General features: G+C 54.9%; 47 protein-coding genes (1 of these 47 running past the window's edge). 9 read left to right on the top strand and 38 right to left on the bottom strand.

All coding sequences use genetic code 11. The annotated features are described in order from the left end of the window. On the top strand, positions 1-446 hold the 3' portion of the coding sequence (gene dsbG, locus ACIGG6_RS09855) for a thiol:disulfide interchange protein DsbG (protein WP_399844216.1). It extends 337 nt beyond the left edge of the window; 446 of the gene's 783 nt are visible here — the last part of the coding sequence; the start codon falls outside the window, past its left edge; it ends in the stop codon at positions 444-446. Positions 447-517: 71 nt separating this feature from the next. On the opposite strand, the gene ACIGG6_RS09850 is transcribed toward dsbG, so the two are convergent. From ACIGG6_RS09850 to ACIGG6_RS09800, 11 genes are all read right to left on the bottom strand, one after another. Further along, positions 518-1,540, bottom strand: a complete 1,023-nt coding sequence (locus ACIGG6_RS09850; protein WP_399844214.1) for a c-type cytochrome — start codon at positions 1,538-1,540, stop codon at positions 518-520. Next, positions 1,537-2,199: a c-type cytochrome gene (locus ACIGG6_RS09845; RefSeq protein WP_399844212.1), complete on the bottom strand. Its 663-nt coding sequence runs from the start codon at positions 2,197-2,199 to the stop codon at positions 1,537-1,539. The genes ACIGG6_RS09850 and ACIGG6_RS09845 overlap by 4 nt, the downstream gene beginning before the upstream one ends. Before the next feature lie 37 nt (positions 2,200-2,236). After that, the gene (locus tag ACIGG6_RS09840; protein WP_399844211.1) at positions 2,237-3,550 is read right to left on the bottom strand and encodes an ATP-binding protein; all 1,314 of its coding nucleotides are present in this window, start codon (positions 3,548-3,550) and stop codon (positions 2,237-2,239) included. Further along, a complete protein-coding gene (locus ACIGG6_RS09835; protein WP_399844209.1) occupies positions 3,547-4,248 on the bottom strand; it encodes a response regulator in 702 nt (233 codons plus the stop codon). Before ACIGG6_RS09835 ends, ACIGG6_RS09840 begins: the two co-directional genes overlap by 4 nt. A gap of 141 nt (positions 4,249-4,389) precedes the next feature. After that, positions 4,390-4,812, bottom strand: a complete 423-nt coding sequence (locus tag ACIGG6_RS09830) for a DUF6691 family protein (protein WP_399844207.1) — start codon at positions 4,810-4,812, stop codon at positions 4,390-4,392. Then, the gene (locus tag ACIGG6_RS09825; RefSeq protein WP_399844205.1) at positions 4,809-5,270 is read right to left on the bottom strand and encodes a YeeE/YedE family protein; all 462 of its coding nucleotides are present in this window, start codon (positions 5,268-5,270) and stop codon (positions 4,809-4,811) included. Before ACIGG6_RS09825 ends, ACIGG6_RS09830 begins: the two co-directional genes overlap by 4 nt. A 33-nt stretch (positions 5,271-5,303) precedes the next feature. Continuing rightward, a complete protein-coding gene (locus ACIGG6_RS09820; protein ID WP_399844204.1) occupies positions 5,304-5,495 on the bottom strand; it encodes a DUF2892 domain-containing protein in 192 nt (63 codons plus the stop codon). A gap of 47 nt (positions 5,496-5,542) precedes the next feature. After that, the gene (locus tag ACIGG6_RS09815) at positions 5,543-6,409 is read right to left on the bottom strand and encodes an MBL fold metallo-hydrolase (protein WP_399844202.1); all 867 of its coding nucleotides are present in this window, start codon (positions 6,407-6,409) and stop codon (positions 5,543-5,545) included. A 265-nt stretch (positions 6,410-6,674) separates the two neighbouring features. Next, positions 6,675-7,895, bottom strand: coding sequence for a glycosyltransferase family protein (locus tag ACIGG6_RS09810; protein ID WP_253505180.1), 1,221 nt, complete (start codon positions 7,893-7,895; stop codon positions 6,675-6,677). Between the two features lie 19 nt (positions 7,896-7,914). Continuing rightward, complete coding sequence (locus tag ACIGG6_RS09805) at positions 7,915-8,862, bottom strand: HAD-IIB family hydrolase (protein ID WP_399844200.1); 948 nt, start codon at positions 8,860-8,862, stop codon at positions 7,915-7,917. 404 nt (positions 8,863-9,266) lie between these two features. Beyond that, on the bottom strand, positions 9,267-10,304 hold the full coding sequence (locus tag ACIGG6_RS09800) for an OmpA family protein (RefSeq protein ID WP_399844198.1): 1,038 nt from the start codon (positions 10,302-10,304) through the stop codon (positions 9,267-9,269). A gap of 164 nt (positions 10,305-10,468) precedes the next feature. Here ACIGG6_RS09800 and ACIGG6_RS09795 point away from each other — a divergent pair, with 164 nt between their 5' ends. The 5 genes from ACIGG6_RS09795 to ACIGG6_RS09775 all read left to right on the top strand — a co-directional run bounded on the left by ACIGG6_RS09795 (position 10,469) and on the right by ACIGG6_RS09775 (position 15,422). Continuing rightward, positions 10,469-11,146: a hypothetical protein gene (locus tag ACIGG6_RS09795; RefSeq protein ID WP_399844271.1), complete on the top strand. Its 678-nt coding sequence runs from the start codon at positions 10,469-10,471 to the stop codon at positions 11,144-11,146. 5 nt (positions 11,147-11,151) lie between these two features. Next, on the top strand, positions 11,152-11,715 hold the full coding sequence (locus ACIGG6_RS09790; protein ID WP_399844197.1) for a FlgO family outer membrane protein: 564 nt from the start codon (positions 11,152-11,154) through the stop codon (positions 11,713-11,715). Positions 11,716-11,764: 49 nt separating this feature from the next. Further along, positions 11,765-12,595 carry a glycosyltransferase family 32 protein gene (locus ACIGG6_RS09785; RefSeq protein ID WP_399844195.1) on the top strand — a complete coding sequence of 277 codons (831 nt, stop codon included), beginning with the start codon at positions 11,765-11,767 and terminating at the stop codon, positions 12,593-12,595. A gap of 137 nt (positions 12,596-12,732) precedes the next feature. Then, positions 12,733-14,709: a sensor histidine kinase gene (locus tag ACIGG6_RS09780; RefSeq protein WP_399844193.1), complete on the top strand. Its 1,977-nt coding sequence runs from the start codon at positions 12,733-12,735 to the stop codon at positions 14,707-14,709. Continuing rightward, positions 14,709-15,422, top strand: coding sequence for a response regulator transcription factor (locus tag ACIGG6_RS09775; RefSeq protein ID WP_399844192.1), 714 nt, complete (start codon positions 14,709-14,711; stop codon positions 15,420-15,422). Before ACIGG6_RS09780 ends, ACIGG6_RS09775 begins: the two co-directional genes overlap by 1 nt. Here ACIGG6_RS09775 and ACIGG6_RS09770 read toward each other — a convergent pair. From ACIGG6_RS09770 to ACIGG6_RS09680, 19 genes are all read right to left on the bottom strand, one after another. Continuing rightward, positions 15,417-17,123, bottom strand: a complete 1,707-nt coding sequence (locus ACIGG6_RS09770; RefSeq protein WP_399844190.1) for a GspE/PulE family protein — start codon at positions 17,121-17,123, stop codon at positions 15,417-15,419. The genes ACIGG6_RS09775 and ACIGG6_RS09770 overlap by 6 nt on opposite strands. After that, a complete protein-coding gene (locus ACIGG6_RS09765) occupies positions 17,123-17,818 on the bottom strand; it encodes a type II secretion system protein (protein ID WP_399844189.1) in 696 nt (231 codons plus the stop codon). The genes ACIGG6_RS09770 and ACIGG6_RS09765 overlap by 1 nt, the downstream gene beginning before the upstream one ends. Before the next feature lie 18 nt (positions 17,819-17,836). After that, on the bottom strand, positions 17,837-18,904 hold the full coding sequence (locus ACIGG6_RS09760; RefSeq protein WP_399844188.1) for a hypothetical protein: 1,068 nt from the start codon (positions 18,902-18,904) through the stop codon (positions 17,837-17,839). Positions 18,905-19,005: 101 nt separating this feature from the next. Further along, positions 19,006-20,145, bottom strand: a complete 1,140-nt coding sequence (locus tag ACIGG6_RS09755) for a type II secretion system protein (protein ID WP_399844186.1) — start codon at positions 20,143-20,145, stop codon at positions 19,006-19,008. After that, entirely contained in the window at positions 20,142-22,304 is a 2,163-nt protein-coding gene (locus ACIGG6_RS09750; RefSeq protein ID WP_399844185.1) for a hypothetical protein, read from the bottom strand. Before ACIGG6_RS09750 ends, ACIGG6_RS09755 begins: the two co-directional genes overlap by 4 nt. 12 nt (positions 22,305-22,316) lie before the next feature. Next, the gene (locus ACIGG6_RS09745) at positions 22,317-23,573 is read right to left on the bottom strand and encodes a type II secretion system F family protein (RefSeq protein ID WP_399844184.1); all 1,257 of its coding nucleotides are present in this window, start codon (positions 23,571-23,573) and stop codon (positions 22,317-22,319) included. After that, complete coding sequence (locus tag ACIGG6_RS09740; RefSeq protein ID WP_399844182.1) at positions 23,570-25,198, bottom strand: AAA family ATPase; 1,629 nt, start codon at positions 25,196-25,198, stop codon at positions 23,570-23,572. Before ACIGG6_RS09740 ends, ACIGG6_RS09745 begins: the two co-directional genes overlap by 4 nt. Further along, a complete protein-coding gene (locus ACIGG6_RS09735) occupies positions 25,198-26,139 on the bottom strand; it encodes a tetratricopeptide repeat protein (protein WP_399844180.1) in 942 nt (313 codons plus the stop codon). Before ACIGG6_RS09735 ends, ACIGG6_RS09740 begins: the two co-directional genes overlap by 1 nt. A gap of 11 nt (positions 26,140-26,150) precedes the next feature. Further along, positions 26,151-27,860: a hypothetical protein gene (locus ACIGG6_RS09730; protein ID WP_399844179.1), complete on the bottom strand. Its 1,710-nt coding sequence runs from the start codon at positions 27,858-27,860 to the stop codon at positions 26,151-26,153. 51 nt (positions 27,861-27,911) lie between these two features. After that, positions 27,912-28,679 carry a prepilin-type N-terminal cleavage/methylation domain-containing protein gene (locus ACIGG6_RS09725; RefSeq protein ID WP_399844177.1) on the bottom strand — a complete coding sequence of 256 codons (768 nt, stop codon included), beginning with the start codon at positions 28,677-28,679 and terminating at the stop codon, positions 27,912-27,914. After that, positions 28,676-29,368, bottom strand: a complete 693-nt coding sequence (locus ACIGG6_RS09720; RefSeq protein ID WP_399844176.1) for a hypothetical protein — start codon at positions 29,366-29,368, stop codon at positions 28,676-28,678. The genes ACIGG6_RS09725 and ACIGG6_RS09720 overlap by 4 nt, the downstream gene beginning before the upstream one ends. Then, the gene (locus tag ACIGG6_RS09715) at positions 29,368-29,934 is read right to left on the bottom strand and encodes a general secretion pathway protein GspB (RefSeq protein ID WP_399844174.1); all 567 of its coding nucleotides are present in this window, start codon (positions 29,932-29,934) and stop codon (positions 29,368-29,370) included. Before ACIGG6_RS09715 ends, ACIGG6_RS09720 begins: the two co-directional genes overlap by 1 nt. Continuing rightward, positions 29,931-31,190, bottom strand: coding sequence for a hypothetical protein (locus tag ACIGG6_RS09710; protein ID WP_287837817.1), 1,260 nt, complete (start codon positions 31,188-31,190; stop codon positions 29,931-29,933). Before ACIGG6_RS09710 ends, ACIGG6_RS09715 begins: the two co-directional genes overlap by 4 nt. Then, the gene (locus ACIGG6_RS09705) at positions 31,187-31,693 is read right to left on the bottom strand and encodes a hypothetical protein (RefSeq protein ID WP_399844173.1); all 507 of its coding nucleotides are present in this window, start codon (positions 31,691-31,693) and stop codon (positions 31,187-31,189) included. The genes ACIGG6_RS09710 and ACIGG6_RS09705 overlap by 4 nt, the downstream gene beginning before the upstream one ends. Before the next feature lie 2 nt (positions 31,694-31,695). Beyond that, the gene (locus tag ACIGG6_RS09700; RefSeq protein ID WP_399844171.1) at positions 31,696-32,526 is read right to left on the bottom strand and encodes a type II secretion system protein; all 831 of its coding nucleotides are present in this window, start codon (positions 32,524-32,526) and stop codon (positions 31,696-31,698) included. 14 nt (positions 32,527-32,540) lie between these two features. Continuing rightward, complete coding sequence (locus ACIGG6_RS09695) at positions 32,541-33,341, bottom strand: prepilin-type N-terminal cleavage/methylation domain-containing protein (protein ID WP_399844170.1); 801 nt, start codon at positions 33,339-33,341, stop codon at positions 32,541-32,543. Positions 33,342-33,594: 253 nt separating this feature from the next. Continuing rightward, positions 33,595-34,869, bottom strand: a complete 1,275-nt coding sequence (locus ACIGG6_RS09690; RefSeq protein ID WP_399844168.1) for an O-antigen ligase family protein — start codon at positions 34,867-34,869, stop codon at positions 33,595-33,597. 60 nt (positions 34,870-34,929) lie between these two features. Beyond that, on the bottom strand, positions 34,930-36,366 hold the full coding sequence (locus ACIGG6_RS09685; RefSeq protein WP_399844166.1) for an MBL fold metallo-hydrolase: 1,437 nt from the start codon (positions 36,364-36,366) through the stop codon (positions 34,930-34,932). Between the two features lie 71 nt (positions 36,367-36,437). Continuing rightward, complete coding sequence (locus ACIGG6_RS09680) at positions 36,438-37,145, bottom strand: SapC family protein (protein ID WP_399844165.1); 708 nt, start codon at positions 37,143-37,145, stop codon at positions 36,438-36,440. Between the two features lie 1,017 nt (positions 37,146-38,162). On the opposite strand from ACIGG6_RS09680, the gene ACIGG6_RS09675 reads away from it, so the two are divergent. Both ACIGG6_RS09675 and ACIGG6_RS09670 read left to right on the top strand, forming a co-directional pair. Further along, positions 38,163-38,339 (top strand): hypothetical protein, encoded by a 177-nt coding sequence (locus tag ACIGG6_RS09675; RefSeq protein WP_161491518.1) that lies wholly within the window; start codon positions 38,163-38,165, stop codon positions 38,337-38,339. A gap of 447 nt (positions 38,340-38,786) precedes the next feature. Beyond that, complete coding sequence (locus tag ACIGG6_RS09670) at positions 38,787-40,316, top strand: sensor domain-containing diguanylate cyclase (protein WP_399844163.1); 1,530 nt, start codon at positions 38,787-38,789, stop codon at positions 40,314-40,316. A 48-nt stretch (positions 40,317-40,364) separates the two neighbouring features. Here the strand turns inward: ACIGG6_RS09670 and ACIGG6_RS09665 are convergent, their stop codons facing one another. The 6 genes from ACIGG6_RS09665 to ACIGG6_RS09640 form a co-directional block, all read right to left on the bottom strand. Beyond that, on the bottom strand, positions 40,365-47,186 hold the full coding sequence (locus ACIGG6_RS09665) for a DUF4347 domain-containing protein (protein ID WP_399844162.1): 6,822 nt from the start codon (positions 47,184-47,186) through the stop codon (positions 40,365-40,367). A 31-nt stretch (positions 47,187-47,217) separates the two neighbouring features. Beyond that, positions 47,218-48,063 (bottom strand): sulfotransferase family protein, encoded by an 846-nt coding sequence (locus tag ACIGG6_RS09660; RefSeq protein ID WP_399844161.1) that lies wholly within the window; start codon positions 48,061-48,063, stop codon positions 47,218-47,220. Between the two features lie 514 nt (positions 48,064-48,577). Beyond that, a complete protein-coding gene (locus ACIGG6_RS09655; protein ID WP_399844160.1) occupies positions 48,578-49,033 on the bottom strand; it encodes a cadherin repeat domain-containing protein in 456 nt (151 codons plus the stop codon). Between the two features lie 493 nt (positions 49,034-49,526). Further along, positions 49,527-50,063: an adenylyl-sulfate kinase gene (gene cysC / locus ACIGG6_RS09650; RefSeq protein WP_399844159.1), complete on the bottom strand. Its 537-nt coding sequence runs from the start codon at positions 50,061-50,063 to the stop codon at positions 49,527-49,529. A 172-nt stretch (positions 50,064-50,235) separates the two neighbouring features. Beyond that, complete coding sequence (locus ACIGG6_RS09645) at positions 50,236-51,108, bottom strand: hypothetical protein (RefSeq protein ID WP_399844157.1); 873 nt, start codon at positions 51,106-51,108, stop codon at positions 50,236-50,238. A gap of 165 nt (positions 51,109-51,273) precedes the next feature. Then, complete coding sequence (locus tag ACIGG6_RS09640; RefSeq protein WP_399844156.1) at positions 51,274-52,056, bottom strand: SapC family protein; 783 nt, start codon at positions 52,054-52,056, stop codon at positions 51,274-51,276. Positions 52,057-52,310: 254 nt separating this feature from the next. On the opposite strand from ACIGG6_RS09640, the gene flgK reads away from it, so the two are divergent. Next, a complete protein-coding gene (gene flgK / locus ACIGG6_RS09635) occupies positions 52,311-55,007 on the top strand; it encodes a flagellar hook-associated protein FlgK (protein WP_399844154.1) in 2,697 nt (898 codons plus the stop codon). 305 nt (positions 55,008-55,312) lie between these two features. Here the strand turns inward: flgK and ACIGG6_RS09630 are convergent, their stop codons facing one another. Both ACIGG6_RS09630 and ACIGG6_RS09625 read right to left on the bottom strand, forming a co-directional pair. Further along, on the bottom strand, positions 55,313-56,425 hold the full coding sequence (locus tag ACIGG6_RS09630) for a DUF4214 domain-containing protein (RefSeq protein WP_399844153.1): 1,113 nt from the start codon (positions 56,423-56,425) through the stop codon (positions 55,313-55,315). 86 nt (positions 56,426-56,511) lie between these two features. After that, complete coding sequence (locus tag ACIGG6_RS09625) at positions 56,512-57,183, bottom strand: hypothetical protein (RefSeq protein WP_399844152.1); 672 nt, start codon at positions 57,181-57,183, stop codon at positions 56,512-56,514. Between the last annotated feature and the right edge of the window lie 488 nt (positions 57,184-57,671).

Raw genomic sequence — 57,671 nt, 5'->3', positions numbered from 1 at the left:
AGAGTCGCTGGATTCAGGATGGCGACCCGGATGCCCCACGCATCATCTACACCTTCACCGACGCCAACTGCCCCTACTGCCGTCAACTATGGCAACAAACACGCCCCTGGGTAGAGGCTGGCGAGGTTCAGCTGCGCCATATTATGGTCGGTATTCTCGCCCCTAATAGCCCTGCGTTAGCCGCCACGCTTCTCGGCGCTGACGACCCCTCCGCCGCCCTGCACCGTCACAGCGAAGGCGACGAACTCACCCCCAGCGCGCAGCCACGGGATATCGAAGAGCAAGTCTACGCCAATAATCAACTCTTTGAAGAGCTAGGCCTCTACGCCACCCCCACCAGCGCTTTCCAACGTGAGGCTGAAGGCGGCACTGTGCGCATTGACCGAATCCAAGGCCTCCCCAGCCAAGAACGCCTCATTGAGATGATGGGTAGCGAAGCGCCTTAACTAGCTAACAGCACAGGCTTCTATCAAAAGGGCGGCCTCATAGCCGCCCTTTTGGTGTGTTTTTACGCGCTTTACTCCTCAGAGAGATTTTCGAACCGTGGCATGCCAACGTTCCAGGGTTGGATGTCACCTTTCTCACCAAAATTAGCGTGGTCGCCTAGCACATGGCCGTCATGCTCGCGGGTTTGGCCGTAGAGCGAGCGGTTGTGGAATGTGGGGCCGAATCGCTCGGCGGTTTCTGCAACATCGCCGGTGTAGCGCGGGTCTTGGGGGCGCTCTTGGCTATTGATGTAGTAGGCAATATCCCAGGCCTGCTGGCCGGTTAACGAGCGCGGCTGGCCCAGCGGCATGTTTTGGTAGATGAAACCTGCCATGGTCTCTACCCGTGCAATACCGGCCCCCCAGTTGTTAGAGCCATCGCCCCAAGGGGCGGGGAACACATACTCGCCGTTTTCATAGTGCCCAGAGCCATCTTCTTGGTGGCAGATGGCGCAGTTTTCCTGGTACGCCGCCTCGCCTCTGGCATAGCTGGGTGTTTCAGGCTGTTCAGGCGCTGGGAAACCACGGCCATAGATCGGTTTATCGGGGTACATCGGCGCACCGGTGGCTAGCCACTGATGGTAGGCGCTAAGCGCCAGCATTTCATCGCTGCCATACTCCGGCGGCGTGCCGTTCATGGAGTAGGCGAAGCAACCTGCAATACGCTCCTCCAGATTGTTCACGTGCTGATTTTTGCCGCGAAAATCCGGCAAGGTGACCGCTGCTGGCCATACCGGCGCGCTAAACGGTACGCGACCCTCTCCCAGGTGGCAGCTTGAGCAGTTCATATCGTTGAACACATACTCCCCTCGCAGCTGCTGGGTATTGGTAAATAGGTCATAACCGTAGCGGATGACTTTTTTAAGCTCTGGATGGAGATCCGAGGCCTCCAAGTCTTCCATGGTGGGCGGTTCGTGTACTAGCTGATTCAGCGCGGCATCGTCCCGCTCCTCCTGCTGGGCAAACGCACTCGCTGCGTAGAGGCTCAAACCGGTGCCCACTGCAAGCGCGCTGCTGGATAGCGCGATCACTATATAACGATGGTAAGTGCTCATTGTGCGGCCTCCCCTTCAGCGGCGGGCTGGGTGGCGTACCACGCGGAGACCGCCTGAATATCCTCTTCACTCATACGCTTGGCAATCGCCCCCATTAGGTTTTGAGGGTCGTTGCTGCGTGTGTCATTCTTCCAAGCGTTTAGCTGTGCACTGATATAGCCCGCATGTTGCCCAGCAATGCCGGGGAACGTCTCTCCCACCCCCTGGCCGCCCGGGCCATGGCAACTCTTACAGGAGACAATATAAGCGTTCCAGTCGCCCCGTTCGGCCAGCTGCTCGCCGCGAGCCAGCAGCGCTTCATCGGCATTGTCGCCGCCTTGGCCTGGCGTCGCGGGTAGCTGGCTGTAATACGCCGCTACGTCGGCAATTTGCTGATCGTCGAGCATATTGGCGAACGTCACCATCGTCGCGTTCTGACGGTCCCCGGCTTTAAAATCGTGCAGCTGCTTAGCGATGTAGTTGGAATTTAAGCCTGCCAAGCGCGGCCAGGATTCGCCGCCGGAAATGTTCATGCCTCCTCCGTTGGCTTGGTGACAGGCCACACATGTCGCCGATGCCGCTTCACCCCGCTCGGCATCTCCCTCTTGAGCTATGCTGCCACTCGCCATCAAGCAAGCGCCCATCAGCAGGCTAAGCCTGCCCCACATTGATGTTTTCATTACTCCCCCTGATCGCGTCGGTTGTTATGGAATTGCTTTATAGCGGTGACACCGTGGGAATCGTGAGATGCGCATAGAAGCCCCCTGCTTTTGCGTTCTCAAAACGCACGTCGCCACCAAAACGCTCGGCAATCGCTGCAACGATGGCCAACCCCAGACCACTGCCCTGCTGCTTACTGGCCCGCCAAAAACGTTGTGTCAGTTGGGCCAGTGTCTCTTCATCCACCCCGGGGCCTTGGTCATGCACGGTGAAGGTAATGTCGCTATGCGTTTGTTCTGCCGTCAGGGTGATGGGCGCTCCGCGTGGCCCGTGATGCAATGCGTTATCCACTAGGTTACGCAGCGCCGTAATCGCCAGCTCTCTGGGCATGGCCAAATACACATGAGGCAGCACTTCAGGCCACTGGCACTGCCCCTGAGCAGCGGCGCTATCAGCAACAGCTAACTCAACAACTTGGGCTACTTCGCTTGGCTCACCATCATCAAAGCGCATGCGGCCTTCCACACGGGCCAGCGTGAGCAGTTGGTCTAAGGTGTGGGCCAAGCGCACGACGCCTGCTTCGGCATACTTAAGGGCTTCTTGAGCAGCCGGGCCTTCAGCACGTTGGGCGACCTGTAGGTGCGTCTTAATAGCGGTGAGAGGGGTGCGCAGCTCATGGGCGGCGTCATTGGTAAAACGCTGCTCCCGCACCAGGGTTTGCTGCACGCGTATTAAGAGGCTGTTGAGCGTATCGATAAGGGGCTTAATCTCTTTCGGCACGCCGTAGGTAGCCACCGGTGCCAGCGCTTCTGGGTGGCGGCTGGCTAACGACTCACGCAACCGTGACAGCGGTGCCAGCCCGCGCCATATACCCACCCATAGCGCAATCAGGCTGCCGGTTAACGCCACCACAAACGGCACGACGGCTACCCGAACTACCCCGTTTAGCAGCATCGTGCGCTCATCCATTCGATCCGCCGTGGTAATGACCAGGCCGCCGCGCTCGTAGGTAAAGACGCGCCAAGTGGTATCGCCTTCCTGGCGGTAGGTGTGACCGCGCTGCCCTGGCGCTAGCACGCTATCCATGTTGGCGTGGGTGCGAGCAATCACCTCTCCGCGTGGCGAGTGCACCTGGCAAGCCAGCCCCTCGATGGGTGGAATGGCAAGCGTCGTCATCATGCTCTGCTCCCACACCTCCTCCGGCAATTGATGCACCAGCCCGGCCACCATGCGCGCGGACTGAGCCAAACGCTGGTCCAGGGTGGCGACAAAGGTTTTCTGCAAATCGTTGAGCAGCCAAGCAGCCGCAACGCCCCATAGCAGCGCCAACGTCAGCCCAAGCGTGAGTAGCAGGCGGGCGCGTAGACTCATCGCTGCCCCTTAGGCGTTTGCCCCGGCGCAAGCACGGCTTCTGGCTTGCCCAAGCGGTAGCCCAGGCCGCGCACGGTCTCGATAATCCCACTGCCCAATTTGCGGCGCAGATGGTGAATATGGACATTGAGCGCATTACTCTCTACGTCATCGCTTAGCCCATAGAGGCTATCTTTGAGCTGGTCCGCCGAGAGCACGCTGCGCGGGGCGTGTAAAAAAGCCTCTAACAGCACCAACTCACGGCGGGAGAGCGCTATCAGTTCGCCCGCTACCCGCACCTCCCGAGCGCAGGGGTCTAGTGTCAGCGCGCCATGCACGGTCAGCCCTTGGCTGCGCCCGGCTACGCGCCGCAGTAGCGCATGTAGTCTTGCCACCAGCTCATCTAAATCAAAGGGCTTCACTAGATAATCATCGGCCCCGCTTTGCAGCCCATCCACTCTGTCGCGCACGGCATCCCTGGCAGTCAGCATGAGCACAGGTGTCGTCACGCCCTCATCGCGCCAGGATTGCAGCAGCGCCAAGCCATCGCCATCGGGTAGTCCACGATCAAGAATCACCACGTCGCTGGCGACACTTTGCATCGCCTGACGCGCAGCCTGCACCGAGGTAACGTGCTCCACAACGAAGTGGTACATCATCAGCCCAGAACGAATGCCAGAGGCCACCAGTGGATCATCTTCTATGAGTAGGACGTGCATAGCGGTTTCCTTGTGATGGAAGCAGCATGACAAACGTGCATTAACCGAACGTTAAGCCCTTTGGCAAAACCCTTGCACCAGATCAAAAAAAGCGCCCTTACCAGGGAAAGTAAGGGCGTCATCGTGAACGGAGTTGCTCACTTAGCGAGCGATACGCTGGGCAATAAACCAGCCCAGCACCATCGCCGCCAGCAGTGCAAGAAGCGGCAGCGTTAGCCCACCAATGGAGGCAATGGCAGGCCCAGGGCAGTAGCCGGAAAGCCCCCAGCCCACCCCAAACAGCGCCGCGCCGCCTAGCAATTTGGCATCAAGCTCCTGCTTGGTCGGCAGTTGAAATTTGGTGCTAAACAGCGGCGTACCGCGAGCGAATACTAAGCGGTAGCCCACAAAGGTGGTGCCTACGGCGGCCCCGAGTACAAACATCAACGTGGGATCCCAGGCACCGGCAATATCTAAAAAGCCCAACACCCGCGCGGGGTCCGTCATGCCGGAAATCGCCAGCCCTATGCCAAATAGCAAGCCTGCGATGTAACCCGCCGCTGTTTTGACGGCTGGTGTACTCATACCCCACCTCCCATGACATGCCGCACCACATAAACCGTGGCAATCGCCGTGACCAAAAACATAGCCGTGGCTGCCATGGAGCGGGGGGCCAAGCGCGCCAAGCCGCACACGCCGTGGCCGCTGGTGCAACCACTACCAAGCCCTGTACCGACGCCAACCAATAGCCCTGCCAGCAGCATCAGCGGTACGCCACCCGCTGGCTCACCAATCACTGCACCGGGCACGCCCGCCACGTTACCCAGCCCGCCTCCCACTGCCATCACCAGCAGCGGTCCGCTAATTAGCCCCGCTAAAAACGCCACCCGCCAAGCACTATCCCCCTTGGGACGCTGAGTAATTAAACCGCCAATGATGCCGCTGATACCGGCAATGCGGCCTAGTGCGCCCATCAGCCACACTGCTGAAAGTCCAATCAGCACACCGCCCACTAGCCCGTGCAGGCTCGCTATCCAATCCACATCTAGCTCCTTATGTTACCCAACGCTCGTTGCCTAACGCTTGGTTTTACAGGTGGATATACCCATGAGCGAATACACCGGGCAGAAATTGAATAGCCCCGTTGCCAACGGCACGCCCCCTATCCACCCCCATACACCAATCGTGCCCATCAAGGTCAGCACGATTAACACTAAACCCACAGCAATCCGCGCTATTTTGTCGATGCCGCCTACGTTAGTTTTCATCACTGTTTCCTACCCATTTATGTGTCGTTAAGTAAACCCACCGCCGCTTAAAACCAGTTAATTGGTACTTTTAGGTATACCTGGCCGTTATCTTCGGCGGGCGGCAGCTCGCCGGCCCGCATATTGACCTGTACCGAAGGAATAATCAGACGTGGCATTCCCAGCGTGGCATCCCGTTCGGTACGCATTTTGACGAACTCTTCCTCACTAATGCCGTCATGGACGTGCACGTTCGTTTTGCGCTGCTCAGCAACGGAAGTTTCGTGCTGAAATAACTCGCGCCCTGGCGCTTTATAGTCGTGGCATAGAAACAGCCGCGTTTGCTCAGGCAGGGCCAGTACTTTCTGAATAGAGTGATAGAGCGTGCGAGCATCGCCACCGGGAAAATCGCAGCGCGCGGTGCCGTAATCCGGCATAAACAGGGTATCGCCCACAAAGGCGGCATCGCCCACCACATAGGTCAAGCAGGCTGGCGTATGACCCGGCGTATGCAGCACCCGCCCTTCAAGTGCACCGATGTTGAAGGTGTCGCCTTCTTTAAAGAGCGCATCGAACTGACTGCCGTCACGCGCAAACTCGGTGCCTGCATTAAACGCTTTACCAAAAATCTCCTGCACCTCGACGATATGAGCACCAATGCCCGTTTTGCCTCCTAACTGATCATGCAGATACGGCGCTGCGGAGAGGTGGTCGGCGTGGACATGGGTTTCCAATATCCAAGCCACTTCCAGCCGCTTTTCACGGACAAACGCTATAATTTGATTAGCTGAACGAACATCAGTGCGCCCTGCCGCGTAATCAAAGTCCAGAACAGAGTCGATAATGGCGCACGCGCTGCTATCAGGGTCTTGCACCACATAGCTGAACGTATTGGTTGGCTCATCAAAGAAGTGGGTAACGATAGGGCGCTGCATTCTGGAGCCTCCTGAGGATGGTGAGGATGGACTGCTATCAGTGGATCTATACAGTGAGTGTAGCGCAATAATGGTTATATATTTATATCAATTTATAATTACAGTACCTTTGTTTCTACTTTATGTTTATTAGATCGTCAGAATCCGCGCCCCCTCTAAGCAGTGGATAGAAAGGGTTTGCATTACAGACAGGTATAAAAAAACCGCTGCAGCTCACCGTGCAGCGGTTTCGAGAAACTGAGGCAACTTACGCTGATGCCTATCGTTACACCTTCCCTTGGTTATCCAACTCTACCGCCTCATGCATCCGCGCCAGTATGTCGGGTACAGCGGCCTGAACGCGGTTCCAGCTAGGAATAAATGGCCGTTCGCGGGGGTTATCCAAAAACAGGTTGCCCGCTTCCAGCAGGTTGCTGGCAAATAACTCCACCGCCTGCTCTTCACAGTGACGGTCTAAACTCAGGCCGTTCATGGTGGCGTCGTGGTCGTAGGCTTCGATCAAATCGAGTGCTAAACGATAGTACGTGGCTTTTAGCGTGCGGAAGTCTTCACTGCTAAAGCTCACGCCTTGGGTGGCCAGCTTGCGATACAGCGCTTTAGCGATATCCAGGCTCATGCGGTTAAGGCCTGCATTGGCGTCATCTTCGCTAACGGGCTGATGCTTGTGGTCGTAAGCATCGGCAATATCGACCTGACATAGCTGGCGGTGGGAGTAGTTGCGCTGCAGCTCAGAGAGTACGCCAATTTCCAGCCCCCAGTCGGCAGGAATACGGATGCCTTCCAGCACATCGCTGCGCATTGCAAACTCCCCAGAGAGCGGGTAGCGGAAGCTATCTAAGTAGTCCAAATAGGGTAGCGGCCCGCATACCGTTTTTAGTGCCCGCAGCAGCGGCGTCACCATCAATCGAGAAACGCGGCCGTTCAGTTTTCCTTCCGCGATGCGCGGGTAGTAGCCCTTACAGAAGCTGTAGTTAAAACGTGGATGAGCCACGGGGTACATGAGCCGAGCCAACAGGCTGCGGTCGTAGGTCAAGATATCGCAGTCGTGTAATCCCACCACCGACGAACGCCCAGACGCCAGCACGTAACCTGCGCAGTACCACACATTGCGCCCTTTGCCTGGCTCTAACGCTCCCAGACCGTGGCTTTCCAGCTCGGCGTCTAACTCGCGTAGGCGTGGCCCGTCGTTCCATAGAATGCGCGTATGCTGGGGCAAGCGAGAGAAAAACTCCCGGGCGTACAAGAATTGCTCACGGTCGGCGCGGTCCAGGCCAATTACAATCTCGTTGAGGTAAGGCACCTTCACTAACTCATCCACGATGGCAGAAAGCGCCGGACCCTCTAGCTCGGAAAACAGCGACGGTAGTATCAACCCCATCGGGCGACGCTTAGCAAACTGACTCAGCTCCTGCTCCAGTGCCTCTACCGGGCGGCGAGTTAGGTTATGAAAATCGGTGATAACGCCATTTTGATGAAAGTCACTCATTCGCTGATCCCCTTTTGGGTTAGGCCGTTTCTGGTTGTTGGCTGAGTACCGCCGCTAGTCGGCGGTCGTCTCGCCCCCACCAGTGGGCCACCCCCTCGGCCCAGCCCGTTGGTCCAGTTTCTTTAGTGCGATAAAGTGCTGTGTTCGTGGGTGTGACGGTTAAGTCGTGGCAGCCTTTAATCACGACGGCCTGATCGACGGCATCGAGCATGGAAATATCATTGGGGCCATCGCCTAGCCCTAATGAGAGCGGCGCACGACCCCGTAAAGCGGTAAATCGTTTAACAAGCCAGTCAACGGCACTGCCTTTATCCGAGGCCTTACCCATTACGTGCCAAAAGCGCCCGCCTTGCGTCAGCGTCAACCCATCGCCCTCAAGCGCTAAGCGAAAGTTTGCCAGCGCGGCCTCGTCGTCTTCCCAGATAAGCGGCTCGCTGCCTTCACGCTTTCGGGCAGCCTTGGCACGGGGTTCATCTAAACCGGTAAGCGCCATGACTTGGGCAATATCCAGCTCACTCATACGGGTAAAACGAACTCCCAGGCGTTTGCGCCAGACGTTAAGCCGTGCCCGGATAAAGCCCACATCTACTCCAGTGTGTTTAACCACCACGCCATCCAGGCCACTACCTGGGCGGTCTAGCCGTGCGTGACACCAGCCCGGTGGCAGGCCAATCACAGCGCCGTTTTCCGCCACAAATGGGGTAGCCGTCAGGCCTAGCGCTTCACGCAGGGAAATAAGTTCGGCACGGGTTTTACTAGTGACCGGTATAACGGGCACGCCCAGCTGTTTTAGGCGCGCTAGCCAAGGCGATGCCGGTGAGAAGTCATAGCTGTGGTGGTCTAGCAAGGAACCGTCTAGGTCAGTGACCACCAAGCGCGGTTGAAGCGCTGGGTCAGCACTACCGGGCGACAGCGCTATATCAGGCAACTCGGTCTGAGTATGTGCAGTGCGAGTCTGTTCGGTCATGGCACCACCTTATTGCAATCTTAAAAGCCGTTACGCAGGCGTCTCTTTCAGATAAGCAATAAAGCAGAATATATGCCAATGAAGTTCATCTAATATAAATCAAATACTTAAAATCAAAGAAAGGGCGCTGAAGGCTTGAGCACCAAAAAAGCGCATCAGAAAAGCACCAAATAGGTGCAAAAATGGTGAACTAATTTTTTCATTTAAGATATCGGCCTAAAAGCCTACAAAAAATTGCACAAGCGCTTGGCAAAATCTCATAAATAGCTATACTCATATTGTACTCACTGACATTCATGTACACCCCCTCACCTGATGTCAGTGGGCTGCAGTGAGCCAAGCCCTTTAATGCCCGCCACCCCCGGCGGGCTTTTTTATTGTGCTTACCCTTTGGCTAGTGCGCCCTACTCCACATGGATGACCACTTCCACCCGGCGGTTACGGGCACGCCCTTCTGCCGTGCTGTTATCTTCTAACGGCTGGGTCGCCGCTAGGCCCACTGCCCGTAAACGCTCAGAGGCCACACCCGCCTCCTCCAAGGCTTCTACAATGGCGATAGCACGGGCGCTTGAAAGCGCCCAGTTAGATGAAAACTCCGGCGTGTTAATGGTTTGGCTATCGGAGTGCCCCTCTACCCATACTTCACCATCGTAGCGCTGAATGGTTTCCAGCAGGCTACCCACCAACGATGAGCCGCCTTCGGTAAGCTCCGCCATAGCAGAAGGGAACAGCAGCCTATCTTGCACCCGCAAGCTAATACCCTCCGCCACACGGGAGACCTCTACGCCCTCTAAATTTGGCAGATACGCGGACGTTTCAACGCGCTCAGGCAGGCTTGTGTCCAGCGCTAGGGCGCTGCTGATGGCCTCATCGCTGATTTCCTGAACATTAACCGGGGGGCGATCCGTCAGCAGCACCATATAATCTGCCATGGGCGAAGCGGCCACCTCTTCTTCTACGCGCACCAAAGGAGTAGGAAGTATCGGTATCAGGCGTTCAGACAGCGTCTTAACGAACGGTAGCTCATCGGCCGGCGTTAGCTCTGCTGGCTCAGGGAGTGCTAATAGCGGCGGCACGCTAAAGGTGGAGACAGAACGGGTGGGTAAACCCGCCACACCCAGCGCGGCACTAATCGCCATCGGATTTAGCGTTCCAGGGGCAGATGCCAACATCGGGCTACGTTGTGAACGAAATTCATCCAACACATCTGGCAGCGGCACTTCCAGCGGTGGCGCAATGAGGTTATCAGGCTCAACCTGGTTATCCGCAGATGACCACTCCGGGCTTGTCACCCCAGCTGCGGCGATAATAATCACAAACAGTGCCACCAACAGCGTCATAATGTCGATGTAGCTAATCATCCAGCCGCTATTGCTCTCGTCTTCGGGGTACGCAGACAACAGCGAATCATGGCGTGGGCCGCTGCGGTGGTCTTCAAGCATGGGTGTTATCACTCATTCAAGTTTCTAACCTCGTGGCCGATCTAAGCTAAGCATGGCAAACTAGTCTATCAAATAGCTGTTTAGTAGCGATAAGGAACTATCAGGTGCGCATTCTTCCCACGTCATTCCCCATTGTCCACTTTTTACGCCCCGTTGGCCTGGGAATGGCCAGCCTGATGCTGAGTGGTTGTTTTTATGCCAACACATCACAGGCACCTATCGCCACTACTTACCCTTACACGGAACAGCAGCGCATGCAGGCGGCCCATCACTGGGATGTACTCGCACGCCATGAAGCTACCCAAATCCTACAGCGCGAACGCGTGCGTTTTCGTGATTTTTACATCACCCCCGCAGAAGAAAGCAGCGCCTCTGCCTATAGTGGCGGCGAGTTTGGTCGGGGCTTTCGTACTTTGCTCACCAGCGAGCTAGTATCACGCGGCGCGACATTGATGACCGTTCCCACAGCGAATACCGCCAACATTCATGTCGGTGTTGAAGTTGTGACGCATAGAGATCGTGGCTTTATACGCCCGCCCGTGGGCGCATTCACAGCCTTAACCGCTGGCATTGCTGTGGCCACCATTCCTTATAATCAGTGGAGCGAGCCAGCCCTGGGCCTTATCCCTGGCGCGATTGCTGCCGATATTACCAGCGGCAGCTGGACGCATACCGGCAATGAAGAAGTGATTATTACCACCCAAATTTTAGACGGCGAACGAATCCTCTACTCCTCCTCCAATATCTATTACATTAATGCAGGTGACCGCCGTCACTACGCGCCGCACCGGGTTCCCCAAGCGCCCACCACACCCACAGTTTCTATCACCGACACCTGGTAATGTTTATGTCTTTACGATCTCTGAGCGCTCCTATTCGCGTAATGATGCTGCTGTTCGCTATGCTGGTGCTAACGGGCTGCTCGACGCTAGGTAATAATGCCCAACCGGAAGAGCCTAAACCTGATCTTTCTCAGCTTGCCCATCAGGCAGCGCAGCAGATGGTGGCGAACAACCCAGACCTGACCCGCTACAGCCCCATGATTGCCGCTACCTTTGTCAGCATCGATAACCTAAGCCAATCCTCTACTTTTGGCCGTATTAGCTCGGAGATCATGGCGTCCGCTTTGGCACAGCAAGGCATGCAGGTTCGCGAAGTCAAAATGCGTGACAGCATGTTTATTGAAGAGAGCGTGGGTGAACTTATTCTCTCCCGCCAGGTTCAACGTCTTAGCGCCCAGCACAACGCCCGCTCGATTTTGATGGGAACTTATGCCCAAGGGCAGGATTACCTCTATGTGAGCGCACGGGTAGTTCGCGCTGGCGATGCCATGGTATTGGGTAGCGCAGATTTCCAGCTACCGCTCGACAATAACATGCGCAGCCTACTGGAAGGCCAAGGAGGCTGGTAACGCCCCTTCGCTTAACCGTTACGCACGGAACTGATTTAAAAGGATTCTCATGCCTACAAGGCCTGCCACCAACAAAACGCTGATAGTGGTTGTTAGCCGTTTTATTAAGCTATTTGCTAACATTACCAAGTTACTGAGCTATGTCTTTCACGCTATTGTTCCCAACAAGCGCTTCACGCTGCCAGAGCGCGCCGCGCCCTGGTTAGCGCCTAAAAATGATTCGGTAGTTCCACGTATTATTTGGCAAACCAACTTTACCAATAAAGTCACCCTGCCGGTTTATCTCAACTACCTGTTCAACCGCCTGATGGCCCCGCGCTTTGAGTATCGGTTTATGATTACCGAAGCCCGAAAAGCATTTATTGCCGAACACTACAACAAAGATATTAATCAGCAGTACTCCCGGCTGCAAATTGGTGCCGCCCAAGCGGATTTTTGGCGCTTGCTGGTACTGCAAAAGCATGGCGGGGTCTACCTGGATATCGATGCCCACGCCATTTGGCCACTTGGCAGCGTGATACCTAACGATATTGACGAGCTTTATGTTACGACCCGTAAGGGCGAGCTAAGTAACTACTTTATTGCCAGCAAACCCAACAACCCTAATCTGGCGCTGCTCATTGAGCAAATTAGCGTCAATATCAAGCAGAATGAGTTGACTAATGTGTTCGACATTACCGGGCCTGGGGTATTTATCCAGTGGCTAACCCACGCCAACGTGCCTACCGTGTCTTACCGCCACGCCTGTAACCAGGGCAGCTTTACCAACGAGCACTTTCAGTACATTGATAAAAAAGCGGGTAAATGGACGCGGGAGCAAAAAACCGTTGCGGTTGTAGCGCCTGCTTCTGCGGCCGATGCACCTGACAAAACAAGCTGACTCCAAAACATGGGGCTATCATTTTCCCTTTTAATAATATGCCCCATGTTGCAAATCATTGCTTACTAGTAGCTGCTAAAAATCAGCACTCATTTTCTACAGCACTAAAAGTAGCAGACAGAATGTGGATCCTCCCTTTGACCAACCTGTTCACAAAATTATTGTCTCCACGTCAGGCAATACGGTGGCTACTTCTAGCGCTTACTTTATTACTTCCCATTAATGCCTTCGCCTCTCCTCTGGCATTAGGAAAAGATATACCCTATGCCGTGATGCCAGATAATTCCCAGCAACAAACGCTGGATCAAGCGTATGCACAGCTAAGCCACAGAGAAGAAACACATACCGCGATCTTCTCACGTGGCTATACCCACATACCACACTGGCTACACTTTAAACTACCTGCTCATTTTTTTGCGGGTAATGAGCGTTGGCTTGTTCTAGCCCCAAATTTTATTGATGACATCCGTTTCTTTTATCGACCAGAAGGCAGCCAAGAGCCCTGGGTAGAAAAGCGCACCGGAGACACTTGGGAAGGTAAAAGAGGCGATATTGACTATCGCTTTCCGGTGTTTAGGCTCCCCCCGCCGCCAGATAGCGTTAAGGGCTATGAGGTGATGTTGCGGGCTGCTACTACTAGCGCTCTGTTACTAGACTTAGAACTCTGGGAGCCACATCTCTTCTTGCAACATGCAGCACGTACCACTAGCTTTTGGGCCTTTTACTTGGGTATTGCCGCTATTGCCAGCCTGTTAGCCTTAACATTAGCGGCCCTACTACGCAGCAAAAGGCTTTGGTCTATTACTGCGGTATCCAGTGGTTATGGGCTAGTTGCTTGTGTTCAAGGTTATGTGGCCTGGGTAGTACCTGGAATCGGCCTGACATTACAGCATTATTTGACCAGTATATTTACTTTAACCTCTTATGCCGCCCTATCATGGATGAGCACTGAGGTTATGCAGTTTAAGGAGAAAAACCCTTGGGCTCACAAGCTAATGGCCGGCACGGCATTGTTCACCCTCTTGCTGATAATTTGCGTACCGTTAAACCTTTATCAAAAAGCCATTTATTTACAGGCTATCATCTACCTTTTCACTGGCATTATCTTCCTGATTGCTTGTCTCTACATCTGGTGGAAAGAAAAATTTCAACTTGCAAATTTAATTCTAGGAATTAGCCCGCTATTACTTATGCTGGTTAGCCTCTCCGGGCTTATGTCGATGCTTCACTGGCTGCCTTACCACTCATCCATCTATGTAATATGGCAATACGGCCTTATTATCAATATGCTTTTAGTGGTTGGAACAGTCGTTTTCCAAGTGTATAGACAGCGTATCGAAGCGCTTAATAAGAAAAAAATGGCTGAAGAGTTACACTTTGAGAGAGAAGCCAGGGCGCATCAACGTCAATTTATGGGGATAGTCGCCCATGAATTCCGCACGCCGTTAGCCATTATTACCGCCAGTTTGGCCAACCTTCGCCAAGTCAGCTCTGGCATCAACCATCAGGTAACCCGGCGTTATGAAAAAATCGAACGGGCCACAGAGCGGCTTGTCCAGCTAACCGACAACTGCCTCGCTGATGCTCGACTGTCAGCAAGCCAGCTGAGTATTGAGCGCCACCCACACTCGCTGCTAGCACTGATTACCTCGGCGGCTTCTTTGATTCCTCTATCGGACCATCATAGCTGGAAACTGACACAGGAAAAGCAGGCGATCAACGCACGCACACACCCTGATGCAGAAACGGCAAGCACGCTTGCGATTGACTCGGCCTTAATGCGTATTGCACTCTCTAACGTCATTGATAATGCCGTCAAGTACTCACCCGGCGGCACTATCCATATTGATTTATCGCGTCAACAGGATCATTGGGCGATCAGTATACGCGACCAAGGCACAGGAATTCCTCCTGACCGAGCGGGCATGATCTTTGAGCGTTACCGCCGAGCAGTCCCGAATGATTCATCACGTGGCGTCGGTCTAGGGCTCCACGTAAGCCGTCAAATTGTACGAGCCCACGGAGGGGAATTAACGCTAGCAGAGAATACCTCGTCTGGCTGTCGGTTTATCTTTACACTGCCTGTACAACCAAAGAATAGTCAGGAAGCTTAATGAAAAACCTCACCACTCCAAGCATCGCGATTATTGAGGATAATGAAGACCTACGAGAAGAAGTAGAGTTCTACCTGCAGCACAAAGGGTTTCCTGTGTGGGGCGTCCCCAGCGCTGAAGCCTTTTGGAAAAAGCTGCATTTTCACCCTGTCGATATTGTGCTGATAGACCTGGGGCTGCCAGAAGAGGATGGTTTCAGCGTCGTCAAGCACCTGCGTCAACTATCCCACTACGGGCTGGTTATCATCACCGCTCGCGGTGAAAAGCAAGAACGGTTACGCGGCCTTGACCTGGGGGCCGACCTTTTCTTAGTAAAGCCTATCAACTTTGTTCAACTAAGCGATGCGCTGATACAGCTTGGCCAACGGCTGCAAACCACCCAAAACGTTAGCCCTACGCCCACCTGCCAACCTAATCAAACGGGCGCTTGGTATCTTGAAGCTGCATCCTCTCAATTGGTGGCTCCCGACGAGACTGCTATAAAGCTAACGCCAAAGGAGTTCGACTTACTCAAAGTACTGGTGGAGTCTTCCAACCAAATATTTGACCGCTGGGTACTCCACGACCTGCTGTTTGACTATGCCGAGGAGCCTGATGTCCATCGTATTGACGTTATCCTCAGCCGCCTACGGCAAAAAGCCCGAAAACAGGGCATGACGTTGCCCCTGCGCTCCGTATTTGGCAAAGGCATCGCCTTTGTCGTGGAATCATAACGAGCGCATAGCTGGAACGAGCACATCCCGGCTACCCAAAACGCGCATCAGCTCATCAACCGTTGTCAGCCCCTCGCGCACAAGGCGTGCGCCTGTCTCCCAGATAGAGACATGGTTACCGGGCGTGAGCAGCCCTGCCAGCTCGGCACGCATTCCTCTTTCCTCCACCCAGCGCGCCAATGGCGCATCAACAATCAGCATTTCATAGACAGGTACCCGCCCATGGTAACCAGTCTGTCGGCAATGCTCGCACCCCACCGCTCGAAAGTGCTGAACCTCCCCCAACAGAGACTCAAACCCTGACGGGATATGCTCCGGCGTCGCCACCGGCTCCTTACAGTGCGAGCATAGACAGCGCGCCAAGCGCTGATTGATACAGCCAATAAGCGTTTCAGCCAAGGCCTGCGGGGTAATCCCAAGCGCCATCAAACGGCCAACTACGCCAGAAACACTATTCACATGCAGCGTAGAGAGCACCAAATGCCCGGTTTCCGCCGCTCGGATCGCAGCTTCTGCCGTTTCCCCGTCACGAATTTCACCTACCAACATAATATCCGGGTCATGGCGCAGAAAGTGGCGAATCGCAGTATCAAAGGTATAATTCGCCTTGCGGTTTACCTGGGTTTGCGAGGCCACCGGCAGCTCATACTCAATCGGGTCTTCCACGGTCAGGATACTTTTGCCCGTCATCCCCAGCGGCCGTAGCCCAGCATGTAGAGTGGTCGTTTTACCCGAACCAGTAGGCCCGGTCATCAGGAAAATACCGTGCGGCTGCTGAAAAAGGCCTTGGAGACACTCAAGATGCTCCGGTGCAAACCCCAACTCTTCTAGCCCGGCTACCGACACCCCCTTGGGTAACAGGCGCAGAACAACGCTCTCCCCCTGAGGCGTGATGCTAGTGGAAACACGGACATCATAGGCCTGATTATCCAGGGTGGCCGAGAAGCGACCATCCTGGGGCCTTAGGTTGTCCGAGATATCCATTGCCGAAATAACCTTAATCGCCGACACCAGCCGCATTAGCTCCCGGTCAAGCGCCATAATCGGGACCAGTACGCCATCAATACGAAACGCCATATGCAATGACTGCGGCTCTGGCTGCAAATGAATATCCGTTGCCCGCTCGCTTACCGCCAACACCAGTAGTTGATTGATCAACTCATCAATGGGAAATGAGCCCTGCGTATCCTGGCGCAGCTGGCGATATTCACGCTCGAAAGCAGAGAGCGCTGAACGCTGCCGCAGTGAATAGGCTGACTCAATACGCCGCGCCACGGCGACAAAGTCGCCCTGCCTCAGGTTGGGCGTTAAGCCAGTACGGCGCTGAATTAAGCTCGCGGCGCGCTCAGGGTCAGCATTACCCAACACGGCTTCTAGCTGCCCTGCCACAATACGCAGCGGCAACACGCCGTGAGCTAAGCACGCCTCTCGGGTAAATAACTGCAGCACTTCCGGGTCTGGGGTAGGGCACTCCTCCTGGCTGATATAAGGCAAGCCGTGATACTCAGCGAGCACACGCGCCAAATCGCTGTCGGCCACCAGGCCCAGGCGAACCAGTATCTGATTGAGCGATTCACCGGTCACAGCCTGTTTTTGCCGCGCATAAGCCAGCTGAATAGGCTCAAGAATGCCCAGGCGTAAAAGGGTATCGCCTAGCTCTGGGGCATCCGTTCGCTGGGGGCCAGAAGCGACTATATCCATCATCGATCCATCAAATAGTAAGCCGTTAATGTAGCTATCTGGGATTCGTCGAGATTAGTGGCAGTGGCACTACCATAAGCCACTCCGCTTTCCAGGCTCCACTCCTCACTGCTAGTGGTTGTAAGCGCCGCCTGACTCTCCTCACGAAAGCTACCAAACCGTGCATCGGCATTGCCGTCCACTAGGCTATCCAGCATACGCGCTAAGTCTGGCGTCAAACCCTCTAATACCAACACATTCTTGCGTTGTACTACATAGCTCCCCGCACTACTGCCCGGCACGCTCCACTCGGTATTGAGAAAACAAGCGCTGACATCTTGGGGGTTGCCATTACTATCCAAATAGCCGTAGTGGGTCTCGAAGCCTTCCGAGCGCCCCTGGGGCATCGTCACACCTGCCGCGTACATGGCATTGCGCAAATCCAGATTACACAACTCGCTATCATCTGCACCATTCACCTTACCGGTCGGTGTTGTTTGATTATCGCCAGGCGCAACGCCCACACGGTCTACATGGCTAAGAAATGCCAACTGCCAACCCCGCACAAAGCTGGTCGCCATATGCTGGTAGACGGTATTGCGCTGCAAGTTACTGCCCAAGGTCACAGCACTGATGATCAGCGCCACCACAATCAAGGCCATGGACATTTCCAACAATGTAAAACCGCGTTGGCGAGTCAAGGTGATTTTCGTCATAAAAGTCTCTAGCAACCATTATCGGGCAGAAAGCGCATCGTTATCGGCGGCAACAACATTGTCATCAACGCTGTCATGTAACTCGTCCAAGTCCTTAATAAGTAAGTCCAGCTCATCCAACTGGTCGCGCACTTTATTTAAATTATCGATAGCCACGAGCTGTGCAGCTGTCGCCGTACCTACCAAGGCAGTGTTGCCGCTAATCGCACCAACGGATGCCCCCACTGCGGCCGCAGTAGCACCTGCAGTATTAATGGCTGATGCTGTCGCGGTAGGTGCGATGGCAGCGGCGGCGGCCACCGAGGCTGATGCCGAAGCAATAGAAGCGCCTGTTTGAAAGTTATCGGCAAATGCCATCTCTTCGACCAACGCTAGCTGAGCGCGATAATCACGAATGGTCTGTCGGAACATCGCCAACATGGACTGAACGTTAGGGTGCGCGTGCCCTGCCGTAGCCAGTTGTGCCGAACACCCTAATTGCTCCCACAGCTGGTTAAAGCGCACCACGCTAACACTATCGTCATAATCACGGCTGCTACGGCGAAGCGGGTGCTCAACGCTAAGTCCGTCAGTGTTCACTCCGTCAAACAGTGAGCCATTACCGTTACGATCCGCCTGCCCAGGGTTCACCAGCACATAGGCCACCACTTCACTTGCAGCTAGATATTCCAGCGATAAAGATTGGTCATTGACAGTACTCGCCTGCGCCACACCAAGCGCGCGACAGAGGTCCGTTGGTGTTATGCTTTCCATAGCAGTCAGTTCCGCAACCGGGGGCAATCCTGAAACCAGCGTAGGCTGCCAACGGTCGCTCGCTTTCGTCAGCTCAGCATCATTCATTGGCGTATTATCGCGGCGAGCATAAACAACATAGCGGTAGTCGTAGCCGTAAGCGTTGCGCAGAGGGGCGCCGATCCCTACGGTCAAATAAGGGAAGCCGCCAGCTACCGCCGGACAATCTTCCACACCATCCTGATTAGCATCGGCACAGGGCAGTCGGCCGGTGGTAAGAGCAAAGCCAGCGATAGCATTCTGTGTATCGCTGACGTCATTAATGGCTGATTCCACACTGGCTAGACGTGTCATTGAGGGCACCAACGACACCATGACAGCAGTTATGAGCCCCAAAACTATCAGCATCAGGGAAAGCTCAATCAGAGTCATACCCTGCTGCCTGCGCCCTACATTCATTGGAACCACCCCTTCGCATCTCGGTCTAGTGCCAGTTGAGCTGTCTGGTCTCGGTACGCCTTGGCATCATCGCGAGCCACCTCTGCCGCTTCTCGTTGTTCCACGGCTGTGGCCAACTCCTCTGTTTTCTCCTCAACCTCTTCTGCCGTGCTACTTAGCTCTTCTACTATCATAAATGTCGCCGCTGCCGCATTAATGGCTGCAACCGCCACCCCACTTGCCCCGGTGGCACTGGCCAACCCTGTGGCAATGTCGTTAAGGCCCATTGCGATGCTTCCCGCTGAGTTGAATTCCGCAATCAAACGCTTAAGTTCGGCGATTTCCAGATTGGTTTCGCGGACTTCTTCACCAAATATGCGAAACGTCAAGTAGAACTCATAAGCACGCCAAGCATCGTAGGCCGCGTTAGCCTCACGGGTCGCCGCGCTTACACGTGCAAGGATGGCTGGGCAGTCGAGCCGGGTGGCAAGTTCGGCAAAACTCATAGCAATTACACGGTCGTCGTATTCATCGCTTTGGCCGCGCCCCGCCGACTCATACTCCAGCCCGGTCGCGTTTAGGCCATCAAATGGTCGCCCGTCCCGGTCGGCATCAAGCGGGCCAGGATCAACAAGCAGAAAAGCTGGATTGATGCCACGCTCACCCGTATGCGACTGCACATGGGGTTCGGTAGCCTGTAAACCACCGGATACACCAAGCCTGAGCCCTTGGCAAAAATCTAACGCGTTTTTCTGCTGTGAATTAGCGCCGTTCAACAATAAGGGTTCATAGCTGACCTGCAGCGCTACCAAGTTGGCGTTAGTGTGCTGATAAGCCGCATAGTGAAACGGAAAGCCACTTTCATTGATCAATGGCTGGCCAAGGCCAACGGTACGATAGGGAAAACGCCCGCTGCGGACATCACAATCCTCGAAGCCATTACCGTCGGAATCTGGGCAAGGCAAACGATCATGCTGTACGACAAAGCCCACGGTCGCATTCACGGCCAACTTGACACGGTCAAGAGCAGGGGCAGCGCTTTGAGCGCTACCCAACACGTTTAAAGCCATAGGAGCCATGGCGAACAAGAACCCCAACACAGCAAAGGAAAGAGTCATTTCCAATAGGCTGAACCCAGTCTGGCGCTGCGTACTCATCGTACGGTTCCTTTGCTATCCAGTTGCTGCACCAAGTTATCCATACCGCTGAACATCGTTATCTTCTCGGCCCTTTCTCCCACAGCGGCACATACGTCAGCGTCATAGTACTCACCGCCTTCTTCACATACAGGGTTGGAATTTTGAGCATCTTGCCACGCCGCACAGGAGTCCTCATCGTAAGCGTCGCTTGAAGCATCACAGAAATCTTGATCAGCGCTCCCTGCACTGCTGCCGGGCGCACCAGCAGTACAGCTATTGGTCTTAGTGTCATAATCACTATTGGAATTAAAGGCACAGTTGAGCGCACCGTAGGCGTCATAGGCACCTTCGGCCTCAGTACGCGCCGCGTCGGCCTTTGCACGTAGAGCCTCTACTGCATACCAGGCTTCTCGCTCCGCCGTGTAGGCCTCGACATGCTCATTAAATGCGGTCACCAGTGGGCAAGGTGCGCTATCACACGTTGCTCCAAAACTCTGGCTAACCTCAGCGATACGATCATTAGCAGACAATTCAGCCGCCTCTGCGTCGGCAGCCAAATCAACCTTATTACCTTCGTCATCAGTAATAGGTTTTTCTTCGATAACCGGATTCCCATCATCATCGAAAATCGGATTCCCATCATCATCAACAGCAATTTCCTTAATCACCCCTAGGTCTGTCATATTCGCCGCCGACGCGACAGCACTAATCCAAGCATCAATAGCGGGCTCAACCCCGATAATGACATCGGCCTCGTCTGGTGGATCTTCCGGGTCTAGATCTTCTGGACGCGGGAACCCGTAAAGGTCATCAAATGCGTTGTCTTGGCTATCACCTGACAACTTACGAATCTCGTCTTCTAGCTTATTATTGCTGACAACAGCAGCTGCCTTTGGCCCTGATTCGTACTGTGCTAATTCATTTTGATAGGTGCTTTCAGCCTCCTGAGCAGCCACATTAGCCTGGTCATATTTATCCTGTGCATCATTGACGTTGTCCTGAGTAATCCCCAGCTCACCTTCAAAAGTGTCTGGTACTCCCGCCTTATCAGCGATGGTGTCATACAGCGCTGTAGAGGTAATTTGTAAACCCAAGGCAGTGCCAGAAAGACCAACCGCAATACCTGACAAGGTAACACCACTGCCAGCGGCAGAGACGGCCGTCGTATAAACAGGCACCAGCGCACAGCCAGCAAAGGGCGGTACCGCGCAGGTGGCAGTGGCCGTTGCTAACAAACCGGTCGAAATCGTCTGAACCTCAATAGCACCACTCAACCCAGCCACCGCCTGCCCCATAGACCACGCGGTCAACGCACTACCCACGGCATTCATTAATACCCCCTGGTCTGCACTCTCCTGGTTAGACTCAGCAAAAGCGATGTTCTCCTCTTCCAGCGCAATCGCGTTGGCCGACAGGTTTAACGAGCGCTGGCTTATTTCACAGTGCAACAGTTCGTAAAGCTCGGCGAGGCCGCGCCCTTGGGTAATATCGTCGTAGTTTGCGGAAACCGGCGTTTGCGGGGCATTGAAGCCGGTGCTGCTCGTGCTGTTCAGCCCATCGTAGCGATCGTCATTAATATCGCCATCAGCATTAGAGGCTCCCGGGCTGGCCAGCATGTAGGCCATAGCTACCGCTGTGTCGTTGGTGTAACTAATGTGCAGATAGTTATCGTTCTGCGCCAACTCTGAGGCGTCTTCCAACGCTGAACAGAAATCGAGCGTATTCTCATTGCCCAAGTCATACGCCGTTGCATCGGCATTGGTGGGTTTGAAGCGCTCGGCAGTTACTGCCAAATCGGCGTCTGCGACCTCATTACGGTAGACCCCGTAAATCATCGCACGACTCCCCTGCTCCCCCACCGTATAACCCACTGAAGCCAGCCCTAGGGTGCGGTAGGGTAAGTTCCCTTTTTGCGCCCCCCCACTACAATTTTCAATCCCATTCCCAGTAGTATCAGGGCAGGGCAACCGCCCATTCCAAGCGGCGAACTGGCGTAACTGTTCATCGGCTGCTGCCAGCGCTGTCTCTGTATTTTGCTGCGTTACTTGAACACTGACATCAAGGGTTTTGTAAAGCAGTGCCGACACCAGCCCTGTGAGCAGCGCCAGTAAGGCAAGTAACTCCAGCAGCGAAAAGCCGCGGCAATGACGTGTTTGAGCCATTGAAAATTGGGGCATCACGAATCCTATTCAGCGAAGCTGTGTGCTTTGCGCAATGAGGTCGTATACCGGCAGCAAAAACACCACCACGACGAAGATGAACAGCGCGCCAGCCAAAAGCAGTACGGCGGGTTTGATGACCTCGGCAAGGGTGGCAACTAGATGGTTAAGCCGCCGCCGGTACTCGTCGGCTAACGTACGCAACTGGCCATCCAGGTTGCCGCTCTGCTCTCCCACATTGATCAAACGAATCATCAGCGGTGAAAACACACCGCTGCGCTCCAGACCACTTGCCAGCGTATTACCGCGCATTACTCCTTGTCGGGCCTGGCGAATCGCATCGCGATACACCTCATTGCGGGTTGCCGCCTCCAAAATAGCTAGTCCATCCAATAGATTGATGCCCGCCGCTACTAGCAGCGCCAAGTATTCGCTGATAAATGCCATGGCGGACGTGCGCACCAGCGTGCGGCTAATCGGAAGGTGGTAAGCCAGCCAATAAAACCCGCCCCTAACCCGCTGGCTCCGGCTCAATAGCATCGGTAACACCACAACAGCTGCTAACACCCAGTAGCCATAAGCCGCCAGCAGCTCACGCATCCAGTGCACAGCGCTCAGTACACTCTGGGTCAACGGGGGAAGATGGGCTCCCATCTGGCGAAACATATTGGCCAGATCAGGCAGTACGTAGTACACCCAGAACAGTGCCGCTATCACGATGGTGAGTACGACGAAAAATGGATAGATCAAAGCGCGTGAGACATCCCGGCGCAGGGCGGTAATACGTCCCAGATGTTCGGAGGCATCCATTAGCACACGGTCGAGGTTGCCCGAGCGCTCACCAATATCGACAAGGTGCCGAACGGTGGCTGGTACCAAGTGTGGGTAAAATGAGAGCCTTGAAGAGAGCGTATTACCAGCCCTAACGCCACTCAGTAGGTCTGCTGTCAGCGCCTTGAGCGCCGGATGTTTAGCATCATCACGCAAATCTTTCAGTGCCATATCGACCGGCAGGCCACTGCGCAACATCAGCCCCAGGCTATGCAGAAACTCCGCCAGCAACGCGATAGGGATACTACGGCGCATAAAAAGAGCCAAGCCGTCTAGCAGCGGCAGCATCAGCGCCGGTAGCACATAGAGCTGCAGCACCACGGCTTGTTCACGGCGCTCTACTAACGGGTGAGCATTGCTGTAATCGGTCACCGGCAGTTTCGACAACCCGGCACGCACGCGGCCTTGGTTCGACACCACCCGATAGAACACGTAGCGAAAGGCAGCTTCGCTCATAAACCACCCTCACCCAGGCAGCTCAGCAGATAGGAGGTTTCCGCATCCGGCTGGCCGCTCGCTAGCAGGCCGCTCTGCTTCTGAAACTGAGCTAGTGCATTCGCCGTGCGTGGCCCCATCACACCATCCACCGCCTCAGGCGCTAACAGCAAGCGCTCGACCAGCGCCAGCTGCAAGGCAAATAACGGCTCTCCCTCTTCACCAAAAGGTTGGGGCGCCACGGGTAGTACTGATTGAAACAGTGCTAGCCGCCCATCACTTAGCGGGTAAAGCGGCTGGTCATTACATCCCTGCTCCCATTCGCTCGGCAGCAGCACCGGTACCCAGGGTTGCTCCTCGCTCCGTGCTGGCAGCCACTCAACCACATCCGCCCAATGCTGCGGAGGAGCCTCCACCGGGGGCAGAGGCGTATAGGTGGCTGTAAAGGCCTGCCATGCAAAGTCGACGACCTGAACAGCTTCTTGCTGCTCTGTAGTTGAGGCAGCCTCTTGATGTACGTTTTGAGTTGCTTCTTGAGAAGCCTCTTGAGACACCACTGCTTGCACCACCGCCTCTTGAGGTGTTGCTTGTTGCTGAGACTGAGACTGAGGCTGAGGAACAGCTTTTTGAGGCTCCGCTTGCAGGTCTATGCCCGCCTGCTGCGGCGGTACTTCCACTATTGGCGTTGAGGGAGTCGAGAGCAGGTCAAGTGGGTAACCGGCCACCGCCGCCAGCCCCACAGCCCCCGCAACGCCACCCATCACCAGCACGCTTCCCATCACCAGCGAGCGGTAAGCGCGGCGCTTGGGGGCTAGCACTAAGCTCAGTTCCTTCGCGGCGGTGTCCACTAACCCAGCGCTAATACGCGTGGTGCCCGTGGCAACCAAACCGTAGAGGCAGCGGTCAAGCAGGATATGCACCCGGCGAATATAGCCCATGCTATAGCGATGCAACCGTCGCAAAGCACTGCGATCAACGGTCAACACCTCTGGGCAGCCTGCCCACTGCAACCGATGATGCAGATAGACATCCAACTCGTTCAACGTCAGCGGGGTCAGCTCAAGGCGCAGTGCAATACGGCTTGCTAGCTGCCGCATGTCATGCCGATCCAGCGTCAAGTGAATTTCCGGCTGGGCCACCATCACAATTTGTAGCAGCTTGGCCTGGCTGGCCTCCAGGTTGCTCAACTGACGTACCAGCTCAAGGCTGGGAACATCCAACCCCTGAGCATCATCCAGAATCAATACACAGTTACGACCCTTTTCATGCTGCTGCAACAACCAAGTATTCAGTGCCTGCAGCTGTGCCTCTAGGCTATCGCCAGCGGCCGTCACACCAAAATCACGGTTGATGGCCCTTAACAGGTCGGCACCTTGAAGAAACGTATTGAACACCAGCGCGGTACACGCGCCCTGCTCGGCCAAACGCGTTAGTAGCGCCCGGGAGAGCGTCGTTTTACCAACGCCAACATCACCGGTTACAAGCATGAACCCCTTGCGCTGCTCAATGAAGTGCAATAACTCAGTGAACTGTTCTGCCAGCCGAGCAGAAAAGAAGATGCCGTGCTCATCCGGCGTTACCGGAAACGGGTTACGCGTAAACCCTAAGTGCTGCAGGTAAGCCGACAATGGAAATCCGCTACTCATCAATGCGCTCCCATTTGCCGCTGTAGTGCGCGTAAGGCGTCGTCCGCTGGGTACTGCGCCAGCAGCGCACGCACCCGCTTGGCCGCCTCGGCATGTTGCCCAGCCTGCCAGTCTAAAACCGCCAGGTTATAGCCCGCTTCGCGATCTCTTGGCAGACGAGCAAGAATCGTGGAGTAGGCTTGGCGTGCCTGCGCCGGGCAATCTGCCCTCATACAGTAATAGCCCTGCATACGAGCAACGATCAGATGCGATTCGCCTAGCGCAGACCGAGCACGCTCAATAACCTCTTCCGCCTGGGGCAGTTGGCCCGCCGACAGCGCCGCATTGAAGGCCGCAAACAGTTCTGCCGGATTTACCTCAGCCGGAGGCGCAGTCTCTACTACCATTGAAAGCTCAGCCTCGGGTTTAGGCTCAAGCCTAGGCTCGGACACAGACTCAAGAGCGGGCACTGACGTGTCTATCTCGCCAACTGCCGCCACCTCTGGCTGGCTAACGGCTGCTACTTCTATCACTGAAGCCGTTGCGGCAAGCCGTGCCAGGGCATCCCCCGGTAGCCGTGAACCACTCGACGGTGCAGGCGCTTGATCCTGTGCTTCTGGCGGCGTTGGCGTTGGCGTTGGCGTTGGCGTTGGCGTTGGCGTTGGCGTTGGCGTTGGCGTTGGCAAAGCAATATCCACCACCACAACCTCCTGTGGAGCTGACGACACAGTAGGTGCGGAAGGCTCCACAGGCAGCGCGGCTGAAACATTTCGCGGCGCGATACGCTCTGCCGCATAAAAATGTTCCCATAGGAACAGCCCCGCAACGGCGACACACACCAACCCCGCCACCAAACCCCACCGCCATCGACGTTGGCCAGGGGTGACCACACTACCCAACTGAGTGGGAGCTTGCGTAGGATGAGTGCCATGCTGGCGCAACGCGTCGAAAACTAAGCTCATGGGAATCCGGCTTACAAAATCTGAACGCGCAGCACGAGAACTAGCTCGCGTGCCGTGGTCGATTCAGACTGCCCACCCAGCACGCTGCCAAACAGAGGGACATCCGTAATACCGGGCACCCCATCCCTTGAACGGTTACCACTTTCACCGATAAGACCACCGATAATGACCATGTCACCGTCGTTCAGCGACAACGATGTGGTCATACCCTTGAAGTCCACCCGGGGGAGCGAGATTTTCAGCGGATTTTGCGTGCTGCCTACCTCTACTAGCTCCATAGAAGAGGCCTGCACAGAGGTTTGCATCGGGTTAATGGTGAGATGGATAGCACCATCCTCGGACACAAACGGAATCACCCCCAGCATCACGCCATCAAATACATTAGACGTCACCACATTGGACGTGGTCGCCAGCAAGCCGCCGCCACCGTTTTGCGTATTAGAGCTGGACTGGGCGATATAACGCATGTTGCTACCCACACTCACCACGGCGGGCTGCGTGTTACGCACCCGAATCGACGGGTTAGATAGGATATGCACCGTGCCAAAGGTTTTCATCAGGTCGAGCCCGATATTGTGGTTACTGCCCGACTGAGCAAGACCCAGCGATGGCGTACCCGACGTCCCTAGCGCAGTAGACGGAATCAACACGCTGCGGCCCGCATTCTCCGCCCCTGGCACCAATGAGTCGATCGCACCCAGCGCCATCGGGTTAGATGAGTAGGACAAAGCCACCTGGTTACGTAGGAAACTCCAATCAACGCCATAGCTGAACTGGTCGTTAAGTTCGACATCAAGAATCTGCGCCTCGATCAACACCTGTCGGTTTAACACCGACTTATAGTGCTCAACCAAACGTCCGACCGCCGCCAGCTGAGATGGGCGCCCACGAACAAACAGCGTACCGGTGGAGCGGTTCAGCATATAGGTCGGCATCCCTTGCTGCCCCATACCGCCTTCACCATTGCTCTCCCCATTACCCTGCGCACCGATCAGCGATGCCAACATCCGGTCAATCTGCTCGTAAGGGTTCACATCATTGGTATTGCGCCCAGAGATTGAAAAGCTGCTGCGTAGCCCGCTACTACCTGAGCCGCCACCCGAAGCCGACCCGCCGTCGCCACCGGTATTACCGGCACCGAATACATCGCCCCCCGCGTTGAAATCAGCCGTACTCATGGTAAGCAGGAAATCCATATCGAAAATCCGCTCTTCAAACTCCTCCACCACCAGCATGTTATCGCGGACATGCCCGGCCAGATCTAGCGCCTTGGTGATCTCCTCAAAGGCTTGGCTAGCAGGCACCGAACTAAGCGACAGCGACAGCGTGCGCGGCTGGCGCGACAGCGAAGCAGGCAGCACCAAGTTCAGTCCCGCCTGATCAGCAATCGCCTTGAGCAGGTTACGTACATCAACATCGTCCGCCTGTAATGTAACGTTCACTGCATCAAGCGGGTTATAACGGGGGACCACCGGCTCCAACACCACTTCCTGCTGTTGCTCCAAATTCTGCCTAAGCTCATCTTGCAGAAGGCGTAACTTCTCTGACTCTTGCACTAGCCGCTCTTGTAATAGCGCCTGCGAACGGTCATCCACCGTTTGAACCCTTTCGGCATCCATTTTGGAGGGACCAACGGCACAGCCAGTTAATGACGCAGCCAGCAAGGCACCTATCCAGAGGCCTCGTCTAGGGTAAAGAGATAGTTGAGGGTCAAGGTTCATGTGGCTGCTCCTGATGCGCCTAATTCCGTACTCAATGTGTTGTTTTGCAAGTTATTGGCTTAAATAGCCAAGCAGTTCGGCAAAGCCCACCGCAATAACGGCATCGTCATACTGCTCCCCTTGTGCGGTCAGCGGGCCAGATACGCAAAGCCCGCCACCCGAAGGCCAACGGAGGCTGCTATTTTCGCCATCAAAGGGTTGCCCATTCCTATCGGCATCTCTTGTGCCTGCGTAGGCCACGAAAAATGCTAGGTTGGCGATAGGGTTTCCGCTGCAATCAGCCGCTCCTGCTTGCTGTTCATCACCGGTCACGTAGATGTGCTCATTATCAAAATCCTGCTGGCCCAGGCTGTGCAGGGCGTAACGTAGGTCATCCAGGCTGAGATACCCGGCGCTACCAGACTCATCGCCGGTTCGTTCTTCTAACCGCGCCAAGTCAGCATCGAAATCGCGAAAAACTCCGTAAACGAAGCGCTCCCGGTCTGCTTTGTTAAATCCTTGAGCCTCGTTCATACCGAGGGTCAGAAAAGGCACACCACCCACCACATTGCTGCTTGCCAAACCACAATCGCCGCCGTTACCTTCAAAGCCATCGCCGTTGGTATCAGCACAAGGCAAACGGTAGTGCCGTGCGGCATAGCGATAGAGAGCTGCGGCAATTTGATCGTGGTAGCCCTGGGCAATCGCGTCGTCCTGGTTCAAGGTGTAAGCGCGATACTGCATAGCCACCATGGCCATACCTCCGAGCATTACCAGCACCAGCATTAGCTCTAATAGAGTGAACCCTCGTTGCCAGTGGAAGCGCGCATAAACCGTCATGGCTGTGCTTGCCCACCATGAGTACGTTCAGCCAGATGGCCGATGATGCTGTCTTGCAACTCGCTCAACTCACGCCCCAAGGCCTGAAGGCGTTGCGGGTTGGCATTCTCACCTTTCAGCGCTTCATCCAGCATCGCCTGGCTAACCTCAGCAAGCCTCTGGCTACTTACTAGCTGCTGACGTATCCCACCGATATCGATCTGCTCCTCTACCCCGTTCTCCCGCATCTGCTGGTTGAAGCCTTGAATCACATCCATCAATCCATCGACATCGTCTGGTTCAAGGGCCCGAATCTGCGCCAACGCGTCATCACGCGCAGCCCGGACCGCCTCACTGCGTTGTCGGATGCCCTCGCGCAGTGCCTGACGCTGCTGCGCTGCCTCAGATAGCATCTGTTCCGGTGAACGGGTCTCAGCTGATGAACTCATTCCCCCCTGCTCCCCTTCCACAGGTGCAGAGGCAGAGGCAGTCGCAGCGGCTTCGTTCAACGCCTCATAGCGCCGCCAAAGGGCATCAACATCCGTAGAGGCACCTCCACCTTCTACAGGCGAGGAAGAAGGCGGCATTACCACAGCGGGCACTTGTGCCGCTGGGCTTACCGGCGCAGGTTGCCGACCCACCCACCAAAGCACTGCAGTCAACAGTCCAAGCAGCGCGATGCTCCATATCAACAGGCGGCGTAACGTCATTATTCAGCTCCAATCGTTAAGCGTGCTGTTTCACCACCGCGTGCCAACGTCACCTGGTTGGGCCTGATATCACGAACCACCACGCCGGATGCCACCGCATCGCCACGGCGCACATAGCGCCCATTGATTACCGCGGAGCGGGAGGTATCCGAGTACACCACCATGCTGAGCTGATAACGGCTCCACCAGGGTGCCTGCCTGACAGGAGACTCTGGTGGCGGGGGTGGCGGCGCAACCACCTCCGGCGTTATCTCCACCGGCTCTGGCATAGCAGGCTCTGGTGCAAGTGGCTCGGGTACAAAAGCGTTGCCCGTCAGCAAGGGGGAGTCCTGCTGCCCTGCCTGCTGCAACCTTACATCCTCAAGCTGCCTGCTTAGCAGCTCGTTCAACTCCAGGAACTCGCGCACTTTTTCACCCAACCGCGCATCAAGGCTCTGAAGCTGCGAATCCTGGCTAGGCCGCCACGCCTGAGCAGCCCGCTCTTCGGCCATCGCAAACTGGTAGGCCATTGTGCAGGAGACCAAGGCAACGGCTAGCAGCCCAGCAGCGGTGTATTTCTTCTTCATGGTGCGCTCCAGGTTAACGCTAGACGGAACAGGCTATTACCGAGGCCGCTGGTAATCTCACGCCGCACCACTTCATAGCCAAGGCGCTTCAGCGCCATCACGAACTGCTCTTCTGCCGCGAAGGGCGCAGCCACACTGGCACTGCGGCCCGCAACGATGATCAGCACGCCGGTGTCATCCGACACAATGCCCGCCTCAACCAACTCAATACTGGCCGGAACCGCCTCGCGTAAATGCCGAATCAGGCTGGCTGGATCAGGCGTTTGGCGAACACGCTCAGCAAGGCGTACAAAGTCGGCGCGTTCACGCTGGGAAAGCACCAGCTCATCGGCACTGCGCAGCGCGCTCCCCATCTCGGTAATGGTGCTGCCAACGCTCTGGGTCTGCGCTTGGTACAGCTCAGCCTCAAGAGCGCCTGCCTCGTGCCGCCAGTACAAGGCTCCGAACGCGCTAGACAGGCATAGTGCGACCATGCCCACCGCCATCCAGGGCAACGCCTGTTGAAAGAGGTAGTGCAACCGGCTAACGCCATCGATATCGGCCCGTTTTAAGCGCAGGCCCTCAAACAGCTGGGTGGCTGGCAACACCGGCTCAGTGACCGGAATACCACGCACCGTTAGCGCATCAATTAGCGGCTGGCTTTCGTCCGTGCGGCGCTCCACCAGCAAGCAACCGCGTTGTCGGCCAGCATCAGCGTAACGGTCCAATAATGAGGTGATATACGCAGCGATACGGATATAGTCATCCGCTCCGCGCATATAAAGACGCTGGCGGGAGGCCTGCATGGCCTGGCCGTCCTGCAGCATCAGTACATCCACACTATCGTCATGGACAAATGCCAAAAGGCCACTCTCAAGGCCCTGCCGTTGCGCCAATGTCAGCAGTGCTTCAAGCAGCGGGAACAGCAGTACATGGTCGCTCTGCTGTTTGGCCCAGCGCCGGTAACGCATAGCTACCGCCACCGGCACAGCGGTGTAGCACACCTGGGCTAGGTCTCTCTGCCGCTCGCGGGTATGGATAATCACCCGCGCCAAACTGTCGATATCCCCGGCATCGCGCAGTCGTTTTTCCAACAGCGGCGCCAGGTTTTGATGATGGGCAGGCAACGCCTCTACGCCGAACGGCGCTGCCTGGTAATCGGTAATGACCACTGTTGGGCCGGGCAGCGCATCAAACTGCTCCGGCGCTAGCAGCGTATCGGTGTGTGTTTGCCACACCTGCCCCGACATATCCAACAGGCACTGCAGATGGGTCATTGCACTCTCCGCGAGTAATAATCACCGGAGAGGGATAGCTGGATCGAACCTGCCTGATCCTGAGCCGGTGAGTCGATATACAGCGAACCGCTGCTATCACTTACCAGTTTTATTGAAAAAGACTTGGGCAGCATGAAGCTATCGGAGCTGGACTCAAGGCTACTCATCAATGTGTCGGCTTCACGCCGCGAGAAGCGCTTGTTGTCAACTTCAATCGACCGTACATCCCACAAAGACGTACGCCAGCCAAGCCCATCGGCACGCTCTGCCAGCGTTCCCCACTGGTCGCGCACTGCTTGCCAGCGCACCAGCTGCGCCCGCGCGCCCGCTTCTTGGTCTACCTGGCGCTGGTTATCTGCCAACTGCCGCTGTGCCACGTCTGCCGCCGCTTTATAGCTAAATGCCGTTTTCACTAAATAGGGCAATGCAAGGCTACCCACCAGAAGCACCCCAATACATACATAACCCCGAGCGGCCTTACACCCCTCAGAAAGCAGTGACACCCTCATTGATCCATGACCCAGTGCGCGGTAACCAACACAACGCGCTCTTCTCCACTGGACGCCCCTTCACCGAAGGCACTAGGGTTTGAGTCTGCGTTGGTGTAACTGTTATTGGCCTCCCACTCATAGCCTGGAATATGGCGGCTACGCTCTAACACATTGGTATTTGCGTTCTGCTGGCGGAAACGGCCTTCGTAGGCATCAGGCTTACCATCCACCATATGGTCCAGCTTGCGGGCCAGATCAGGGGTTAGCCCACGGATCACCATCACGTTGCCCGCGCCACTGATTGTTCCTTCCGGGTTCCACTGAAAGCAGATTTGCAGCTCTACAGGATTGCCATTGGTGTCGGTATAGGCATAGCGGTCCTCAGACCCTTCAGCCCGTCCCGGCGGCATTCGGATACCGACGCGATCAAACAGTTGATGCAAATCCAGGTCAGACAACGGCCGGTCGCCGCCACCAACGGAGTTAGCAGGATAGCCAACACCGTGGCACAACCGACGGCCCGTGTTACGGTAGTTGGCCGGTATGCCCGCCACCCCACTGCCCATGTGGTCAAACTCCGCTTCATAGCCGTTTACCATCAGCGTCGGCGCCACCTGGTTATCGCCAAGCACAACGCCAGTACGCTGATAGTAAAGGTCGTAGTTCTGCTTCCACGGCATTAAAAACTTATTCTGGATACGGTTGTATTCCGCCTCACGGAGAACATCACGGCCAATGCTCACCCCGCCCAGCATAAGACCGATAACCGCCATCACCACAACGATTTCCATCAGGCTAAACCCACGCTGGTGAGCCCCCACGGAACGTCCCCCTACCGACCTCATCGCCATCTCCCGGCTCACTGATTCATCTTGTAGGTGGCGACGACTGTGATGACTTGGTCTTCATCCAAGTTCACACTGGTATCGTCATCAGAGCCTTCATCTAAGCCGTAGGCTTGGGAGTTATTGGCAGCCCATTCAATACCAGGCGCTCCTTCAGTGCCGTCTTCTTCGATATCATATTTACGGAAGAGCCCCTCACGTGAATCAGCCTTGCCATCAATCATTTGATCCAGTGCCCGCGCCAAATCCGGAGTAAGCCCGGAAATCACCATCACGTTGCCAGAACTGGCAGCGGTGCCCGGTTTATTCCACTGGAAGCACACCTGAAGCTCTTGAGGGTTGCCATTGGTATCCAGATAGGCGTAGCGGTCTTCAAACCCTTCAGCACGGCCCGGTGGCATACGCACGCCGTGACGATCCATCTCACGGTGCAGAATGAGATCTTCCTCACGCGCCATGTTCGGCGCTTGACCACCTTCACAAATGGCTTTGGGTTCATCTGCGTCGGTCATGTCTTGCCCAGAAATGAGGCCGCCGGCAACAGCAGTATTGTAGGTCGCACCATTAACCATCAGTCGCGGCTGCGTTTGGCTATCGCCAATCACAACACCAGCGCGCAGGTAATGGGAGTTATAGGCACTAGCCCACTGGTCAACAAACTTCTGTTTGATCTTGGTATATTCAGCGTTTCGCTGAACATCCTTACCAATCGAGACGGCACCAAGAATTAGCCCGATCACGACCAGGACAAGAGAGACTTCCACCAGGGTAAAACCCTGCTGGCGGTGCGAAGAGGCATGTTTGACTGCACGCATGTTTTGTTCCATTCATGAGTGTTTTGAGTATTGGGCTAAGCAGACTGGATAACTGCGTAAGCGGAACCAACTGTAACGATACTTACATAGCCCTTTAGTGCTATGTCAGTCTCTAAGGCTCTCAAAACTCTCAATTTTTTCATGCATGCTGATAGCGCTAAGCCGCTGAAAAATAACTTTTCAGCGGCCATGAAACAATTCACTTACCGAAAATTACCTAAGCCAGAAAGCTGATGTTCTGGCTGAATGGCGTCTAACCGCGAGCACAAGGCCGCGTTGCTGCACTCGAACAGGCAGTACAACGATAACTCCCCCATAGCACCGCTAACCAGAACGCATAGAAAGTAGCGCCGCTGTTATGGGCCAAAAAAGTTTGCGATAAACCGAAATCAATAAATGCGACCGGTAACAGCGTGCCCGCTACCGCCAATGAGCGAGTGGGCAAATCAGGGTGCGATAAGCCAGGGGCAAACATTCTCATCGGGATCATGTAAAGCATGAGCAGCACGGACAGCCCCACCAGCCCTCGTTTAGCAAAGGCATCGATAAACTCGTTATGGGCATGGCCAAACTCAGCCGCCACGGGGGAGATAACACCCTGCTCGCCTAGCTCCCCCAAAGCCTCACGATAGCCAGCCTCGCCCCAGCCCAACAGTGGCCGCTCGGCAATTAACTGAGCAGCCCCGCGCCACATTTCAAAACGCAAGCCCAGCGATGTATCAGTTTCAGTACCGGATACATAGTGGCTAATATCGCTAACGGCAGCCTCAACCCGCTGCTTAACTCCCGTTTGCGGCAGCAAATAGACTGTTGCAACTAAGGCAAGCGCCGCCCCTACCGCTCCTGCTTTTATTGCCACCGGTAACTGGCGACCATAGCCACGGTAGAGCACATACGCCACCACCGGCAGCCCCACCCAGCCGCCACGGCTACCGGACATTAACGAGCCCAGCATCCCCAGCAAAGCCCCCAGCAGTAGCAAGGCAACCCACGCATGACGTTGACGCTGAACCACCGCCCAGCCCAAGCCTGCAAAGCACAGCACGCCCATTAACATGCTTAAATTGCCAAACTGAATAACGTGCAGAAAACCACCCGCCCGTACCACATCTTCTACCAGCTTCATCCATAGCGCCAAGCTGCCAGCGCCGATAGCCCCCAGCGCTCCCCCTCCCCATAACCAGCTTAAACGCGGCGGGTAGCGCAGTATCAGCAGCAGCACCGGGATGGCCAATAAAAAGCGCAGCGGCCTATCAAAACCACGAGAACCAAGCTCAACCGCCGACATAACGCCCACCACCAGGCCGTAGGCCACTAACGCTACGATGATCCAGCGGTCTTGGGGGAGCAGCACAAATGAGGAGCACTTAAAGCGCTTAAATAGCAGGGCAGTGCTCGCCAGCAGGAGCAGCACGGGGCCAACGGAGTAACCAGAAGGCACCACCAGCGCCAGCGCGCCCATCAAAAACACAGCGAGACTGGTAACGTGAGACAACGGCTCAGAACGGGGAACATTGGGGCTTAACATACAGGTCACTAACCTAACCAGCGTCATAAAGCCGCTGATAGTAGCATAGCCCCAACCTAGCTACTCTGGCTGATTCACCGGTAACGTTACCTTCAGCGTCTTACCGTGTTTAGCGGCTAACGATTCAAGTGCCACTTTTAACGCCCTTCTGGCCTCGGCATCCCCGTGTACTAAATGGATGCTACGCGGCCAGTGGCGCATCTGCTTAACAAAGCCCAATAACCCCGCTTGATCCGCGTGGGCAGAGTAGCCATTGATGGTGGTCACCCCTGCTTTAATGTCATAACGCTCGCCATCCAACATCACCCAGCCACCCTGGGGGCCATAGCGCTGAATATCCCGCCCCGGCGTGCCAGCGCCTTGGTAACCAACAAACAGCACCTGATGGCGCGCATCACCCAGCATAGCTTTTAAATAGTTCACCACCCGCCCACCGGCACACATGCCGCTAGCAGCAATCACCACCGCAGGCCGCCCGCTTTCGGCTAAATAGCGCACCGTTTGCTCATGGGTTGCGTGGCTATCCACTGTGTAGAGCGATGCAAAGCTCAGCGGATGTCGGCCAGCGCGAACGCGGGTTTGCGCCTCACTGTCCCAAAACGGCTTGAGGTCTCGGTACACCTGGGTAAAGCGCGCTGCCAGCGGCGAATCGACAATAATTTCTAACGACTTCCACAGTGACTGCTTATCCGAACGATGGATAATACCCTCAAGCTCATATAGCAGCTCTTGGGTACGGCCAATGCTAAACGCTGGCACAATTACCGTGCCGTTATTATGGAGCGCGCGCTCAATGGCCTGTTTTAGCTTAGCGGCTCTATCCAAGCGGCCTTCGTGCAAACGGTTGCCATAGGTAGATTCCAACACCAGCACATCCGCTTTAGCTGGGGCTTTTGGTGCTGGCAGCAAGGGGGAGTTGGCAGCCCCCAAATCACCTGAAAACACTACCCGCTGCCGCCGCTTGGTAGAAGGGTCGCGCAGGGCAACCTCCACATAGCTGGAGCCTAAAATATGCCCCGCGCGCTGGAGCTTCATGTTCACATGGCAAGTAGGTGTTGATGTGACGTTATGCCATTTACCAAACGCTAATGGCACTAACTGCTGCTCCACCCGATGCAAAAACTGCTCAATTAACCGTGTATCGCGGGTAAAACCAATCTTTAAGGCGTCTTCGATGACCAGCGGCAGCAGTTTGGCCGATGGCTTGGAGCAGAAAATCGGCCCCGTAAACCCGGCGGCCAACAAATAAGGCAAGCGCCCAACGTGGTCGATATGCACATGGGTAATCACTAACGCATCGATAGTTTTAACATCAAAATCGACGGTTAACTGCTTAAACTCATCCTGCTCGGCATCTTCACCTTGGAAAAGGCCGCAATCAATTAACAGCGAATGGTGATCACCATAAAAGAGTTGATGACAACTACCTGTTACGCCGCTAGCGCCTCCGCGGTGTACAAGCTGAGAAAGAGGTTCTAAAGAAGCAGCTAACGACATGTTTAGCACCTTATTACCGAACAGGATACTAATAAAAGTATCACCATCCGCTACAATAATGCCAATTTTTATTAGCCATATCGGTGAAACTTACTAACGTGAAACAGAGAACTGTACTGGTAAATACCCAGTACCATTGCATGGTGCATTTGCAAGTCGGCAAAATCCTCTCTCGATAAGCGGCCTATAGCATCAATATCGATACGATAGAGCGGCACCGAGTGGTCTTTAATACGGGTAAGCAACTTCTCAGCATCAGAAATCAGCACTAGCACACCCTTCTTGGCTAGCAGCTCACAGGCACTATGAACTATCTCAGCATCTATTTTCATGCGATGCAGCAAATGGAACCGATCAGTCACAGCAGTAGAAAACTGCCGATTATCACCAAACAGCGGCAATACTTCCTTTTCCTGCAAATTAGCTAATGCAGTCTCTGCAATGCAGAGCTGTATTCCACTTTTATGAGCGCTATATGGCATTAGCGAAAACGGATACGCCTGTAGGCACATAGGTTGAAACTGATCTTTCGCCTCTTCGGCACTATGCAGGTTTGCTTGTAACTCCAGTGAGTCATCCAGCAAAACCACCATGGACCAACGCTGCCCCTGTTGAATAATCACCACCGGAAAGTAAGCTGACGTGCGCGCTAGCTCACTTAAGCTAATAGGCAGCCATGTGTACCTACTTCTCAGTACCTGCTGTTGGCTGAAACGCCAGCCCAAATGCGCGTGCTCTGCATAGCTGAGTGGGATGTGAGACAAATACTCATTTATCATAAACACCCCCTACCGATCAATTACATAATTTAACACCACCAGCATGAATTTTGCCATACCTAATAGGCTATCTCTCTAGAAAATCTACTAAAAAAAGCGCCCCCCTAGGGTAGGCGCCTATTAGCAAGCTAATTACAATCGATAACAATTTCCGGATAAGTACTCATTCACCTGGGGTGCAAGGGAGGGTGATAGGACATGAGCATCTAAGAAAAACAGGGACTAAAAACCATTCAACAAGAAGCTCCACATCGTCTCTGGCACCAAACGCATCTGGGCATGCTGCACTGAGTAATCAGTTCCGTTAACCCTTTTTGCCACAAGCTCCCTTATATATATCTACTCCTCGGCCATGCTAGCTGGCTGTAGCTTTATAATAAGGTGTTCTGGGGAAGGCTGCGTTACCCTTGCTTCATAGCTTTCAGGGCAATCATCGACTGAAGAATGAAAGCGCTCAATGACATCAACCAGCTCACTAATTAATGCACTCTCTTGGGTAGGGGTTAGCGACATACCATGTTCCCTTATAACTGCATTATCGTTTATGTATATCAAAATCCCTGCTTCTTTGCAGGCTAACAGACAGCGTAGCGCGCCTTAACACTAGATTCCAAGCATTAAGTCACACTTCATTAAGCCACTACTTATCTATTAAAGAGTGTTGCATGGTGCCTTTACACCACTCCAGTCTCAACAACTCTCAAAACTCTCAATGCATCATTGCCCAGGGTATGATCACTGAATATTAATGACGCGACAACAGCCTGATCAATTAGCCTTCAAAACACGTCTGCGAAACCAGTCGTCAAAATTTTCTAAACGGCCGTTTGTCAACCTCTAATACTGTGACACAAGCCACCAGACCGAAATAAAATGAAGCACACTGACCACTTCCCAAACAGACCGATAAACTAATTTTTATTACCTGGAAATGCTTAAGCATGCCATGCATAATGCGTCAAAAATACGACAGCATTTTAACGATTTACCTATTCTCTGTTCAAAAGGTTACTGGCCATGCCCCTACTAACTCAACAACAAGAAGAAGCGCTCGTTAAAGAGCTGGTCGAGGTCGTAGAGAGCTTTCAAAAAGATATTGACTCACACCCAGAGCGCTATGAAGCTTTCATTTCCCAGCCCAATGCGAACCACCTAGTCATCAAGCTACAGCCTATTACGAAAGCAGCAGAATAAGGCTGAGAACCACTCTGTCTCTAGTACACCTATGTCTCCCTTACACCTGTCTTATATAGGTGGTCCACTCGATCACTTAATCGTTTCAGCCCCCCCCCTTTCAGCCACATCTACTTCACCGCCCCAATATCCCATATCCCATATCCCATATCCCATATCCCATATCCCATATCCCATATCCCATATCCCATATCCCATATCCCATATCCTGCCAGTTTGAGCATTGGCCTAGCGCTTGCGCCAACAGCTACATGCAGACGGCCATCCGTGAAGAAGCTAGAGAAATTTCAAGCACCTAGCGCCCCTCGTTGCGTTACTTAAAAACACACACATAGCACAGCAAATCCCCTCGTTTCACCTATGCTTCTAAACAACCGTTTGTTTATAAGAAAAATGTAGAAAACGCTTTCTCCGCACTTCTAGCCGCACTACCACAAGGGATTTGCCATGCAGGCTATACAACCAACCGATAACAGCGCTCAACTTTCACTCACCTCACCGCTGCCCGAGTTCCTCCGTAAAAGCCTGGAAGGGTGCGCCTCGCTCCCCACCCTACCTTCCGTGGCCATGAATGTACTTACCATTGCCCGCTCCCCAAACGCCAGCGTAAAAGCCTATGCGGAGGCCATTGAGCACGACCCCGTACTCACCACCCGGTTACTGGCACTGGCCAATAGCGCCTACTATGCGCGTAGCGCGCCCCCGATTAGCAGCTGCCAGGAAGCCGTGGCACGTATTGGCCTAGATACCACTCTAGCCGCGACGCTCAGCTTCAGCCTGTTCCGCCAAAAAGGAGCCAACGCCTACCTACAGCGCGTATGGAGCCGCTCACTTATTGCCGCTATCGCCTCGCGTTACCTTGCCGAACAGCTCTGCCCCTCCCGCAAAGGGTTTGTGTTCACCGCAGCCCTGCTACAAGATATCGGCGTACTCGCGCTCAAATCCCTCTACCCCGAAGAAGTAGAGAGCGTTTATGAAACCCCAGCCGAACATCACCCAGAAGTAAGCCATAATGAACACCGTCTATTTGGCTGCGACCACGCCATCGTAGGTGCCTGGCTAGCAGCTAAATGGGGAGTGCCCGCCCCCATTGCAGAAGCCATACACACCAGCCACCTAGATTTCTCCTCGGCGCCAGCCGACCTATTATGCATTCGACTCTCTGGTCATATTGCCGACGCCTGGCTCTCACCATCGCCCGCCCAGGCACTGGTCAACCTCATGCGCAAGCTGGAAAGCAGCCACCTAACCGACCACCTAGCGCTGGCAGCGCTACTTAACACCATTGAAGACCAGCTACCCAGCCTTGCCAATATTCTCGAAGTCACTGCCCCCACCCACCAGGATAATGAAGCTCTGCTTGCCGAGGCCCAGCAGCTACTGTTTGAACAAACGCTGGCCCTAAGCGCCCGCCTAGACCAACAGCAGAGCGAGCTTGCCCAACTGCTTGAACGCCAAAACGAACTGGAATCCCGCAGCCGAACCGATGCACTGACCGGCATCGCCAACCGAGGATGGTTAGAAGAACAACTCGACACGCGCTTTCGCCAATGCCGCGACGTGGGCGGTACGCTCTCGGTGGTCTTTATGGATATCGACCACTTCAAATCCATTAACGACCAGTATGGCCACCTCACCGGCGACAATGTCCTGGTCAGCTTTGGCAAGCTGCTCAGCGCAGTGGTGCGGGATGGCGACTTGGCTGGCCGCTATGGCGGGGAAGAGTTTATGGTGGTTTTACCTGGGGAAGATGCTAACGGTGCCAAAAAGTTTGCCCAACGCATCGCCTATCGATTACAAGAGCAACCCATGACGTGGCACGAAGACCGGCCCGTTTATGTGACGGTCTCGATTGGGGTTGCCTGCCTCAACGATGGCGGCTTTGCCAACAGCACCGAGCTCATCAATGCCGCCGACAAAAGCATGTACTTTATAAAACATAGCGGCCGCTGTGGTATTGCCGTATACGGGCACTAACCTAGCCGTTTAATGATTGCCCCCACACTCAGCGGGGGCCTTGCTCTTTCAGACAAAGAAATCCCACTCTATCGCACTAAGATGGTGACTACCCATCTCTTCTGACTGCATAAAGCCATCCACGATATCGCGTAGCGTGGCCCCGCCCGCCGCTTGTTCACTCCAATACGCTTTACCACTCGCATCCGCAACGCGTCCTAACAAGCCTGTGTAAAGCACGTCTAGGTAGTCACTCCCTTCCTCCGCCAACCGGCCTGACTCTGGCGAGTTCAAGATAGACAGTGCGATGTCAGCACGGCTCATACCGTTCGCATATTGTTGCGCCCAGTACTGCACCCCCGACACATCCCCCTGACGCCCGAGTACCTGGGCGTACAACCCGGTGATCCAGGCAAGATCGTCCTCGTAGCTCACGGTCAGCGTTTCATCGGCAAACACTAAGGACTCCAGGTTAATCAAGGTATCGATATCCCCAGGGTCCGCCTTGGACTGCACAGTGATGACACTGTGGGCCTGAGTGACCACATAGTCTTCACGATTACCTGCATAGCTCACCGTGTCGGTGTCGCTACCACCATGCAGCTGATCGGCCCCGGTACCACCGAACAGCTCGTCGTTACCGCTATCGCCGAACAACCGGTCGTCGCCGCCCTCCGAGCCAATGGTGTCATCACCACCACCGCCGTGCAGCTCGTCGTCACCAGCCCCCAACACAATGTATTGGCTAGCATCATCACCAATCACCACGTTGTCACCGGCACCGCCAAGGATAGTGGTTGAACCGACAATACTCGCGAAATCGATATTATCGAGCTGGATTTGTTGCCCTTGTGGCAATCCACTGACATCGATAACGAACGCTTCTTGATTGGCAACTACACCATTACCACTCCCGGTACCCGTAAGCACAATGGGAACCGAGGATGGAGCGGTCCCACTAAAAGTCAGCGTACGAATATCCAGTAACGTGCCTTCTGGCCGCGAGGCCAACCACTGTGAAGCGACACCGGTCTGGTCCGGCAAGTTAGTAGGCGTTTTGCCGTTGATGCTGGCAATCAAATCTTCCAGGGCCAAGCCACGATCTGTGGCCGTACGCGCCCCTTCGTGTACCAGCGTCATCCTACCTGGCAGAGTCGCGGTGACCACATTGTTATTACCGGTATTTTCAACAAGACGAACATTGCCGGAGGTCGCACCGTTATTGCTGATGGTCTCACTCACGGAAGGCTGCCCGGAAGGCGTATTCGGCTGAGGTTCTGGCGGCGTTACCTGAATGGGTGGAGGTGTAGGTCCAGGCCCAGAAGGCGGTGTTTCGTTGACATCGGTCACGGCAATGGTCATCGCCTGAGAAGCACTCTCAGTGCCATCGCTAACGTTTACAACTACCTCGTACTGATTATCCTGGTCTTGGTCGTTCGGGGCCTCAAAATCAGGGGCCGCCTTAAAGCTCAGCGCTCCGCTGTTGGCATCCAGCGAGAACAAGCCCATATCGGCACCACCGGTGAGGCTGTACGTCAGCGTATCGCCATCCGCATCGGTGGCGGCCAGCGTTGTCACCACCGTCGCGTTCTCGGCCACGCTCAAGGTAGTGGAGGTGGTGAACACCGGAGCGTCGTTGACGGCGCTGAGTGAGACTAATGAGTTGATGGCGAGTGCAGTGGTATCAGCTCCGCCATTGGCAGTGCCGCCATCGTCCTTTACGCTAGTCAACGTTACCGTACGGTCCGCTGCCACCGTGGGGTTATCACTGGTATTGCGATAGGCGAGTCCATTCACTAACGCTTGCCACTTTGCTGTACTGTCGCTCTTGGTCAGCGCCACCGTCGCGGTGGTGCCCGAGAGGCTGACCAAATAGCCGACGCCATTGGCCATGGTGGTGCCTGAGGTGCCGTCGGTTAACGCGATTTCTGTGTCATCCACTGATAGCAACTCGTCACTACCGTCTGCGAGATTGGCAACGGTCAGCGTTAACTCGCTGATGGTATCAGCGCTCTCTACCGTATCAATGACAGTGCCGCTAAACAGGCTGGCCGCGCTGCCATCTTCAGTGAAGGTGGGGTCGGCGGCGTTGGCGGTTAGCGTCGGCGCGTCGTTCACCGCTACCTTGGTCAGCACCACACTGTTGGCAATACTGGTCGCGCCATCGCCGTCGTTCACGCTGACCGTGATGGTCTTGGTTTCCGCCGTTGGTGTATCGGACGCGTTGGTGTAGCCGAGCGAGCGCAGCAGCGTTGTGACCCGCTCCGTTGTCGCATTGAGGTTGAAGTCGACCCGGAAGTCGTTGCCTCCGCTCACGTCGTTGGCCAGCGTCCCGATGGTCATACCGCCGACTTGTACGTCAGAACCGGCCGTGGTGCCCCCAAGAGTCACCGACCCACCGACAGACAGCACGTCGTCCGCGCCAACGCCGCCGGCCATGGTGACGGTCAGGTTGCCATTGTTGAAATCAGGCGGATTGTTGTTGTCGTTGAAGGTCGCGTCGCCGTCGACATCCAGCGGAACGGCGCCCCCTCCCTCAGTAAAGGTGACACTGTCGCCGTCAAGATTCCCGATCGTCGGCCGATCGTTAACAGTGACGGAGATGGTATCTGAATCCTGGTTCGTACCGTCGGAACTCAAGACCGTGATGGTCTGGTTGCCGGCCGCGTCGACGGCGGGCGTGTACTGCAGGGTGGCGAGCGTCGCGTTGACGTCTGCGACTGAGCCCACGATCTGGATCGAGTGGGTCGATCCGCCGGTTACCGTGGCATCGCCGGTAGCGGTGAAGCTGCCCTCGCCCGCGCCAACCGAGACCGTCGTGGTCACATTGGCGCTGTCGGCGTCGGCAACCGAAATGCCGGTCAGCGCCTGCGCCGTGCCGTCGATACCAGTCTGCGTCCCTGGTACCGTGTTGATCGGCGCCGCCTCAACATTGATGGTTGAGGTTGCCGCCGCGGAGGTGGCCGCGTTGACGCCGGTGGCATCGGTGATCGTGGTGCTGAAGGTGTGCGCACCGCCGTCGGTGCTGGTGTATCCCAGCGCGCGGAGCAGCGTCTGGACCCGCGCCGGCGTGGCGTCGGCGGTATCGAAGGTGATCACTAGATCGTTGCCGTCCTGGCCGTCGGTGGTCACCGAGCCGATGTTGGTGCCGCCCACCGCGATGGTCTGCCCGGCCGCGATGGTGCCGTTCCCGTTGGAGGTGACGTCGCCATCGAGCGAGAAGTTCCCCTCCAGCGCGCCGGTCTTTGTAATGGTTAGATTGCCACCGTTGAAGTCGCCGGAATCCAAGTCCGTCACCGTGACGTTGCCGTCCTGGTCGAAGCGGACCGTCTGACCGTTGCTGGCGGAACCGGTATCGCCCGACAAGGCGCCGATCAGCGGCGGGTTCGGGGTCACGCTCAACGTGAAGGTCGCCGTCGTGTCCTCGTCGCCGCTGTTCGCGGTGCCGTCATTGTCGTTCAAGGTCAGTGTAAAAGTGCGGTCACCCAGACCGCTCGGCGCGCTGTAGGTCAGGGATTCCAGCAGGTTTTGAACGCGCGCGTTGCTGGCGTTCGCGTCGAACGTGATCTGCAGCGTGTTGCCGGCCTGCCCGTCGTTCGTGACGTGGACCGTGCCGATGGCATGACCGCCGATCGAGACCGTCTCGCCCGCGGCGATCGTGCCATCGCCGCCGGAGGTCGCGTTGGTGCCGTCCAGCCCCCAGAACCCGTTGGCCGTGCCGGATGGCTGGGCGATTGTCAGCGTGCCGCCGTTGTAGTCGTCAGTATCCGCGTTCGCCACCGTCGCGTCGTCGAACAACCCGACATTGACCGCGCCGCTGCCGGCCGTGATCTGACTGGTCTCGCCGTCGACGGAACCGACCTGCGGCGGATTGTTGACCGCCGTCAGGGTCACCGTGGATTGCATGTTCGGTGCCGCCGTATTCGTCCCCCCGCCGCTGTCCGCGATGCCCGTGATGGTGACGACGCGATCGCCGGCCGTCGTCGGATTGTCGCTGCTGTTGCGATAGCCCATGGAGTCGACCAGCGTCTCCATCTGCGCGGTCGTAAGATTGGCACCAGTGAAACTGACGGTCGCGGTGCCGCCGGTCACGGAAACATTGACGATCAGGCCGTTCATATCCGTCATGGTGGTGCCAGCCACGAGCGCCACGTCGGTTCCGTCGAAGCGGAGGATCTCGTTGCTGCCGTCGGCGACGTTGGTCACCGTCAGGGTCATCGCGGTGAAGCGGTCCGCCGCCTCGACCGTGCTGGCGTCGAGCCCGCTGAACAGATCGGCCGCCGCCGCGCCTTCGATATAGGTCGGGTCCTCACCGAACACATTCAGCTTCGGCGCGTCGTTGACGTTAGTGATACTTACCTGTGTCGAGCCGGAGTCATTACCGCCATCGCCGTCGGCGAATGTCCAGCTCAGGTCGACAGTACTGGCCGGGTCGTCGGAACCGTTGGCGTAGGTAATGACCTGCAGCACCTCATTGACCAGAGCCGTGGTGGCGGGGGTGGCGCTGCTGGTAAAATTGACGGTCAAGGTGCCGCCAGTGCTGGTGAAGGTAGCGAAGGTTTGATCACCGTACTGCAGGTCGCCTCCAACGACTGTAAAGCTGGCGCCGCCGTTATTAAACGCGAACTGATCATTGGTGTTGGCGCCCCCATTACGGGCCAAGGTCAGGGTGGCGCCTGAGAAATCGCCATTGCCACCATTGAGTGCGCCCAGCTCGCTGTCGGCTACGGATACATCGGTATCCAGGGCCACCGGTGCGCCGCCCTCGGTAAAGGAGGGTGTGCCATCCAGGGCCGTGAATACCGGGGCGTCGTTGACCCGGTTGATGGTCAGGGTCTGGGTGGCCAGTACGGTCTGGTTGCCGCTGTCGCCGTCATCGATCTGCACAGTGAGGTCGGTGTTGAAGCTGCCGTTCTGGCCGCTGTTGTTGGCGGGCGTGAAGCTGGCGTTGTCAAGGGCAGTGCTGGCCTCGGCGACGGTCAGACCGGTGGCGATGTAGGTGGTGCCGCCATCGGATGTGCTCCAGACGCCACTGGTGTCCAGGGAGCCTGCGGCACTGTCACTAAGGGTAATGGTCAGTGTCAGGTCGTTCTCGCCAGCATCCGGGTCGGCCACGGTGAGGTTCTGGAACAGGGCGGTGGCACCGGCGTTATCATTGAGTGTGGTGGTGGTCAGGGCGCCGGTGCCGCTGGGAGCTTCGTTGATGTCGCTGATGTCGACGTTCATGGTTTCCGTTACCGGTGTGGTGCCATCGGTGGCCTGCACTTCCAGGGCGAAACTGGACGCTGTCTCGTAGTCGATCTGGCTGGTGTCGTTGACCGTGATTGCGCCGGTCATTCCGTCGATAGCGAAAGCGCTGTCGGTATTGCCGGAGACAATAGACCAAGTAACGTTGTCGTCGTCACTGGCTGCAGTAAGGGTGGGCGTACCGACGCTGGTGCCGTTGGCAACGTTTTCTGCCACGGTACTGAACGGGTTTGCGGTAGCGGTAATGGCCGGGGCAATGTCGTTGACATTGATGGTGATGTCTTGGGTCGCGGTGTTGTTGGAATCTTCGCCATCGTTCGCCTGGATGGTTAGGGTGTAGCTGGAGGTGCTTTCGAAATCCAATGCCGCGGGATAGGCCAGGCGAATTTCGCCATCATCAGTATCGATACTGAAGGCCCCTGAGTCATTGCCGGCGGTGATAGTGTAAGTGACGGAGTCGGTGCCACCACCGTCGCCGTCGTTGGCGTTTATGTCATGGACAACCGAGGTGGTGTCGGTTGATGTTTCATCAATAGAGAGCGTCCCGGGGTCCGAATTCTCGAACGAGGGAGCGGTGTTGGTGGCCGGGGCAGCAGCATTGCTGATCCCAAAAGACCTGAATTCAAAACTGGAAATCGAGATTTCGGCGTTGTAAGGGGAACCTGAGCTGGATTCCAGCTCATCGAACGCCAGACGGAACTTGGTCAGGTCCCTTCCCACAAAACTACTGAGACTGCCTGCGTCGAAGGTCCATGTCTCATCATTGTCCAGGCCTGTGGAGGTGAGGGGTTGGGAAGTAACCGTTCCTCCCTCTTTTAGATAGCCGGTGATGGTCAGATTGCCAAAATCCATGCCTGAGTACTCAGCCGCCACCAGGGACGTCAACTGGAACGTGTCTATGTTGGTCCCATCCGCAGCCACCTCAAAATAGAAAGGGTCTCCATTATCGATCGAATATCCGGTATCCGCAGGATCAATATAGGCCAGTAGTTGAGCAGTGTAGACATCAACGGGGAGCGGGACCGGCGATGCCCCAAGCTGGCCGGCCGATACGGAAAAATAACTGGAGATCAGTGTGTTACCAGTGTCCGCGAAACCGCTGAAGTTCCGTACTCCGTCACCTGGGGTCGCCAGAACGCCATTGAAATGGTCGCTCTTCATCAGACTGTGGGCTCCAATAATGCCTGTTGACGTTTCCAGCTCCCAGTCACCGCCCTGCTCGTGGTTGCCGGTCAGGTCATCCGAAGCCGCCACATCCGCTCCCGTCACCAGCGCCAGCTCCTCCACAAACTGCCGGCCCTGCTCACCGGCACCCACATCACAGCCATACACCAGCAGGTCACCTTCCTCACTGAAGCTGCCACGAATCAGCGCCAGGGCCTCGGCATGATCGGTCAGTGACTCGCTGGAGAGGACGTCATCCCCCATGTGAATCTGACCTTCGCTACCGTGGGTAAACAGGTGCAGTCCGTCGACGTTCTGCGTTCCCGATAGCTTTGCGGCCAGCTCTTCAATGCCGTCGCTATCACCGGACAACAGCAGGATCTCCATGCCCTGCGCCCGGGCGTCGTGAATGAGTGCCTCGTGGCCGGCGATGCTGGTGTCAATGGCGGCAATCTGGCGGGAGGGGGTGTGGGCGGTCATAAGTTATTCTCCGGCAACAGCAGCGGTGATGTCAGTTTTGGTCGGTATCGTTGGTCTGGGCAGCAATCACATGGGCTTGGCTGGCTTTTAGGTCGCGCCAGAACGCCATGCCCTGGAAGCGTTTGAACAGATCGGGCGGTAACAGAGTCCGGCGGGGCTGAAGCTCCACTTTGGGGCGAACCTTATGCAGACCGGACACACCCAGGGCCTCGTCAAACTCCGGGGCGTCGTAGTCGACGTTATCGAAGTCGTGCTCGAACAATGGCTCACCCAGGAATTCGTAGATCAAGGGCAGGACTTTGTCCGGGGCCTTGGCTAGCAGTTCGTACTCAACGATCAGCAGGGATTTTGCCTGCTCGCCGTAGAAGGCCTCCTTCAGGCCGGTATAGGCTCTTCCCACCAGGGCGTCGTGCTGCATCATGGCCTCCGCACGGCTGTAGACCGTGCCCTGATTCTGCGGGCCGAACAGGCGGGTAAAGTGGTAGGGATTGCTGCGCACCTGCCGATCCAGGCTGTCCATCACCCAGGACAGGTCTCGAACGCAGGCTATGACTTTGGCCTCAGGAAACAGCCCGTCCAACAGCGGCATCCGCGCTGACCATATGCGGTTGGTGTCGAAAATGACAGGTCGGTCAGTAAGGCTATGGTAATAGTTGTCGAACAGTCCGCGAAGAATGTCTTGCCGTTGCTGAGCTTCCAGGTTCAGGGCTGCTTCCGATCCGGGGCTCATGATCTGCATGGCGCCGCCTACTAGTGAGCCCAGACCGGACGTCATGTCGGCATGAAAGCGGGGGTTCTGCCGCAACAGTGCAGCCAGCAGTGTCGAGCCGGAGCGGGGCAGGCCGGTAATGAAGTGGAACTGACGTTGGTTATTCACAGCCTCTCCATGCGATGAGCGCGTGATGTCATGGATGTATCGTGTTTGATCGGGCAGTAGGGTAGTGATGCAAACGAGGGCCGGCGTGGCAGCGTTGTCATGACCTGATTATTGACCGTGCCCCCTCCGATGGCCTGTGCATGAGGCACCGTCAGGAGCGCCGCGCTTGACAACAGGGCATCAGGCAGCATGCGCTGCCACGGTGGTTTATTCATGGATGCCCCCCTCTTTCAAGATTCCCGCTTTTTCATGAGCTTTGTCATTATTGTTTGGCGTATAAAAAGCATCTTGACACCAACTTTATATTAGTCTTTTTCAACCCAGAGTAACAGTCACCTGGGTGCAAGGCGCCATGACCGACCCTGGCACCCTTCCCTTCACGCGAGAAAATCCCACTGAACGTCATGAAGGTCATGGCTGCGCATCTCATCCGAGAACATGAAGCCATCCACTATCTCACGTAGCGTGGCGCCCTGGCACCTGGGAATACAGACCCGTAATCCACTGTAGATCCTCACCGTAGCTCAACACCAATCACCACGTTATTACCGGCCTTTGCAACCAGACGAATGCTGCCGAAGATCGCACCATTATTGCTGATGGTCTCACTCACGGAAGGCTGTCCAGAAGGCGTATTCGGCTGCAGCTCTGGTGGCGTCACCTGAATGGGCGAAGGGGAAGGAGTAGGAGGCTGTGTTTCGTTGACATCGGTCACGTCAATGGTCATCGCCTGAGAAGCACTCTCAGTGCCGTCGTTAACTTCTACAAATACCTCGTACTGATTATCCTGGTCTTGGTCGCTTGGGGCCTCAAAATCAGGGGCCGTCTTAAAACTCAGCGCCCCGCTGTTGGCATCCAGCGAGAAAAAGGCCATATCGGCACCACCGGTAAGGCTGTATGTCAGCGTCGCGCTGTCGGTGCCACTATTTGCCGTGCCGCCGCTATCGGTAATGCCGGTAAGGGTCACCACACGCGAGGTACCGGTTCAGCTTGCCCATCCGCTCCAGAAAGATTTCGCGGCGGGTCTTTCGCTTCTTGTTCTGGTACTCGGCTTCGGAGAAGGTGATTTGATCCATGGCAGCCCTGGACCCTAGACAGTTGACGATGGCCATATTATCGCTGCTGGTCGTGAGTTTTTCAGAGCTTCCCTAGAGTAGTTTTGCAATGAAGGTGACTATAAATTAGCAATGGAACGCAATTTTTGACCATTTTTTGTCTCAGACTGAGACGTGCCAAGCGTTTTCACACAGCCTCGGCCCGTTCCAGACAAGGTTTTCCCACTGGGTCAACGCCCCTAAATACTCGGAACCAAACACCTATCTTATAATCGGGGCATGCAAGATATACGGCGATATAGTGTACTGGACCAAGAATATTCAGCCCTAGAAACAACATTCATCACTATCACATGCTGCCAATGTGTACACTGCCCTTACCCATGTTTGAACGTGTTTCAACATCTATTAAAAAAGCGCACTCATAAGACGCTCAACCGCTGCATTGATTGAGATCAGCTCTGTATTAAGCGTTAATTCAGGCTGTTCAGGTGGCTCATAGTCGGAATCAACCCCCGTCATGTTAGGCAAATCGCCAGAACGGGAACGACGATACAACCCCTTGGGGTCACGCGTTTCGCAAACAATGAGCGGCGTACTCAAGTACACCTCGCAATAAACATCCGAGGGGAACAGGCTACGTACCAGGGCCTGCTGCGAATTCAGTGGCGTAATAAACGCCGCTAGCACGATATACCCCTCTGCCATTAATAAGCGGGCCACATGTGCTGAACGCCGCAGGTTTTCTGTTCTATCGGCAGCACTGAAGCCCAAATCTGCGTTAAGGCCATCCCGTAAACAGTCACCATCCAGATGATAAACCCTGTTGTAGCCAGAAGCTGCCAACCGCTCACGTAAAGCAGCGGCCAGAGTACTCTTGCCACTGCCACTTAATCCTGTCAGCCACACCACCCGCCCCGGTAGGGAAGTAACACGTTTCGGCAACGGACCCCTCCTTCTCTTTATATAATCTGCAGCCTTTTCCATATGGTCACCGCACCTGCATAAATTACCGCGCCTGATCAACAAGGGCACGACGATTTTCTGCTTCAGCTAGCATGTTCTGATTGATAATGACGAGATAATGAGAGATCAAGCGACTAACTAACTGACTAAACTAACCCACCAACGCAGCATTAACCTTTAGAACAGCCTTCACAGCCTTATCGCGATGTTGCGAGTCTCTTGCTGCCCCCTGGTCACGATAGGCTTTGCATGCCGTTAGCGCTGCACCCTGCCCCACTGAAGGTTGAGCCGCCAGCATGATAGGCAGTGCCGAAAGTCGCTCATATAAAAGGCCAAACAACTGAGCGTCCATTAAAGCCCCCTCCAGCACCGCCTCCGCAGGACGAAAGGCGCCAACCTGCGTGAGCGCAATCATATAGTTACTTGCGGACTGCAGCTGAATAAAACCATTGTTAGAGACGCTAATCAATGGAAAGTAAGGGGCTAGCGCAGGCATGAGATGATTAGGATAAAGACGCGCCTGCCAATAGCGTTCTGCCACTCGAGAGAAATGATGAAAATCACTAATGGGCACTAACCGTGCTTCAGAGAAGGGAAGTATCTCTATCGGCGGTTTGCGGGGGTCAACGGTATCGTTGGCCACATCTACATAAAGCACGCCTACCAACAGCGCATTCTGAAAATAATCACCACGTAGATCCCCCCACACCTGACGCACCAACCCGCCTTGACGCACAAAATGTATCAACGCCTGAAAGCCACAAGCAGCCTCCGGGTTAAGCGTTGCAGGGTCTAGCTGAGATAAACGTTGAAGCAGCGCCTGGGAAATTTCCAGGCACTGCCCCAGCGGGTAAGGCTTACCCTGTTTGACAGGGCGGGCCTTACTAAGCTCAGCATCCAACGAGCGTCGCAAGCTAATGAATAACGTGGCTAACGCCTGAACAGCAGGTAACAAATACTGCTCTGTGAGCCTTGTTTGCGTTACTTCATCCGCTATGCGTGGCTCGTTGGGTAATAGCGGCATAGTGGCGTGCCTTAGTTTTTTTATTTTGCATTAACGAAATACATGCTCGGGGTTGACTGGCCAACTGCATGCTGTTCATTTGTTGATCAAGCCCCAGCCCGTAGCCAATAAACTTGAGTGGAAAAGCTCACAACCTCACTTCAGTTGCTACGGGTAACCCTTTGCTTAACTATCAAAATCAAACATCAACTCGTCATCATCGTCGGCACCATCTAATACGCTATCCAGGTTTCCAGGTACGTCTTGAGCACCCGCGACTTTAGCCAGCAGCTCGGCACGCTGTGTTAGCTGGCTAAGCTGATGAGTCGAAAGCATTTGAGCATAGGCAAGTGAAAGCGGCCCACCACGCAGGCCATGCAACGTCTCAGCATCCAGCGCGTTGAGCGCCTGTTCACTAATACGATGCAAACCATTAACCTGTAACGGTTCTTGCCCCTCACCCCGGCCAATCTGCAAGGGCCAGGACTCAATCACACCAGCGGTAGCCAGCTTACCCACACAGGCTGCTGTTAGCTGACGGTTTTCTTCACACTTCTGTAAAAACTCGATGGTTTGAGCCACCGAACTTGCCAACTGGCCTTCTTCATCAAACAACGGCTTAGCCGAAGGCTCATCGGTCAACTGTTCTTGGTCGATGCACAGTACCGTTTGCTCTTCTTGCTTCGCCAACCGAAATGGATAACCACGCAGCGCAGCAGGCACATAGCTGCCCAACCACTTACCTTCCGGGTGCAAGTACAGATTACCCTGCCCCAGGCCAATTAATGCCACTGGCACGTACGCCTCTTGCTCTTTCACAAACCCCAGCGTGTAGTGCGGCATTAACTTACCCAACTCAGCCAACACCACAGGCACCACCTGCTGTCCCTTGGTGAAATGGTAGCCATCACGCGGCCAGTACAGCTGTTCAGCGTGCTCGGTTTTGGAAATTGCAATCCATTGGGTCACAGGCATACCTCATTGAGTAACGGAGCCGCCATGCATTACCCCTTCAGATAACGCATGGAAAATAAACGTATAATAAGAAATGTATAGTAAGAGACATAGTGTAGCGGCTCGCCCCGTGCACTGGCTAGCAAGGGCTTTAGCCACTAATTGGCAAAGCCGTTAGCTTTGAAACCATCAGCATTCCTTTTAGGCAAACAATCAAGTATTCTTTACTCGCTTATAGATGGAGCAGACGAGAATAAGGGCACTGGGCGATGAGCATGTTTTCGATTGGGCTAAGCGGGCTAAATGCGGCACAAAACGCGCTGAACACCACCAGCAACAATATCAGCAATGTTTACACCCCCGGCTACAACCGGGAAATTACGATTCTGGGTGAACAGTCCTCAGGCAGCCCCGGCGTGCAGGTCAACGATATTCAGCGCCAGTTCAATCACTATGTGGCCAGTCAGCTGAATAACGCCCGTACCCAATCCACGGCGTTAGAGAAATACAGCCAGCAGATAACGCAAATCGACAGCCTGCTTGCCGACCGCGACGCCGGTCTTTCACCGCTGATGCAAACCTTCTTTTCCAGCCTGGAAGATCTAGCCAGCGCCCCCTCAGACCCCGCCTCCCGCCAAGGGGTTATTGGTACCGCGCAAACGCTCAGCGCCCAGTTCCGCTCGTTTGATAGCTACCTGCAGGACATGCAGAGCAACATCAACAGCGAAATTGAAGACGAAATTACCCAAGTAAATAACACCACCCAGCAAATTGCCGGGCTAAACCGCGAAATTGCCCTGTCGCGCGCCCGCAGCGGCGAAGCGCCCAACAGCCTGCTGAACCAGCGCGACCAGATGATTGCCGAGCTAAACGAGCGCCTAAACGTACGGCTCAATATTCAGGATGGCAAAACTTACAACGTCAGCCTGCCCAACGGCCAGCCATTAGTGAGCGGTGCCGATGCGTTCAAACTCACTCCCATTACCGCAGAAAACGACCCCCAACGCACTATTGTTGGCTACCGGGATGGCAGTGGCAACGTGGTATCCCTTGACGAGGACGTGCTTACTGGCGGCAGTCTGGGCGGGCTACTGCGCCTCCGCCAGGAGGCGCTGGATAAAACCCAAAACCAAATTGGCCAGCTCGCCGTATCGCTCACCACCGCCTTTAACGAAGTACACAAACAAGGCATTGATTTAGGCGGCGAACAAGGCAAAAACTTCTTTTCAATACGCGCGCCCCAAGCCTATAGCGGCAAAAACAACAGCGCAGAAGTAAGTACCATTACCTTTGATGCCACCCGCGTTGATGACCTACGCGCCACCGACTACCAAGTAAAGTACGACGGCAGCAGCTTCAGCGTTACCCGGCAAGACAGCGGAGAAGAAGTAAATGCCGAATGGGATGGCACCACCCTCTCGTTCGGCGGTATCGATATGACGCTAACCGGCGCCCCCGCTGCAGGCGATACGTTTAACGTACAGCCCGTGCGCCGCGCCGCCGCAGGTATGGACGTACTCGTCAGCGACCTGGATAAAATTGCCGCCGCGCAGGGCCCGGTAAGCCCCATGCCCTATTCCACAGTAGATTTCCAGTCGCAGAGCACAACGCGCCTGGGGCAAACAGAGAGTTTTGCCAGTAAATTTGCCACAGGAAGTACGTTGACCGGAGAGACTTCGGGCATTAAGCCATTTGCCTTTATTCCTGTTGATGCCAAAAATGTTGAAATCCACCTCACCGATTTAGGGGCAGATGACGACATCCAGATATTCACCCGAGATGGTAAACACCTCATCGGCACTCCCGTCACAGGAAGTGATGCTGACTATACATGGACAAGTAATAGCATTAATTCTGAAGATGACCTTGAAACACAAGTGTTCACTTTAGCCCGCGGTTTTCCTGAGGGTACGACTTACAGTGATGAAGAACTGCTTTTTCACAAAGGCACTAACTTCTCAAGTGACCTTGCCGATGGCGTGACTTCCAGCTACAACGGTATGACCTTTACTTATACCGGTGATGCGGATCATTTTGACAGTGAAGGCGCTATTAATGACGGCAGTAGCTCTCTCGACGGCATGAGTGAAAAGTTAAATATCGACACGGTTACTGAACCACTCTTTGTGCTGATATCGGGCAATGGTCGTTTCAACATCACCGCCACCTGGGATGACATGCCAGGGGTGCCAGCGGCAGGGGGCGCAATTTCAGACAACACCCCCATTGGCCGCGTGCAGAACCAGCTTGAAGTCAGCGAGATTGACGTTGCCCCAGCGTTCAAACAAATGGATGCCAAGTACCAACCGCCCAGCTTTGCGATTAAAGCCGCTGACGACGGCGCCCTTACCCTTGGGCTGTTTGGGGCAGAGAGCGACAACAACCTGTTTGTTTCCCCGGATGCTGGTTCGGTGCCCACTTCCCCGCCGCCGGAAGGCATTTACAGCATCTTTAAAGAAGATGGCACTGAAATCGACAATGTACTTTCGGTGAATGCTGGCACCGGCGACACCCTCGCCGTGGGCGAGCGCTTAATCATTAAAGACGATACCACGGGCGCCACCATCCTCAGCTTTACCGTTGACGAGCTGCCCAGCAATGGCACCACCAGCGGCGTGACCTTCACAGGCATCACCGGCACCACCGGCCCCGGCGACAACCGCAACGCCCTGGCGCTACAAGACCTGCAAAACGAATTAACCGTAGGGGGCAGCGCCTCGTTCAGCGGTGCTTACGGCGCGATGGTGAGCGACGTAGGCAACCAAACCAACATCGCCCAGGTAAACCTGGATGCCCGCCAAGGGCTGACCGATCAACTGCGCGCCGTTCAACAGTCGGAATCTGGCGTCAACCTGGATGAAGAGGCAGCCAACCTCATCCGCTTCCAGCAGTTTTACCAAGCCAACGCCCGTGTGATCAGTACGGCATCGACCATTTTCGATACCATTCTTGGCCTGCGGAGTTAGTAGATAAGGGCACCGTACTTATACTCAAGCAACTCACCTGACGCAAAAATAGCCGCATAAAGAGCGGCTATTACACGCAATTTAGATTCAGGCGAGCCGCGAGCATAACTGCGCTAAGCAGCCAATGGTGGCGAACACATCAGACAATCCAAACACCTAGTTAACCTCTACTCTAATAACATTAAAAAAGCCAGTTAGCACCATGCTAACTGGCTCTGTCGACAAATCAAGTCAAGCTTAATGAACTGAAAACGTAAGCAACCTAACTTGGACCTCAACTTGCAAATAAGTCGAAAAGACGACTTCTAGAACACCCAATTTCCGTTATCTTCATTCAAGCCTGTCAGCCAACTTGCATTATTAATATTCTCATCAGAAACAGCGAAAGAGTTTAAGACCCCTGCCTGCGAAAGCCCCTGATCGATTTCACCCAACCAGTACTCTTTCCCTGCGGAATCTGCCGCTCTATCTAAGACGTTGAAATACATGCGATCAATAAACTCTTCATCGCTACTTACATTAAAATTACTTTGAAATTCGGAAGACTGAATAAAGCTATGAGCAATACCCTCAAAGCTCATGCCTGTGGCATACTCATCAATCCAGTAATTCAGACCCTCAATATCAGGCAAGCGGTTAAGAGCAGCCTCGTAGAGTAGAGCAATGTTTTCTGCCGCTTCCTGGGGCACTAAAGAGGTTGCTGGCGGAGTCCCAGCTGGTAAATTCTGCTCCACTCCCTCATAAGTTGAAAGCTTTAACTGTTGAAGGCCTTGCTGCGCGTTCCATTGTTCGAGAGCAGAAGGAGAAAGGCGCGCAGTCATGTTGGCGTTTAGTGTTTCTGCAATGGCTTCAGCACTTAAATCGCCACGCTCAGCAATTTGCTGCCAAACACTGTTCCAATCCAAAGATGCCCAAGCTTTGTTGATCTCCTTGGTAGCAGCAAATTGGTTTGCGGTAAACGCTCCCCCCGTCACGCTTTCCAATTCAGCGTAGGAGATATCACCAAACCCTTGACTGTAAACCATACCTTCGATTTGGGAAAAACTAAATGCTTCCCCCTCTGTGGTTACAATGGTTTCAATAAGCCCTTGTCCTTTAGCATCTAAAACAAAGACCCCTTGGCCAGTCGCTTGGTTCACAAGCATTAAGTCTTCGCCGTTAACAAAAGCGCCGACATAATCGCTTGAGGCTCCGTACACTGACAAGGTATCGTGGCCAGAAGTATCAAAGACGAGGCCATAATCACCATCAAACTCATAGCGGTCATCGCCATTGCCACCTAGCATAACGGCGGCATAATATTCGTAATCATTCCAGTTGGCGACTAAGGTATCATTACCATCGAAGCCAAACATAAAGGCATTACTATCAGCAGATAAATAGTTGCCTTCGCCATTACCAAAAATAATTCTTTGCATATTTCCCACCCTTAAATATGTATTAAAAAGACGTTAACCAACTAGCCGACCAGTGAAGCTAGTTACCCTGCAGCGCACTCCGCTTATTAGAACGTATAAGTGACACCAATCACTGCAACGGGGAATACAGGAAGTTTATCGATATCGTCTTTTAAGCTTTCCTCTTCAGCACGAATATCATCTTGCAGCACCGGATTGATCGTTTCAAAGCCGTTGGTGGTACTCAGAGAAACATCAACATTGGTTGCTACAACACCAAACTCAGAGAACAGTGAGAACCCACTCTCATGGGAGCTGCGCCAGCCAAGGCCCACATAAGGCTGAGTACCATCTGAAACAGTTGCCACCCCAATAACCGAGCCAATTTCAGCTGCAGAGTAATTTTGATTATTAAACTCATAGACACCACCACTTTCAGGGGTGCCTACCACGCTCGCCTCGATATCAGGCATCATCACGCCAGCAGAAAGAAAGAACCGGCCGCCAAATGGAAAATAATCAACCTTGACGCTCGACGCCTTCATTTCAAAATCAGCATCGTAATTGACGCTGTCTTCATTAAAATCGGTGCCAAAACTCAAGCCATCTGTATAGCGTGCGGTCACGGCCAGATGTTCATGGAAGCGCCAGGAGGCGTCAGCCCCAAACCCGGTGGTACCCGCAATCGCGGACACTGATACTTTTTGATCAAACGCCTGACTAGTACCAGCAAGCGCCAACAACACCGAACCACACACCACGCCGAGTGTTTTTTTCATTTTTCTACCCTTTTCCCCGAATTATTATTTGGCCTTATCCCGATACAGAAACTCTCCCTAATGAGTTTCTTTAAGACCTATTTATTAATCCTGTCAGCACACAGGACTGCCTAACCTTACTTCAATTTAAATTAAAATTATGTAAGCCATTCGCCACAAGGATTGTAAGAAAAAGCCTACGACTTAAGTATTGCAAAGCCCATCTCCTGATAGGTAGGCTTACGGATTGGTGAATCAATGTTCAATAGAAATTAAACAAAGAAAGTAGAACCTAATAAGATGGGGATTACTTTCTCAACAGCATTCGCTTTTATATCAACAGTGGTTCGCGACGAGTTAATAGGTAACCCCATATAACCACCAGGCCATAGTGGTAGATTGTCAGGCATTAAATGAATCGCCCCGGGTATTCTAGACACCCGTTAGGCTCTTAAAGTAACGCCTTTCATACTCAACCGGTGACAAGTTATCACTTGTGCCGTGTCGGC

Source organism: Vreelandella lionensis (assembly GCF_044543515.1).
In the GTDB taxonomy this organism is placed as follows: Bacteria; Pseudomonadota; Gammaproteobacteria; order Pseudomonadales; family Halomonadaceae; genus Vreelandella; species Vreelandella lionensis.
Note: the sequence above shows the minus strand (reverse complement) of the source record. Positions and strands in the feature narration are given on the sequence as shown.

What these genes read in the sequence shown, in the direction of transcription:
- ACIGG6_RS09850 (WP_399844214.1), bottom strand. Translation starts at nt 1,540, where the DNA reads ATGAGCACTTACCATCGTTATATAGTGATCGCGCTATCCAGCAGCGCG.
- ACIGG6_RS09845 (WP_399844212.1), bottom strand. Translation starts at nt 2,199, where the DNA reads ATGAAAACATCAATGTGGGGCAGGCTTAGCCTGCTGATGGGCGCTTGC.
- ACIGG6_RS09840 (WP_399844211.1), bottom strand. Translation starts at nt 3,550, where the DNA reads ATGAGTCTACGCGCCCGCCTGCTACTCACGCTTGGGCTGACGTTGGCG.
- ACIGG6_RS09835 (WP_399844209.1), bottom strand. Translation starts at nt 4,248, where the DNA reads ATGCACGTCCTACTCATAGAAGATGATCCACTGGTGGCCTCTGGCATT.
- ACIGG6_RS09830 (WP_399844207.1), bottom strand. Translation starts at nt 4,812, where the DNA reads ATGAGTACACCAGCCGTCAAAACAGCGGCGGGTTACATCGCAGGCTTG.
- ACIGG6_RS09820 (WP_399844204.1), bottom strand. Translation starts at nt 5,495, where the DNA reads ATGAAAACTAACGTAGGCGGCATCGACAAAATAGCGCGGATTGCTGTG.
- ACIGG6_RS09815 (WP_399844202.1), bottom strand. Translation starts at nt 6,409, where the DNA reads ATGCAGCGCCCTATCGTTACCCACTTCTTTGATGAGCCAACCAATACG.
- ACIGG6_RS09810 (WP_253505180.1), bottom strand. Translation starts at nt 7,895, where the DNA reads ATGAGTGACTTTCATCAAAATGGCGTTATCACCGATTTTCATAACCTA.
- ACIGG6_RS09805 (WP_399844200.1), bottom strand. Translation starts at nt 8,862, where the DNA reads ATGACCGAACAGACTCGCACTGCACATACTCAGACCGAGTTGCCTGAT.
- ACIGG6_RS09800 (WP_399844198.1), bottom strand. Translation starts at nt 10,304, where the DNA reads ATGCTTGAAGACCACCGCAGCGGCCCACGCCATGATTCGCTGTTGTCT.
- ACIGG6_RS09795 (WP_399844271.1), top strand. Translation starts at nt 10,469, where the DNA reads ATGGCCAGCCTGATGCTGAGTGGTTGTTTTTATGCCAACACATCACAG.
- ACIGG6_RS09790 (WP_399844197.1), top strand. Translation starts at nt 11,152, where the DNA reads ATGTCTTTACGATCTCTGAGCGCTCCTATTCGCGTAATGATGCTGCTG.
- ACIGG6_RS09785 (WP_399844195.1), top strand. Translation starts at nt 11,765, where the DNA reads ATGCCTACAAGGCCTGCCACCAACAAAACGCTGATAGTGGTTGTTAGC.
- ACIGG6_RS09775 (WP_399844192.1), top strand. Translation starts at nt 14,709, where the DNA reads ATGAAAAACCTCACCACTCCAAGCATCGCGATTATTGAGGATAATGAA.
- ACIGG6_RS09770 (WP_399844190.1), bottom strand. Translation starts at nt 17,123, where the DNA reads ATGGATATAGTCGCTTCTGGCCCCCAGCGAACGGATGCCCCAGAGCTA.
- ACIGG6_RS09765 (WP_399844189.1), bottom strand. Translation starts at nt 17,818, where the DNA reads ATGACGAAAATCACCTTGACTCGCCAACGCGGTTTTACATTGTTGGAA.
- ACIGG6_RS09760 (WP_399844188.1), bottom strand. Translation starts at nt 18,904, where the DNA reads ATGACACGTCTAGCCAGTGTGGAATCAGCCATTAATGACGTCAGCGAT.
- ACIGG6_RS09755 (WP_399844186.1), bottom strand. Translation starts at nt 20,145, where the DNA reads ATGAGTACGCAGCGCCAGACTGGGTTCAGCCTATTGGAAATGACTCTT.
- ACIGG6_RS09750 (WP_399844185.1), bottom strand. Translation starts at nt 22,304, where the DNA reads ATGCCCCAATTTTCAATGGCTCAAACACGTCATTGCCGCGGCTTTTCG.
- ACIGG6_RS09745 (WP_399844184.1), bottom strand. Translation starts at nt 23,573, where the DNA reads ATGAGCGAAGCTGCCTTTCGCTACGTGTTCTATCGGGTGGTGTCGAAC.
- ACIGG6_RS09740 (WP_399844182.1), bottom strand. Translation starts at nt 25,198, where the DNA reads ATGAGTAGCGGATTTCCATTGTCGGCTTACCTGCAGCACTTAGGGTTT.
- ACIGG6_RS09735 (WP_399844180.1), bottom strand. Translation starts at nt 26,139, where the DNA reads ATGAGCTTAGTTTTCGACGCGTTGCGCCAGCATGGCACTCATCCTACG.
- ACIGG6_RS09730 (WP_399844179.1), bottom strand. Translation starts at nt 27,860, where the DNA reads ATGAACCTTGACCCTCAACTATCTCTTTACCCTAGACGAGGCCTCTGG.
- ACIGG6_RS09725 (WP_399844177.1), bottom strand. Translation starts at nt 28,679, where the DNA reads ATGACGGTTTATGCGCGCTTCCACTGGCAACGAGGGTTCACTCTATTA.
- ACIGG6_RS09720 (WP_399844176.1), bottom strand. Translation starts at nt 29,368, where the DNA reads ATGACGTTACGCCGCCTGTTGATATGGAGCATCGCGCTGCTTGGACTG.
- ACIGG6_RS09715 (WP_399844174.1), bottom strand. Translation starts at nt 29,934, where the DNA reads ATGAAGAAGAAATACACCGCTGCTGGGCTGCTAGCCGTTGCCTTGGTC.
- ACIGG6_RS09710 (WP_287837817.1), bottom strand. Translation starts at nt 31,190, where the DNA reads ATGACCCATCTGCAGTGCCTGTTGGATATGTCGGGGCAGGTGTGGCAA.
- ACIGG6_RS09700 (WP_399844171.1), bottom strand. Translation starts at nt 32,526, where the DNA reads ATGAGGTCGGTAGGGGGACGTTCCGTGGGGGCTCACCAGCGTGGGTTT.
- ACIGG6_RS09695 (WP_399844170.1), bottom strand. Translation starts at nt 33,341, where the DNA reads ATGCGTGCAGTCAAACATGCCTCTTCGCACCGCCAGCAGGGTTTTACC.
- ACIGG6_RS09690 (WP_399844168.1), bottom strand. Translation starts at nt 34,869, where the DNA reads ATGTTAAGCCCCAATGTTCCCCGTTCTGAGCCGTTGTCTCACGTTACC.
- ACIGG6_RS09685 (WP_399844166.1), bottom strand. Translation starts at nt 36,366, where the DNA reads ATGTCGTTAGCTGCTTCTTTAGAACCTCTTTCTCAGCTTGTACACCGC.
- ACIGG6_RS09680 (WP_399844165.1), bottom strand. Translation starts at nt 37,145, where the DNA reads ATGATAAATGAGTATTTGTCTCACATCCCACTCAGCTATGCAGAGCAC.
- ACIGG6_RS09675 (WP_161491518.1), top strand. Translation starts at nt 38,163, where the DNA reads ATGCCCCTACTAACTCAACAACAAGAAGAAGCGCTCGTTAAAGAGCTG.
- ACIGG6_RS09670 (WP_399844163.1), top strand. Translation starts at nt 38,787, where the DNA reads ATGCAGGCTATACAACCAACCGATAACAGCGCTCAACTTTCACTCACC.
- ACIGG6_RS09665 (WP_399844162.1), bottom strand. Translation starts at nt 47,186, where the DNA reads ATGACCGCCCACACCCCCTCCCGCCAGATTGCCGCCATTGACACCAGC.
- ACIGG6_RS09645 (WP_399844157.1), bottom strand. Translation starts at nt 51,108, where the DNA reads ATGCCGCTATTACCCAACGAGCCACGCATAGCGGATGAAGTAACGCAA.
- flgK (WP_399844154.1), top strand. Translation starts at nt 52,311, where the DNA reads ATGAGCATGTTTTCGATTGGGCTAAGCGGGCTAAATGCGGCACAAAAC.
- ACIGG6_RS09630 (WP_399844153.1), bottom strand. Translation starts at nt 56,425, where the DNA reads ATGCAAAGAATTATTTTTGGTAATGGCGAAGGCAACTATTTATCTGCT.
- ACIGG6_RS09625 (WP_399844152.1), bottom strand. Translation starts at nt 57,183, where the DNA reads ATGAAAAAAACACTCGGCGTGGTGTGTGGTTCGGTGTTGTTGGCGCTT.